The following is a 57671-nucleotide window of genomic DNA, read 5'->3' on the forward strand; positions in this document are numbered from 1 at the left end:
GCAGACTCATGCTGGAAATGGAAAGCCTTTGGCTTTGCCTGTCCGAGCCGGGCGTTGACCCTACCAACAACCGGGCGGAAAGGGCCTTGCGTTACGGGGTGATCTGGCGCAAACGGAGCCTGGGAACCCAAAGCGAAAAAGGCGACCGCTGGGTGGAACGCATCCTCAGCCTCAAACATACCTTAAGAATGCACGGCCTTCCTGTGTATCCCAGACTCGTCCAAATTATCTCCGACTTCCTGAAAAACCAACCCACAGACCTTGCATGGATCAGTAACCCGGGCTAACTACCCCCTGAAGGCTTACAATAAAAAGCCGCCGAAAAGGGAGGGGGAGGGAGATCTGCCCAGTGCGAAAAAGAAAGGGGCCGGCCAAAAAAAGGCCAGCCCCTTGGGATTGTCCGGCGCCGGAGGTCGGACTTGAACCGACACGGGCCGAAGCCCACTGGATTTTGAGGACAGTGTATCCCGGTCTCGACAGCTAATAAAATCAAGCATTTATCCCTGCCACCTTGGGCGTTTCTCCCATATTTCTCCCATTGTCGACATTTTCAGACAGTTCCGGCATGCGGTTTAAAATGCGTTTTTTATGCTCCGGGCTCCCGGCATCGGCATACCACATGGGCATGGAATAGTCCTTCCAGTTGCCCAAAACCCGGAGCGTTTCCACGTCACACCCATTTTGAAGCATCATGCTTGCCCTGATGCGGCTTCATCCTGAAAGCTATTAAAGAACAGGCGGAGGCTAACCACTTAAAGGCATTAAGCATCCTGCATCTTCATGATGCGAAAAAGAGCGAGATCGCCCAAATAGTCCACTCGAAGTATGCAATCAACGCCCTTGATTTTATCTTCAATCGCCCCTCATTCAAGGCGTCTGACTTTGGAAGCCGGACATTCCCAAACATTCGGCTATAAGAATCCTTGGCCTGCACGAAAATGGATTGCTGGAAGTTATTCGGGAAGCCTAAGGAAGAACCCCGGCCAAATACGCTTTTGCCGACAAGTCCATTCCCTATTCGCCTACTCATCTAAACAATTGAAGGTTACCCCATGGACTCCAACAAATATGCTTGAAAACTATGTTATTGTAAGTTATGGGTTTTGTTATTTCATATAATTTCCATGGCATAATTAGTTGATTGGACATGAAATATCCTTCACAAGGCATTTTTAGAAACCCAAAACGATGCGCACTTTGGATGAAATCAGGGCTGACATTATTTTCCTGCAATCCAAGGCTGAGGGGGCGCCCGATGAGATCATCGGAGTATCAGCATGACTGACAATCATAATTTGCCTGCTTTGCCGGATGATCCCGGCGAGTTTCTCCTTTACCAGACCGATGACCATGGCGCACGGGTGGATGTTCGCCTGCACCAAGAGACCGTATGGCTTTCCCTTAACCAGATGGCGAGCCTGTTCCAACGCGATAAATCTGTAATATCAAGGCATATCCGCAGCGTATTTGAGGAAGGCGAACTAAATCGGGAGGCAACTGTTGCAAAATTTGCAACAGTTCAAACCGAGGGGACGAGGAAGGTTGAACGCCAGATCGAGTTTTTTAACCTGGATGTAATCATCTCTGTGGGCTACCGGGTCAAGTCGCTCCGTGGCACCCAGTTCCGCATGTGGGCCACCCAAAAACTAAAAGAGTACATGGTCAAAGGGTTCGTCATGGACGACGAACGGCTCAAGAATCCACCTGTCAAGGATTCCGCCGTTCCTGACTACTTTGACGAAATGCTCGAACGCATCCGCGACATTCGGGCCAGTGAACGGCGGATGTACCTGCGGGTGCGGGAAATCTTCGCCATGGCAGGGGATTACGATCCCTCCTGGAGTGAAACCACCAAGTACTTCAGCATTATCCAGAACAAGCTCCACTATGCAGCCACTGGCATGACGGCTCCTGAACTCATCAAGTCCCGGGCCGACCACATGGCCTCCAACATGGGGCTGACCACCTGGAAAGGCGGCGAAGTCCGCAAAACCGATGTGACCATCGCGAAAAACTACCTGGATGAAAAAGAAATCGAGGAACTGAACCGCATTGTGGTCATGTGGCTGGATTTTGCCGAAGACCAGGCGAGGAGGCGTAGGCAGATTTTCATGAAGGACTGGGAAATGAAGCTGGATGATTTCCTGATCTTTAACGAAAGAAAAGTGCTGCCCAATGCAGGCAAAGTGACCAAAAAGGCGGCAGACAACCATGCCAGGGCCGAATATGACAAGTTTGAGGCAAGGCGCAGGGAGTACAAGGAATCCCTTGGTGAATCAAATTATGTAAGGCAACTGGAGGAGGCGGCCAAAATGCTGCCCGCAGGGAAAGGGAAGACAAAAAAATGAGGCTGAAGCCCTCTCTCGAAAAAAAACTTTGGTTCGCCCTGGTTAAGTAAGGGCCATAAGTGTTTGAATTTAAAACCGGTATTAGCATCATGCTATCCAATCTTGTTCGCAGCCTGGGCACGCAATGAATGCGTTATAAGGAAATATTTGTGTAGTCCTTAAAATCCTATGGACAACTCAAGTTTTGGGACTCATGTATTTTAGGCGCAAATTCGGGCGCAGTAAAGAGCCTCTGAAACAAAAAGGGGCCGGCCTAAAAAGGCCAGCCCCTTGGGGGTGTCTGGTACCGGAGGTCGGACTTGAACCGACACGGGCCGAAGCCCACTGGATTTTGAGTCCAGCGCGTCTACCAATTTCACCACTCCGGCAAAATGATAAGTCGGGACATTAAAAAATAATCATCAACTTTGTCAACCAAATTATGAAGGCGGGGTTAAAAAGACAGCAGGCTGGGGCTATTTCAGCGGTTTCAGGCGCGCCCAGGCCGCCCTTATCCCGCCTCCCTTGCTTTTTGCGCCGCCAAATATTCCGGCGGCCGCCCCGGTCCGGCAATTATGCTTGACACAGGCCCTGGCAAAGAATAACTTCCCCATTTAAGAGGAATTGTTAACCCCCTTTGCAACCCACCAAGGTCAGGCAGGAGCCCAAAAAGATGTTTGGCATAGGCATGCAGGAGTTGGTTGTCATTCTTTTGGTGGCCTTGATTTTCATCGGCCCCAAAAAGCTGCCGGAAATCGCCCAGGCCCTTGGCAAGGGCTTTGCCGAGTTCCGGAAAGCCACCCAGGACATCAAGGACTCCCTGGATATTGACAACGACGTCTCCCAGGTGAAAAGCGCTTTTAAGGACATGCAGGACGAGGTGAAAGGCGCGGTTTCCGACGCCAAACAGGCTCCGAAAATTTGGGAGGATCCTCCCTCTGCCAAGCAGGCCCCGGAGCCCGAGCCGGACAAGGTCCTGGCCGCCGAACCTGAGGAAGACCCATACAGCAAAGCCCAGGCCCAGGCCGAGGCGGAAGCCCATGATGGCGCCGACGACGACCAGGACAAGAAAACCCCAGCCGCTGAGGACGCCCCGGAGTCATGACCGAAGAAAATATGGCCGAAGAAAAACAGATGCCCCTGACCGAGCACCTGGAGGAGCTCCGGAGCCGCCTGATTGTCTGCGTGGTCACGGTTCTTGTCGGCTTTTTCGTCAGCTACGGATTCAAGGAACAGCTTTTCGCCTTGGTGGCCAGGCCCTTGAATATCGCCATGGGCGAAGGCGGCAAGCTCATCTTCACCAGCTTGACCGAGCCTTTTATCGCCTATCTGAAAATATCCTTTTTCGGCGGAATCATTATTGCTCTGCCCGTGATTCTTTACGAAATTTGGGCCTTTGTGGCGCCTGGCCTTTATTCCAAGGAAAAAAAGGTGATTTTTCCCCTGGTTTTTTTGGGATGCCTTTTTTTCGCCGGAGGGGCGAGCTTCGGCTACTTCATTGTTTTTCCCATGGGCTTTAAAGTTCTGCTGGCTTTCGGGGGGGACGTTGCGGACGCCCTGCCTTCCATGAAGGAGTACCTTGGACTGGCCACCAAACTGCTGATTGCCTTTGGCGTCGTGTTTGAGCTGCCCTTGTTTATCGTAACCTTTTCCCGCATGGGAATGGTCACGCCCCAAATGCTGAGAAAAGGGCGGAAATATGCTTTAGTCATTTTTGTCATATGCGGCGCCATCCTGACTCCGCCCGATCCCTTCAGCCAGTTGATGATGGCCGCGCCCTTAGTCATTCTATATGAAATAAGCATAATCGGCGCGGTCATTTTCGGAAAAAAACCCGAACCTGAAACGGATGTTGATGATATTGATGATATTGATTGACACCTTTCAGGCTGTTTGTTAATTTGATTTTTATCAAAGCAAGGCCCTGGCGGCGTTACGCCATCCGGGCTGGTAAAGTTCAAGGCTCTTACAACCGTACCGGAACGGAAAGGGGGTTTAACGACCAATGAAGACTGGAAAACTCTTTAAAATTTTGATGCTGGCCTCTGTCGCCACGCTGTTTCTGGCTGCAGGACTCATTGCAAGCACGTGCCCTGATATCATTCCCATGGAAAACGCTGCTTACGACAGCCACAAAAAGGGCATCGTGCAGTTTACCCATGGCAAGCATTACAAAGATCACGCTATTGCATGCGGTGAATGCCATCATGACGCCCAGGGCAAGCCTCTGGCGGACCTGAAGGAAGGCGACGCTGTTCAGGGCTGCATTGAGTGCCACAAGATCGCCGGCGAAATGCCCAGGGAAGTGAAGCAGGAAATCAAAGGCCTGTCCAGGGAAGAAAAGCAGAAAAAAGAACTGGAATACCATGCTGAGGCCCTCCACATGAATTGCCGGGACTGCCACAAGGCATACAACAAGGAAAAAGGCTTCCGGGGCAAAGACGGCGCTCCCACAAGCTGCACCGCCTGCCATCCTAAATAACCATTTTTTCAAAACACGGCTTATTCAAAGAGGCTGCGCTTATCCGGCGCGGCCTCTTTTTTTGCGATAGTGTAAGCCGCATTTGCCATGGTTTCTCATTCTCCCTACAAAATCAAGCCTCCGTTTTTCCGCACTTGACTTGACCCGCCAGGAAAGGCATTCTTGCGCATTGAGTTTTTCAGCGAGCGGATTATGGAATATTGGATTGATGTAGGCGGCACATTTACGGATTGCCTGGCATGGGACGGAAAGAATCTGTCCCGGTGCAAGGTGCTATCCAGCGGCGGAATCAAGGGGGAAGGGACGTCCCGCCCCGGTGATGGGACCGTATTCGACCGCGCTCGCAAAAAACAGCCCGACGATTTTTTTACCGGGTACGAGCTATCCATTCTTTCATCCGATGGAGAGGTTTGGTGCAAGGGGACGGTTCTGGGTTTTTCCCAGGGCGTTTTTACCGTGGATCCGCCTTTGCCGAAAGACCTTCCAAAGTCCTTTTCCTATGAATTGACAGCCCATGAACCCGCGCCCATTTTAGGCATTCGAATGCTGGCTGGATTGGGCCTGAAAGACGCCATAGGCCAATCTTCCATACGCCTGGGAACCACCCGAGGAACCAACGCCCTGCTGGAGCGTAAAGGCGGCCCTGCCGCGTTGGCGGTCACGGAGGGCTTCGGGGATTTGCTTTCCATCGGCGCCCAGGCCAGGCCGGAGCTTTTCTCCCTGAATATTGAAAAGTCGGAGCCTTTGTTCGTAGAGGTCGTGGAGATCCCGGAACGGATAAACGTCTGGGGCGAAATTCTCAAGCCTTTGGACGCTGAAAGCGTCAGACCCTTGTTAAAGGACCTCATGGATCAGGGCGTCGACAGCCTGGCTGTCTGCCTGATCAACTCCTACGCCAATCCTTGCCATGAGCGGGAGCTGGAGCGCCTGGCCCGGAGCCTGGGTTTTGATAACATATCGGTTTCCAGCGCCCTCACTCCCACCATCAAAGCCTTGGACCGGGGCGACACCGCCATGGTGGACGCCTATCTGGCGCCGGTGCTCAGTGAATACATTAGCCTGATTCGGAGCATAGCGCCCGACGCGGAGCTTAAGGTCATGACTTCCGCGGGCGGGCTTGTGGAGGTTGAGCATTTTCGGGCCAAGGACAGCGTATTGAGCGGCCCGGCCGGAGGCGTAGTGGGGTTCGCCGACGTGGCGCGCAGCTACGGCAGGAGCAAGGCCATCGGTTTTGACATGGGCGGCACCTCCACGGACGTCAGCCGTTTTGACGGAGAATACGAAACCCAGTATTCAGCGCAAAAAGCCGGGGTTCGCATTGTGGCGCCCATGATGGCCATTGAAACCGTTGCCGCCGGCGGCGGTTCCATTTGCCAATTTGACGGCGTCACCCTGTCCGTAGGCCCGGGAAGCGCAGGCTCCCACCCCGGGCCGGCTTGCTACGGCAGGGGCGGCCCCCTGACTGTAACGGACGTCAATTATTTTTGCGGCAAGGTCAGCTCGGATCATTTTCCGTTTCCCCTGCACTTGGCGCCGGTGGAAAAATTACTGAGGGAAATGGCCGCTCTGGCGCCTCAGCCCATGACTCCCCATGAGCTGGCCCTGGGCTTTTTGCAAGTGGCCAATCGAAAAATGGCGGACGCCGTCAAACGCATCAGCGCAGCCAAAGGCTACGATCCCAGGGACTACCTTTTGGTGGCTTTCGGCGGCGCAGGTCCTCAGCATGCGTGCTCCGTAGCCCGGGAACTGGGCGTGCGCGAGATTTGCGCGCCTGGCCTGGCGGGCGTGCTCAGCGCCTGGGGCATAGGCGCCGCGGACGTCCGGTCTTTTCGCGAAGAAAGTTTTCTGCGCCCTCTGGATTCCCACTCCTGGAACCCTGAGGGCCCATTAGTTCAGCGCTTTCAGGCCATGGAAAAGGCCCTTGTGGAGGAGACGGCGGCCCAGGGAATTTTTCCGGAAAACATAAAAACTCCCGTGCGGATCATGGACCTTCGTTATAAAGGGGAGGAAACCGCCATTTCCATCCGCCGCCCCGAAGACGGAGACTGGACAGGCGTTTTTGAAAGCCGCCATCAGCAGTTGTACGGGCATGTCCACCAAGGCCGGGAGATCGAAATCGCGGCCATCCGGGCCGAGTGCGTGGGCTCAACCCCCAGGCCCGAAAAAAAGAAGGCCGCCGAGATTCCGCGGCTCGCGGTTTCCAACTCCACCAAATGGGTCTGGTTTGACGGCCTGGAAATGCAAACCTCGGTCTACGACGAGTCCATGCTCAGGCCCGGAGACCGGGTTTTCGGCCCGGCCATGATAACCCAGGGCCTGTCCACGGTCATCATAGATCCCGGCTTTGAGGCGGTGCTCACCGGATTGGGCGACATAATCATTCGCGATCTGGAGGAGGACGCTAAGTCCGGCCTGACCGAGTCCCGCAGAGATCCTGTAACGCTTTCCCTGTTTAACCATCATTTTCAGCATATCGCCTCCCAGATGGGAGTCATACTCAGACGCACCGCCCTTTCCGTCAACGTCAAGGAGCGTCTGGATTTCAGTTGCGCCATTTTGGACTCATCAGGAAATCTCGTGGTCAACGCACCCCACATCCCGGTGCATCTGGGCGCCATGAGCCGAACCGTGCAGTCGCTTTTGGACGCCGTTGAGGATATTCGGCCGGGAGACGTCTATCTGACCAATCATCCGGCTTTGGGAGGCTCGCATCTTCCAGACTTGACGGTTATGACCCCGGTGTTTGACGACGAAGGGCGGGAGTTGCGCTTTTTCACCGCATCCCGGGCCCATCATGCGGAAATAGGCGGCGTGCAGCCGGGATCCTGCTATCCTTTCGCCGAAAACCTGGCCCAGGAAGGGGTGATCTTCTCCCACCTGAGAATTTGCAGGGAAGGCCGCTTTCTGGAAACCGAGCTCAGGCAAGCCCTGACCCAGGGGCCTTATCCCTCCCGCAATCCCCATGAAAATATCGCGGACATCCGGGCCGCGATAGCAGCCAACCAGACAGGCGCCCGGGAGCTTATCGCCATGACGGACAGGCACTCCTGGGAGGTGGTCAATGCGTATATGGGATACATCCGGGACGCAGCCGAGGAAAAAACCCGCGCCGCCTTAAAGGCTTTGCCCGACGGCATGCATGTTTTCAAGGACGCCTTGGACGACGGTGCGCTTACGGCCGTGGCAGTAAGCATAGAGGGGGACGCCGCCCTGATCGATTTTTCCGGGACGGACCCCGTCAACGCCAATAGCCTGAACGCCTCCGAAGCCGTCGTCACGGCCTGTGTTCTCTATTGCCTGCGCTGCCTGATTCAAGAGGACATCCCCCTGAATTCCGGGGTGTTGGCGCCTGTGAAGATCATCACCCCCGTTTCCATGCTGAATCCTCCTGGCCAGGACGATCCAACCAAATTTCCAGGCGTCGTAGGCGGCAACGTGGAACTTTCCCAAAAAATTGTGGACATCCTGCTCGGCGCACTGGGCGTTGCCGCTGCCAGCCAGGGCACCATGAACAATTTTATTTTCGGCAACGCAAACCTGAGCTACTACGAAACCATTTGCGGAGGCGCCGGCGCCGGCCCGGGCTTTGACGGCGCCCATGCCGTGCACACCCACATGACCAACACCCGCATTACCGACGTGGAGATTTTGGAGCGCCGTTATCCTGTCTTGGTCCGGCAATTTTGCATCCGGCGCGGCTCGGGCGGGGAAGGGGAATTCACCGGAGGCTGTGGAGCAATCCGGGCCATTGAATTTCTTGAACCCATGGAAATATCCCTGCTGACCCAGCGCAGAACCTCCGCTCCCTTTGGCCTGATGGGCGGACTTTCCGGCGCTCCGGGGCAAAACCTGATTCTGCGGAAAGGCGGGGCCGAGCTGGAAGTTCTTCCCTCCCTGGCTCAAACCAAGGCCAATCCGGGGGACGTCCTGATAATCAAGACCCCGGGCGGCGGCGGCTTTGGAAGACCCAAGAAATAGTCATAAAATTCCGGTTTCATTGCACCTTCTTTTTTTCCGCCGAACATGCTATCGTTTAAGTCCTGACAGGGAGTTGCGGAGGGCGCCCCTGTTGCCCTGCATTTTTTGAACTGATTCAAAAAGCCTGAAGACAGCCGTGAGACAATACAAACCCAAGCTGTTTGTCCTAAGCGCATTCATGCTCGGCTTACTGCTCCTGACTGGAGCAGCCGAGGCATTGGTGCGCGCCACCCATGCGGATCAGTGCCAATATTCCAGCTTTCCCGGGTCCGAGGCCTTTTTGCCCGATCCTGACCTGGGCTGGATCCTGAAGCCGGGATTTGACGCCTTTATTTCGTATGATCAGCATCGAGTTTCCATCAATTCCATGGGCCTGCGCAGTCAGGAGGTTTCGGCTAAGCAGCCCGGAGAGTTCCGCATTTTATGCCTGGGGGAAAGCACCACCTTTGGAGCAGGGCTTGCCAACGGCCAGGATTATCCTTCGATCCTGGAAAAACTCTTAAGCGATAAAGACGAGACCGGCCGCTATACGGTTATCAACGCCGGCGTTCCCGCCTGGTCGTCCTACCAAAGCCGGGAGTTCCTTCGCACGCGGGGGCCGGAGCTTAGCCCGGATTTGGTTGTGGTGTATCATGAGGTCAACGATTATCTGCCCACCCTGGTGCGAAAAACCTATTTCAACCAATTCTGCGAAATGGCTTCCGACGAACAGCTTTACGGAAGCCGGACCTTCCGTTCCTTGTCCTCCCTGGCCAAAAGGTCGGCCCTGGTTCGTTTCGCCCTAAAAAGCAAACTCCTATTGCATATGCGGACCGGGCAATACAGCCCGGCGGTCAATGGCTTGCATCAAATCGGCATGCCAGGCATGACGCCCGGGCTTTTGTTACGCGGAGAGTTTTCCCGGCCTGAAAACGCCAAGGGAAATGCGCCGTATCCGCGCAGGGTGACGGATGGGGAGCGGTTGAATAATTTATTTGAAATGAACAGGTTGTGCAAAAAAATGGGGGCGGGCCTGATTATAATCCATCCTTGCTACGCCTATACGCAAAGGCATGAATGCCTGGCGGTTCGGTTTTGCCGGGAGGAAGGCGTTCCCATGCTGGAGGCCTACGACGCGCTGGGGGGCAGGCTGGATCTTTTTCAGGATCCTATGCATCCCAATGCAGAGGGGCACAAGGCCCTGGCGTCAGCCTTGCTGGAGTTCATCAAACAAAACAAGTTGGCGGAATAGTTTACATCTCCCTGCCGTAATACAAGGCCCTTGAATTCACGGAAAAATTCATTTGCCTGTGTACAAACTCAGCGCCCTGGCGGGCGAATGGGACGTAAACCAGACTGCCCTTTTGCGGCGTGACCGTAATTTCCGGCAGCATCATCACCATGGTTTGCCTGGGTTTGACAAAAGAGGCGATGCAAATTTTCAGGCTTTGAGCCGCTTCGCTCAGGGGCAGGTTGACCGGGTGGGTTTCCCCTTGGGGCAATTTATCCTTCAACTCTCCGGGAAAGGGGGTGGAGGTGATGTGCCTGGCCAGACGAACGAACAACTGGGGATTGACCTTAAAAGCAGGAATCCAAAAGAAAAATTCCTGATCTTCCATCTCCTCGGTAATGGCTTTGGGAAGGTTGGCCGCCCGGACCATGTCCGCGACGGAAGCGAGGTTCAGTCCTTCCACTTTGGCTTTAATCCGCCAGAATGGAAGGTATTTTCCGCTTTTTTCCAACTCGCCGATGGTTTGGACCGTCACCCGTTTAAAGCCTTCGTCCTTGGGCCGCCAGGCCTTTTCGCAATTCTGGCACAAAAACACGCAGCTGTCGGTTTCGCCGGCCACGTCCCAGCCGCAATGAGGGCACATGGCGGAAAGAAAATTCGGCGACCATTTGTGATTGGATAACAGGTTGGGGTCCAGCATTTGAGCGTCCTCAGGCAGCCGTCCCACGGGCTTTTTCAGGACGGCGTCAAAAAGCTGGCCGCCTTTGATGAAAAAGGGCGCGTAAATGATGCTGGTGTTGTCGCCGATGTATGCCTTTTCAAAAGATTCTTCCTTGTAGGCGTCCACCTGGGCGAGGCGCAGGTTGATTTCAATGGCTTTTAGCGCGTCCTTGAACGGGATGTCAGGCGCCACGTACGAGCCCGGGACATCCCTGGTTGCAAAGCGCAGATGCAAGAGCTGGGGCCGAAGCCCCAGCGTCATGGGGGCGTAATCCAAGGAAGCCGCCTGGGTGGAAGAATCCAGGAGCTTGTTGTTGATTTTATCCACAGCCGCGGAAAACAGGGTCCCTTTAAAGCGCCAGTACGGAACGTAAACCACCTCATCCGCCTGCTCGCCCAGGTCCATGCAATATCTGAAGGGCCCCCGCGACGTAATGTGCAGACGCACTTTGCAAAACGGGCACGCCAGCACCCGGTCGGTTTCTTCTAAAGTTACAGGCCCGCCGCATTGGGGGCATGGGTGATCAATCCGCCAGTCCAAGTTTCTCTCCACAACTGTTGCAGAATTTGGAATTCGCCAGGTTTTCCGCGCCGCACGCCTGGCAGAAAACCGCCTGATCCTTGCCGTTTACGGGCGTTCCGCAGCGGCTGCAGAACTTGGCCGTAGGCGGCAGGTTTTTGTGGCATTTCATGCATTGGGTGAAAACAAGCTGCTGATGCCCGCACTGGGGGCAAAACCGGGCGTCTTTGGGAATCTGCTGGCCGCAGTCCGGGCACGCCTGGCTTTCGGCCGCAGGCGCAGGTCCGCCCTGTTGAGGCTGCTGACCGCCCTGCTGCAAAAGGTTGGCGAACATTCCGGGCATCATCACGCCCATGCCCATGCCAAGCCCCGAGGATGCCTCTCCGGTGGATTCCGACGCCTTTTCCATGGCCATGGCCGCTTTCATGGCCATGAGCTTGTTCATGTCGTCAAAGAGGCCCAGGCGGCTTTTGTCGTCAATGGCCTGCTGCACGTCCGGCGGCGGCGTGATGGCGCGAATATAAAGATGGGTCAGCGCCAGCCCAAAGTGGGAGAGATCGTCAACCAGTTTCTGCTGCAGACTGTCCGCCAGTTCTTCATAGCGGCCGGGCAGGTTGAACAAAGAGTCCAGGTTTTCGCCCAAGTGGTCGTTAAACCGCGAAACAATGACCCGGTTGAGATAATCCTCGATTTCCTCGGTCGTGTACATGCCCTGGGTGCCCACCAGCCTGTTGATAAACAGCACCGGCTGCACCACCTGCACGTTGAATATGCCGAATGCGCGCAAACGCACCAAACCAAGCTGGGAGTCCTTGAAGGCGACAGGATCGCGGGTGCCCCACTTGAGATCCGTGAAAGTCTTCATGTTGACCATGTAGACTTCCGCTCTCAAAGGGCTTTGCATGCCCCAAGGGGCGCTCAGGATCTTGGTCAGCACGGGAATGTTGTGGGTCTTCAGGGTGTGGCGGCCCGGGCCTATGGCGTCGTAAGCCTTGCCCTGGTAGAAAAACACCGCAGCCTGGCTGTCCCGAACCGTCAGTTGAGCGCCGAATTTGATTTCACCGGAGCCTTCACGCGGAATGCGCTGAACCATCTGCTTTCCGGTTTCATCGAACCATTCGATTACTTCCAGAAAGATCACATTGTTTTCTCCCATGGAACCGCCTCCTATAAAACATTGGTAGGACTGCGCGCCCATCAGGCCGCGCCTAAGAACCGACTATATATTATATTTGCTGTCAAGACGCCCGGGAAAGAACATCCCCTCATCCCGGCCGCCTATTGGGACGTCGTCATTTTTGTAATTTGCTGCATCTTAGGATGGCTCAACAACTTCATGAACTTGGGATTGGCCATCAAAGTATTTATATCCCCGGAGGAAACCGCATTCATGATTTCAGGATCCGCCAGGATCTCCATGATTTCCGGGTCGGATGATAATGACATGATTTCGTTCATGATGTTCGGGTTGCTCATCATTTGCCGCTGCAAGGCCTGGCTCTGCTTCACAACCTGGGCGTCGCCGCCGGAGCTGGATGCTCCATAAGTCGAACTGGTGGATCCCGTGTAAGACGAGGTTTGGCTGCTGCCCGCAACTCCGCCTGAAGACGGGTTCTGCGAGCTAATGGATGTGATCTTGGACTCATGGACCCGGATGACTCCCAGGGTTTTTGAGCGGATGCTGTAAACCCTTCCGGAATGAGCGATAATCTCGCCTCGCAACACGGTTCCATCCGTAAGTTGGAATTCCGAAACCATTCCCGCAAAGGCGGCCCCGGCGAAAAGCGCCAGGATGAAAAATACTCCGGCAACCACTCCTAATCGTTTCATGGCATTCCCCTATGTTTGCGGCATTTCGGGATCAGCCCCGCCGCCGCTTCAAAGCTCTTAATTTTATCAGCCGGGCGCCTCCATAAGCAAGGGAATATTTGAAAAAAGCCATGTAGTGTGAGGCGTTTCACATTGTTATGCCTTTATGATACACATTCCTCGATAGGCTCGCGGGAAAAAGGAGCGTTCCTGGCGCCTTTTTTCAAGACGGGAGCTTGGCAAGGATTAGGATTATTGACATTATGTCCCAAAACGCGTTAATTTGGAATAAATTCAACCCTTTTCCACAGGAGCCTCTGGTGGGCGAAAGGAGAGAGAATGAACAAGGAAGCTATTACCAAACACGAAATATATAATAAGCTGGTCGGCTTTTCCCAGCAGGATCTGGCCGACATAGCCGCTTTTATAGATTTCATGAGGCATAAAAAGAATCTTGAAGAAAAAAAGGTGGTTAAGCTGCAAGGTATATTGAAAGGGTATGACATAGACTTTTCTGTGCTTAAAGAAATGAAGGAAAAATCCTGGCTGCATCTAGAGCGGGAATTTGAAAATGGATAGCTATGTGACGGATACCCAGGCCCTGGTGAAATTCATGATGGGGCATAAGGTAATCAATGCGCGTTCGCACGAGGCTTATCTTTCCACGGATAAAGGAGAGTGCGCTATTATCGTTCCCGCCATTTTGCTGATGGAAATGCTTTATCTTTTCGAGAAAAATAGAATCGATGTCGGTCTGCTTCAAGCAGAAGAACTGTTTAAAAGTAAAAACTACCAGTTCGAACCATTAAGTTTTGATATTCTTAAAACAGCCGCAGAAATTGATGACATCCCTGAATTGCATGACCGCCTGATAGCTACCACCGCAAGATACTTGGGCCTGCCTTTGATAACCAACGATCCGGAAATAACGGCGTCACGTTTCGTAAATGTTTTGGACTAGTGATATTAACCATAGTTTGTTTCCTCAATTGCTTGACAATTTTCTCCTTAAAAGACAATGATTGCCCACGAGGGTAGTATAGCCGCGTCCATCCGGACCAAATTCGTTAAATCATTCCTGTTGTATAAGCCCGGAGGCCTTTATGCTTCCAGCCAATTCCTGGGTGCGTTCTTTCGGCTTTTGGATTCTTATAGGCCTGACGGCTTGGTTCGCCCATTTTTCCCTGTCCGGGAATTTTCTGTTTTATGAAGACGACTACGCCAAGGTTGTGGACGCCATGGCCAGAAACTTTGATGAGTCCGTGTACAATTTCTATTGCCACTGCCGGGACTGGCCCCAGGGCCGTCCTCTGGGCTTTGCGCTCATAGCCCCTTTCAGCTGCATCGGGGTAAAGATAGCAGGTCTGCAGGGCGTGTACATAACCGGGTTTTTGATGCTGCTGGCAAATGCCGCGCTTTTTTTTCCGTTGATGCGCAGGTTCGCCGGGGAAAACGCCGCCGTGTTCGGAACCCTGGCCTTTTGCCTGTTTCCGGCGGTTACGGTCAATGCCTGGGCCACTCATTTTATGGGGAACGAGCCTGCACTATTTTTTATGTTGGCGGCTTTTTTACTCTACCTGAGCCGGTTTCGCCGGTGGTCTTACCTTTTGATTTTTCTGGCGACGATCACCTACGAATCCACTTTGCTTCCCTTCGCCGCCGCCCCTTTGCTGGATCAAAAATCCGAAGAAAGGCTTGCCCGGCGCCTGCTCCGCCACTGGGCGGCCCTGGCCGTTTTATTGGCCGTATATTGCCTAATCCGCATGAATTTGGGCGAGCCCCGCATGACCCGGCAATTGGCCTCCATGGGCCTGGGGCAAATAAGTTATAAAGCCTTGACCGCCATGCTCATAGGACCCTGGACGATCCTCAAGTCCTTCGCCCTCCCGCCTTTGCCCAATTCCGGCGTTTTTTCCATGTCCGGAGTTGTCAGCATGGCCGTCATTTTTTTATGCAGCCTGGGCGCCTTAGTCTGGAGGACGGAGTGGAGAGATCAGCCTTTTGCAATCCCATGGAATAAAATCGTTCCGGCCTTTGTTTTACTCGCCTTATCCTATCCCATGGCCTTTTTCCCGCCTCACTGGCCGCCGGTCGCCCTGGCGACCACGGCGTCCAGGGTGCATTTCGCCGCGACCGCGGGCGGGTCCATGGCCGTAGGAATCATCCTGGCCTATTTGTTTGAGTTGGCGGCTCATAAGGGAAAAACCGCCGTCTTCGTTGTTTTCGCTTCCTGCTACTTCGCCCTGTTAGGCGGATATCACTTGTCCGTGCAAAAGGATTACGCCAAAAGCGCCCGGCTTCAGAAAGAATTTTGGACTCAGGTTCTTGCTTTGTGCCCGGACATGGGGGAAGATGCCGTGATCTTTGCGGAACAGCCGTTGTGGGACCACCCGGGGCTTATGAGCGTCCATTCCTGGGCGACCCGGCTTGTTTTGGAAAAACTGGTCCGCTTCCCCAAGGAATGGGAAAACCCTCCGCGGCTTTATTGCATGGATCAGTGGGTAAAGGACCATGTGTTCCAGGAGCCGGATAAAATCGTCTGGCGGGAGATCATATACGACGAGGTGTACAGACCCCACATCCTGGAGCCGGAAAATGTGATCGTTCTGGGCCGGCGAGAGGATGGGCGCATGATGCGGCGTTTCGGGGTTTACAGGCTCGGGCCGGATAACAAAGTCCTCCTTGATCTTAAGCCGATAGGGCCGCCCTCTTTGAACATGCATTCCAAGGGTCCGGCCTGGGAATATGTCATTGGCAAAAGACTGACTTCTAAATTAGTGGAGTAAAGCAATGATGAATAAAAAACTTTCCAATCGAGTTTTTTGTTTGTTTCACTGCGCAGTGCTTTTTCTGTTTTTAGCTGCGTCCTGTTGGGCTGATGACGCATGCCTGGATGTCGCACAGTGCAAGGAATTGCCGGGAATGTCCAATATGTACCAGGTAAGCGATTCCCTGTATCGCGGCGCCCAGCCCAAAGCCGAAGGCTTCAAGAGCCTGGAAGCCCATGGGATTAAAACCGTGGTCAACCTGCGCATCACACAAGGGGATGAAAGGTACGCCGGGGATACAAGTATGAATTTGGTGGGCATTCCCATGTTTCCCTGGGACCCAGGGGAGGAGGATGTCATCCAATTCCTTCGGCTGACGCAAGACCCGGAAACAGCCCCGGTGTTTCTACATTGCCGCCACGGATCGGACCGGACCGGCGCCCTGACAGCCTGCTATCGGGTTGTCGTCTGCGGCTGGCCCCTGGAGCAGGCGGTGGAAGAAATGACAAAAGGCGGCTTTGGATATCATCCCATTTGGTGGACCTTGCCCAGGGACCTGGAAGATTTGGATTTTGACCGCATCCGGCGAGAAGTTTTCAGCCAATAATGCGAATTTTGGAGGTGGTATGAGCACGGCGACGATTTTTCAGCGATTGATCAAGGGGCAGGCCCCGCCTGTGGGCGGCATTCCGGAGCCGCTGCAGGACGCCCTGGCCTCTGTTGCCAGCATTCGCGGCAAGTTTTCCCGCCTAAGCAGCCTGGAGCGCGTCCTGACGGCGGTCCGGCATAAAGAGCCGGACCGGATTCCCGTGGCGCCCCTGGTGAACGCTGCGGCCAGGAGAATTTTGGGCGTTTCCTTTCCCGATTACTCCCTGAAGGCGGAAAGCGCTGCGGATGTGTTTACGGCTTCCGTGGATTTTGTGGGCGCTGACTTTATTGTGCTGCTTCTGGATTTGTCCGTGGAAGCCGCCGACTTCGGCCAGGAGATGGTCTATCCCCTGGATTCCACAGCCCGGCCTAATTACGACAATCCCCTCATCAAAGACGTGGACGGCTACGCCAAAATCCGGCCCGTCCCTTTTGAAAAATCCGTCCGCATGAAGGAGCAGGTGCGGCTGTGCGAAATCATGGCCGAGCGCGTGGGGCTCGGGACCATGGCGGGCGGCTTTGTGTTCGGGCCTTTGGGCGTCCTTTCCATGATGCGCGGCGCAGAAGCCTTGTTCAAGGACTGCCTGAATCATCCCAAAAAGGTCATGGCCGCCTGCGAGGCCGTTACCGAAACCCTGGTGGAATTCGCCCAGGCCCAATGCGAGGCCGGCATGCCGGCCGTGGCCATAGACACCCTTTACGCCTCGTGGAACGCCCTGCCGAAAAAGGTGTGGGAGGAAATCGAAGGCCCCTTTGCAGGGCAAATCGCCCAGGCCATACGGGATAAGGGCGGCCTTGTGGGCGTCCATAATTGCGGGCACGCGCCGTACTTTGACGTTCAGATAAAGGCCATGGACGCGTCGATCATGAGCTTCGCCCACTTGCCCGACGATTGCGCCGCTCCCCGGGAGATGAAAAAAAAATACGGGGATCAATTGACCTTGATCGGCTATGTCCCGACGCCCTTGCTGGTCCACGGAACGCCGCAACAGATTATGGATGAATGCCGGCGGCAGATAGACGTTCTGGGCAGGGACGGCGGCTTTATTTTAGCGCCCGGCTGCGAGTACCCGCCCAACATTCCGCTGGACAGCGCGTTTGCCATGATCAAGGCCGTGGAAAAATAGACCAGAGGGGGGAGCATGAATACCAACCAGGAGAAGACATATAATGACTTGCAGCAAGCCGTATCTGAAGCGGACATGGATTTGCTTGCAGCGGCCTTTGAAAGCAGTCCTGACCCGCGCCAGGCGCTTGATGCCCTGACCAAAGGCCTGGACGCGGTCAGGAAAAAATTGGGGGACTACCGCTCCTCCGTGGCCGAGTTCCTCCTGTGCGTGGACGTAATGCGCGCCGGCCTCAGGAAGATCAAGGACGCCTGCCCCAAAGACGGAGACATGCCCGTGGTCGTCATCGGAGTGGTCCGGGGAGACGTCCACGATTTGGGCAAGAACATAGTCGGCGGAGTGTTGGAAGCCTATGGATATCGGGTGGTGGACCTGGGCAGGGACGTGGCGCCTTTGGAGTTTGTGGAGGCCGTGGAAAAGCAGGGCGCTTCCGTGCTGGCTCTTTCCGCCATGATGTCCACGCCTTTGGCGGACATGGCCCGCACCATTGAAATCTGTAGAAATCGCCTGCCTCATGTTAAGGTGTTGGTGGGCGGCGCAGCCCTGGACCAGGATGCGGCCCAAAGCATGGGCGCTGACGGCTACGCCGAGTCCGTCGTTGGCGTTCCCGGCAGCTTAAAAAGCGTCATGACTGCCGGAAAAATCCGGGCCTCCCGCGTTTTTGTGGATTACGACAAGAAGCTCAGGGTGGAAGAGGTGGAAGCCGCCTCGCCCCCGGAACAAAAATACAACTCATAAAAGAGATTAAGAATGCCCTTATTTCAACCGCCCTTGCCCAAGCCCGAAGCCGTCCTGGAGGAGTATTTCCATCAGTTGGGATACCCTAAAATCGAGGAAGTCCCGTCCCAGATAAAGGCCATCGCCGTCCCGACCTTGGAAAAAGTGATCAACCTGGCCCAGCCTTTGGCCATGTACGAGGTTACGGAGATTCAAGAAGTCGGCGAGGCTGCCATTACCTGCAAGGGCATGGAAATATCCAGCAGATTGTGGGCGGAGTTGATCGGAAAAACGCCGGAACCTCGGAAGATTGCCGTGTTTGCCGTGACCCTGGGCAAGAAGCTGGAGGAGGAAAGCGCCCGGCTTCAGGAAAAAGCCATGGCCATGGGATTTTTCATGCATGCGGCCGGAGCCGTGGTCGCCGAAAAAGCGGTGGATGCGGTGCAATACGTGATCGGAAGGGATTCGGCCTTTGAGGGCCTGGTTATGTCGCGAAGATTTTCGCCGGGATATTGCGACTGGCCCACGGAAGGGCAAAAGGATTTGTTTGCATTTTTAAAGCCGGAAAAAATCGGAATAACCGCCTCGGAGGGTTGGGCCATGACGCCGTCCAAGTCCGTCACCGGGGCCATTGCTTTCGCCCCTGAACTGCCGAGCCTCAGCCCGTGCAGGTCCTGCCCCAGCAAGGATTGCGACCACCGGAGGAAATGAATCCTCCGGCGGGACAAACTCCATCTATTCGTGTTTTTTCTCGGCCTGCTCCAACTCGTGGGTGCGGTCCTTGGAAAAATCCATGTCTTTCAGCCCGGATTCATCCTTGGGGTTGATCAGCACGAACCGGTTGCACAAGTCGATTTCCACGGCGCCTTGTTCAAAGGTCAGGGCCAGGATGTGGCCGCCTTGTGTTTTATCGTCAGACAAAAAGTGCAGGTGATATCCGGGCACGCCGATGCCCTTGGCGTAAGGGGGCGTGCGGAAACCCACCACCGTGCCCTTGACGTTTTTCATATGAAATTGGGACTGGTTTTTGGTGACCTCCACCAAAGGCGGATAGGGCTTGGTCTGCTCGGGCACGCTCCGGGTGAGCATCGTGGAAAAGGTTCCGGTGGCTTTGACGGCCAAAAAGATGTTCTGGTTGGGCACGGCCAGGTCCGTGACGTGCATGAGGCCTTTCAGGTCGGTTCCGGGGATGATGTTTACAGCCTTGTCTGGCAGAAATTCCGCAACGCAGGCGAACGGCGTGGTTTCCTCAGGACCGGGCGTCACAACGCTGCCGTCGTACTTCACCTGGTAGATTTGCCGGTCCAGGACAACCATTTCTCCGTCCAGGCCGTCAAAGGTGCCAATGCCCATGTCGCCGTGTTCAAGGATTTTGCTGCATTTCTCCTGGCCGTCGTAGGCGCCCGCCAATATTGCGTCGATAAACGAATATTGGGTGATCGTATCCTGCTGGGTTGTCGCGCACCCCGCAAGAAGAATGAAGATGCAAAAAATCGCGGGAACCCGGAAAACCTGCTTCATTACACTGCTCCTTCCGTCGCGGGCCCTTTGGAAACCAACGCATCAAGGGCCACGTTTTTGTTGGGATAAATATTAAAGACCCTGTCCAGCCGCGTAAGGCTGAAAACCTGGCCCACCTGCTCCTGAATCCCGCAAAAGGCCAGGGCGCCGGAGCCGGAGAGCTTTTTCACCATGGCCACCATGACTCCCAGGCCGCTGGAATCCAGAAACTTGACGTGCGAAAGATCCAGGACGATCTTTTTATGCCCCTCGTCAATGGCTTCCACCAAGGCGGCTTTAAACTCATCCTGAATGGAAGCGTCGATGTTCTTCTCCATGGGGGTCAGAATCATGACGTCTTGTTCTTGCTTGGAATGTATTCTCATATCCGCTCCTCTTTCACCAAGCCCTTGCCGTGGCGATGGATGAAGGATCGCTGGGAGTGTATTTTAACTTGCCGGATTTCTCCGCCTCGGTTGGGGGAATGGCAACCAGATCCCAGATTTCTTCAGCGTATTGCCGGATGGTCCTGTCCGAGGAAAAATGGCCTACGCGAGCCACGTTCAGGATCGCTTTTTTCGCCCAGAGGGTTTTGTCCACATATTCCTGGGTGGACAGTTCCCTGGTTTTCACATAGGATTCCAGGTCCGCCAGGTGGAAAAACATTTCATTATCCGCCAGCAGATAATCCTTCAGCCAGGCAAACAGCCCGGACTCCCGGGGGCAGAAACGGTCGCTGGCCAAGGAGTCCACCACCCGCTTGATCATAGGATGCTTGTCGTACATGGCCTTGGGTTTGTAGCTGCCCGCGCGCTTCATTTTCTCGATTTCATACGCTGTCAGCCCACAAATGTAAATGTTTTCCCGGCCGACTTTTTGGGAGATTTCGATATTGGCGCCGTCCATGGTGCCGATGGTCAAGGCGCCGTTCAGGGCGAACTTCATGTTACCCGTGCCCGAGGCTTCGAACCCCGCCGTGGAAATCTGCTGGCTGATGTCCGCCGCCGGGATGATTTGCTCCGCAAGAGTCACCCGAAAATTGGGCGCAAAGGCCACTTTTAAAAAGTCCCGGGCCTTGGGATCGTCCTCTATGGTGTTGCCCACGTTGTGGATCAGCTTGATCAATTGCTTGGCGGCCCAGTATCCGGGGGCGGCCTTGCCTGCGAAGATGAATGTCTTGGGGCTGACCGGCTCCACGCCGTCCTCAGTCAGGGCCAGGTACTCCCAGATAATCCCCAGCACGTTCATAAGTTGCCGTTTATATTCGTGAATGCGCTTGACCTGAACGTCGAACAAAGAGGCGGGATCCACCTCCACCACCGTGGTGTTGAAGATGACGTCCTTCAGGCGCTCCTTGTTGCCGTGCTTGACTTGCATAAACTTCTCGCAAAAGGCCGGATCCTCGGCGAACGGCTCCAGTTCCCGGAGCCTTTCCAGGTCCGTGACAAAGCCCGGGCCGATGGCGTCCTCAATCAAGTCATGCAGATTGGGGTTGGCCACGCACAGCCAGCGGCGAGGCGTAATCCCGTTGGTTTTGTTGTTAAAGCGTTCAGGCCACATTTCAAAGAAATTGGGCGCCAGGGATTTTTTAATCAGATCCGTGTGCAGCGCGGAAACCCCGTTGACGGAATGAGCGCCGACAATAGCCAGGTTAGCCATGCGCACCTGCCTGGGAGGGCCTTCCTCCATAATGGACATGTTACGCATGCGGTCCACGTCGCCGGGCCACAGGGTGACCACCCTGTCCAGGAACTGCTGATTGATGTCGTATATGAACTGGAGATGGCGCGGCAACAGCCTGGCCAGGAGCGATTCCGGCCATTTTTCCAGGGCTTCGGGCAGAAGCGTGTGGTTGGTGTAGGCGATGGTCCGGTTGGTGATGTCCCAGGCGCGCTCCCAGGGGACCCATTTTTGGTCCACCAGAATCCGCATTAACTCGGCCACGGCCAGGGCGGGGTGGGTGTCGTTCAATTGGATCGCCACTTTTTCCGGGAACTTGTTAAAATCGCTGTAATCCTTTTCGTAGGTGCGGACGATGTCGTTCAAGGAGCAGGCCACCAGAAAGTATTCCTGGATCAGCCGCAATTCACGCCCCGCCTCGTAGGAATCCTTGGGATAGAGAATCTTGGAGATTTTTTCCGACTCGATTTTCTGCTCCACGGCCCGCAAGTAGTCGCCTTCGTTAAAGATCTTGATATCGAACTCCGTGGAAGGCCGGGCCGCAAACAACCTAAGGCGGTTCACCGTCAACCCGCCGTATCCGGCGATGGGGATGTCGTAGGGCACGCCCGTAACCAGGTTCCAGCCCAGCCAAAGGGGATTGTGGCGGCCCCATTTGTCCTTGGTCTCCTCGATCCTGCCGTACATGGGCACGATGCACGCGGCGTCCGCACGCTCCACCTGCAAGGCCGGCGCTTCCGAAATCCAGGAGTCGGGCTTTTCCCGCTGATATCCGTTGCTGATATCCTGTTCGAACAGGCCGTAGTCGTAATGGAGCCCATACCCGAATCCCGGCATGTCCAGGCTGGCCATGGAATCCAGAAAGCAGGCGGCCAGACGGCCCAAGCCGCCGTTGCCCAGGGCCGCGTCCCGCTCCTGGTCGCAGATGGTTTCCACGTCCGTGCCCAAAAGTTGCAAGGCCTCGGCCACCTGATCGTAAATCTTCATGGCCCGCAGGTTGTTGGCCAGGGATCTTCCTATGAGAAACTCCATGGAAAGATAATACAGCCGTTTCGCGCCGGAGTCTTCGTACCTTTGGTTTGTCTTGAGCATTTTTTCAAGCAGGCGGTCCCTGACCGAATAGGATAGGGCCAAATAGATGTCCCGCTTTGAGGCCTGGGTCGGCACAACCCCCAGGGAGTAAGCCAAATGCCTTGTGATGCTCCGGTATAGAGCATCCATGGTATATCCAAGCCTGACGTACAGTTCGCCTTCCATAATTCACCTCATCGGCCGCAGCCGGCCTAATGGAACAGGTTAAGCAAAAACAGTTCCAACATATTATATTATAATAGATGGCAGGCTCATTGTAAGCATTATATTTTGGTTAGGCTTTGAAGAGGAGAGATATTTTTTCGAAAAGGAGGGCTGCCGGCGAATCCTCCGGCCTTAGTTGCGAGGTTTCCTTAGTATATATAGCTATTGGTTTATTCAGAATGCCCCCCAATATTTTTGGATGAAAACACCAAATACGGGAGCACTATCTTCCCCACTCCACAGTAACCTGGGCTTTTCCGGATTGGGGTGGCCCAGGAAACTCGTTTTCCTGGGCGCGTAAGCGCAAAAGGCGCGACCCGTAAGGATAATCAAGGTTTGGCCCGGTCGGCGGGCGGATGGATTTCTAGGAAGCCTGCATTTTTCGGCGACACAGGTTCAGGAAGAACATTGGTCTCCACAAACGCTTCCTCAAGCCTTCTGTGCTATGGAAGCCCCAATCCGACGACATAGAGGATGTTTGGGAGGCCTTTTTTTCCAGTGCATTTGAGCAACCCCGGCAAGCAATCTGTGCTGCCGCTCGTGGCATTTTGACTTAATATCGCCCTTGTTTGATCTGAAATTCTGCTAAAATAATACATAATTTCAAAGGGTTGTTAAGTTATTGAGTTTTTGAGAGACGTCCCCTGAAGTTGAGACGTCCCCTGAAGTTCTTTGGCGCGAATCCTCTGTAGCCGCGTGTTATCGTCCTTGGTTGATATGTGTTACCAAAATTTCCACCATGGTTTTTTACTTGCCGTTGCGCTGTTTTCAGAATCAATGACGGAATATTTTGCCGCAAGGAGGGGATAGAGATTATCCACATTTTCCTCGTCCCACTCCTCTCCGGAAGGTTCATCTGGAAAAGGTATGTCCCTGTCTGGAATATCTCCCAGTTTTTCCTCCGCAACATCGTATTTCACATATTGAAAGCCCTCATAACAAAGGTCCTCATCGTATTCAAAATCGAGATTGGCAAGAGATTCCGGATCAGCCAATGCTGCTTCATAAATTTTCCGACCCAGAGAGATCAATGTTGCACGGAAGTCGGAGAAAGAGTCATCTGAGCATCCACCGTGCATGACATAGGCGGCGCCCCATAATGGCCAAGTATAAGCAAAAGCGTCCGCTGAATCAAAATGCCTGATGAAGTCACGCAAATCCTGGTCTTTTAACTTTAATAGCCTATTTTTAAGTAACTCGCATTTCCGATCCATATTGCCGTCTGATTCATCATGAACCGCTTCAATTATTTGCCAAAATTCGTCTTTATTCATTATTTCGATCTCCATCACAGAGAATTCTTGGGAATGTCCCTTACTAAGCGACTGACTTTATATAATCCTGAAATCATGTATGAATGTTGAGTCATAATTTTAGATTAACTTGGTTTAATTTTGCTTGAGAACCTTGAAGAGCATGCTGGATGAACGACAAAACCAGTTCTGCCGGGGCAAAGCGCCAAACCCCAGCCGCATTTATCCTTGAAGGCTTCGCCCCCTAAAATCCTTTATATTTTTCCGGGAGTTCGTCAAACCTGGGAATTTCAGATAACGCATTGTCCCAGTTCGCTTTATTTCTGCAATAGATATGCCCTTGCGGTTTGATGTCCACGTCACTGTCGAGGCTCCCCGCCGGAACGACCAGCAATGCTCCGTTCATCTGGATGTTTGGAAGAGCCGACCCGCACATTGGACAGAAACTTTTTATGTGGCCTTCTGATTTGAAGTCAAAGGTTTGCACATCATCCTTCCCTGACAACCAGGTCAGCCTGGCTGTGGAGGAAAAAAGGTTTGCCGCATGAGCGGAACCGGTGTCTTTGCGGCAACGTTCGCAATGGCAAAGAAAAAAGTTTTCAAACTCTCCGTCCACTTCAAACCGTATTTTCCCGCAAAGGCAAGATCCCTTGTATATCATAATATTTCCTTAGCTTTTTTTGGGTTTCCATGGCGGCGCACCGCCGCGCCAGGCCCTCCGTTAAAAAATACCCTGCGCCGCTCCGCAGCCCGGAACGGCGCAGGGTCATAATGTTCTCTTGATCAAACCGGAAATGGGCGATTAAACCGATTCCGGCGCCTATAAGGCCTTAATCCCACTTGTCTTCCTTTTTCAACACCTCAACCACCTTCACCGCTTCTTCGGTCATGGCCATGACGTCAACCTTTCCAACCCGGTTGACATGAAAGGGCTGGTCATTGGGCCAGAATTCCACATGAAGAGGCCTTTTGTATCCTGCCATATCCTTGCAAAATCCCTTTATGGCGTCGGAGGCCAGGTCTTTACCCGCTTTCGGCTTCACCCAGGCAAAGACGCCGTCCACATGCGTCTTATGCGGAACCCCCACAACAAGGGCCTGGTCCACATCCGGGTGCTGATTGATGAAGTCGCTGACTTCATCCGGGAAAACCAGGTAGCCCTTGGGCTTGATGACGAACTTTCTTCTTCCGGCGAATTTCAGGCCCCGGTATACGCCGAAGTCGTGAAAATACCCCATATCTCCGGTATACAGGACTCCGTCCCTGGTAATGGCCTTGGATGTGGCTTCTTCGTCATTATAATACCCCAGGAAGACGATCGGGCCGTGGACGCAGATTTCTCCGACTTCTCCCAAAGGCACTTCCTCTCCGGCCGTCCCGTCTTCTTTCATGGGCTCCCTGATCGTCACCGGCGCCAACTCCGGGTAGACTTGCCCCACCTGTCCGGCCATTTCTTGAATGGGAATGGCCTTGGGCGTTGCGGTGAAATATCCGGCGCATTCCGTCATGCCAAGAGCGGTCCCGAACGAGGGCGCCATTTTTTGCATTTGCTCCAGAAAGGTGATGTCCACCGCGCTGCCGCCGTAAAGCACGTACAGCAAGGAGGACAGGTCGGCGTCCTGATAGTTGGGCATTTGCCAGATCATGTGGAACATGGTCGGCACTCCGCCCCACCACGTGGCCTTGTATTTTTCAATGAATTGCAAAACAAGGTCCGGCTGGAAGATATTCACCGTTACGACGGTTCCCCCGACAAACCAGGCGGTCATGGGTCCCTGGCAGGTTCCGGCCACATGGCTGGTGGGCATGGAGTTCAAAAAGCGGCTTGCGCTGCCCCATAGGCCGACTTCTCTGGAAAAAATGGCGTTATTGACAAGGGTGTTTTCGTTGCAGATCAGGGCAGCCTTGGGAAACCCGGTCGTCCCGGTGGTGAAAATAATGATGTGGGGATCGCGCTTGTCCAGGCTTGCATACGTTTCTTTCAACTCATTGACAAGGGCGCCGTCTTCCGCCAGCGGCGTTAACGCATCCATGGAAAATAGAGCGCTAAAATCCTTGATATACTCGGCGTCATTGTCAAAGGCGCCGCCCAGGGGGTACTCGACAATGTGTTTCAGCGACTTCACGTTTTCAAAAACGGCTTGGGAAATTTGCGTAAAATCCCTCAAGGGGGTGTTCCCCAGGCAGAAAAAAGCGACAGGCTCAATTTTGTTCATGTTCCTGATGATTTCATGATCCTGCAGCCGAACGTCCAAAGGCGATATGACGGCGCCTACGGTTGCGCACCCGTAGGTGAGAAAAAAGAATTCCGGCGTCGAAAGCCATTGAACGGCGACGATATCCCCTTTTTTAACGCCCATTTCCTTCAATCTCAATGCATAGAGCGTTATAATCTCGTCAAATTCCTTGTACGTGTATACTTCTTCCTTGTTGGCGCCGACCAACGCAATATTATCCGGCGTCTTTTCCGCCCAACGTTTGATGTAATCCGTAATGAGGGGCAACTGCCAACTGTCTTGTAAGGACTCGTCCAATTTAATTGTAACCATTGATCCTCCTGCAAATGAATCGCACTTCATACAGAGGCCCTTTTTAATAGGGTTTCTGCACACTTGGTTCCTTCATTTGTCCAGACCGGGAGTCAAACCGTAACCACCAAATAATATATATCGTCTCCCCAGCCTTCAAACCCGCCTGAACGCCAAACTATACAGCATCTATCCTTCTCCCTTTTACAAACCTTGTCAATAGGGTCAGCCGGGCGAAATTCATCAAGGCGAAATATGATAAGGAAACCACGTTTCCAGAAAATTTCAATTCGGAAGGACGCAGTATGATATTGGTTGAAGAAGGCCGAGATCGACATCAATCCTCTGGTCACGGAAGGGACGAACCTGTTCGCCCTAGTGGTCCTGAAGGGCGAGGATTGATCCGCATAAATTAAAACTCCGCAAAAACGGTCAAGAAAGCTCCCGTGCCGGGTGCTAAGCATTGAGGCCATGGAGGTTGGCTATGTCCGACGCACGAGCATATTACGAAGAGCGCATAATCCGGGTGCAGATGTTCATCCAGGATCATCTGGACGATCCGATGACGCTGGAAGAACTGGCCAAGGTTGCCTGCTTCTCCCCGTTCCATTTTCACCGGATTTTTACGGCCATGACGGGGGAGCCGCTTAAGGAGTACATCCGCCGCCTGCTTCTGGAGCGGGCCGCCCATGAACTGCGGTACTCCTCTCAGCCGGTTGTGCAGGTCGCCCTGAACGCGGGATACCAGACCCACGAAGCCTTTACGCGCGCTTTCAGAAACATGTTCGGCGTTCCCCCCAGGCAATACAGGACGGAGCTTCCCTCCAGGGCTCGCAATAGGGCGGGCTCTCCCCAGGTTTTTAACCTGAGAATCCTCAAACCTAAAGGAGACGCCATGGACATCCGAATCGAAGAATTTCCACCCCTTGACGTTGTTTTCATCCGCCACACCGGCCCGTACGAAGAGTGCGGTATCGCCTGGGAAAAGCTGTGCTCCCACCCGGACGTCGCCAAAGAACTGGGGCCCGAAACCCAGGCCATAGGCATTTGTTACGACGACCCGGACATCACCGAAGCCGATAAAATCCGCATGGATGTTTGCGTTACCGCGCCGCCCTCTCTTTCTCCGCCGGAAGGCATGGAAAAGCAGACCATCAAGGGGGGAGAGTACGCCGTCCTGACCCATCATGGCCCTTATGAGGGATTGCACGACTGCTACCGCTGGCTGTTCGGAGAGTGGCTGCCTTCCAGCGGTAGAGAGGCTAACTACGCCCCCTCCCTGGAAGTGTATGTCAACAGCCCGGAGGAGGTCGCGCCCCAGGACCTCATCACGGAAATTCGGGTTCCGCTTAAATAGACATCCGGTTTTACAAGCCCGATTGCTGAACCATTCCACGTCATCCCCGCAAGGGTGATCCGATTCTTTCAGAATCGTCCGCAAGCGGGGACCCAGCATCGTGTCGGTGTGTTGACAACTATTTGATTATACTACTTTTTTGAACTCGTTCCCATGCTGTCAGCCCGTATCGCGGTAGTTTGCGACATGGGCTGCCGCGTGGGAATGCAAACGGGAGTCGCCAATTTCCTCAAACGTTGACCCCATGCCCTCATGGATTGATACCGACTCCTGCCCATGGAATGCTCCAGTATGCATTACTACGGCGGGCCGCGGGAACGACCTCACCGCGAATTGGACGGTTATTCCGTAAAACCCTTCTTAGCCATGGCCTCGGCGTTTAAGAACCTGGCCATGCCGGTTTTCATTTTCCGGAACCCCTGAGTTTCGTAATAACCCTCCTTCCCGACCGCAGCATACAAGATCACATGGCAATTGGGGACGTCAGCCAGAATCGTGGACAGGATGATCCTTCCGAGCCCCTTGCCCTGGTAATCCGGGGACACCGCAAAATCATACAACGCCGCCTGATACGCCCCGTCGGATATGGCCCGGCCCATGCCGATCAGCTTGCCGGAGTCCAAAATAAACACCACGGAGTAGCTGGCCTCAAAAGCCTTTTGATGAATATCAGGCGGGTAGTGGGCCATGCCCACGGTTTTCAGCAGGTCCGAAACAGCCTGCCAGTCCACGTTATCGCAGTTTCTTTTGATTTCATAATCCATGGGGGCGCCTTTCCACTTGTTTTTCACAACCGTGCTAGCCTGCTTGACAGAACGGAAAATCCTTTTCAAATATACTAATTATACCATTTTAGAACAGATCAAAACAGAAATTCTAATGGTTTTTTACGGCGATATTTCGCCTTTCCCGGAAAATCCAAGGGCCAAAATTGCTTGTTCGCCGCCCTGTATGGTTAAATTTTATTTGCGAGATCAACCATGAACCACCCCGAGGGAAAGCAACCATGCACCTTTTGTAAGGAGGCCTGCTTTGGAAAACCCGCAACAATCCCAAGACGTCCGCATTGTCCGGGCCACGTCCGCCTTTGACTGCGGCGGGCGCTGCCCTTTGCTGCTTCATGTGAAGGATAACAAGATCATTCGCATCGAAGGAGACGATCACCCGGACTCCGACCGGCAATTGCGCACCTGCCTCAGGTGCCGTGCATACCGAAAATACGTGCACCACCCGGAACGCCTTATGCATCCCCAAAAACGCGTGGGCGCCAAAGGGGAGGGCAGGTTCGAACGCATCTCCTGGGACGAGGCTTTGTCTATCCTATCGGGCAAGCTCAAGGAGACCAAGGATAAATTCGGCCCGGAATCCATTTTGCTCATGACCGGCGGAGGCTATCTGGCCAGCCTGCACAGCGGGTCCATGGCTGCGCCCAGGCTGTTGAACCAGTTCGGCGGATACACCACCCATTACGGCAACATCTCCTCCGAAGGCGCGGTTTGGGCCTCTTTGGTTCAATACGGAAGCGTGATGGTGGGCCACAGCCGGGAGGACATGCTGAATTCCAAGCTCATTATTCTTTGGGGCTGGGATCCGGCGCGCATGATTTCCGGCTCAAACACCATGCATCATCTGCTTAAGGCCAAAGAGAACGGCGCCAAGGTGATCTCCGTGGAGCCCCGGTATACGGACACCGCCGCCGCCGTGGCGGACAAGTGGATTCCCATTTATCCGGGTACGGATACGGCCATGATGGCGGCCATGGCATACGTGATGATCACGGAAAATCTGCAAGATCAGGCTTTTCTGAACAAGTACACCATAGGCTTCGACAAGTTCAAGGAATACATCCTGGGCGACGAGGACGGCCAGGCCAAGACCCCGCAGTGGGCCGAGGCTGTTTGCGGCGTTCCCGCCGAAACCATCGCGGATCTGGCGCGGGAGTACGCCGCAGCCAAGCCGGCCGCGCTCATGGATTGCCAGGGGCCGGCCCGCAGCGCCATGGGCGAGCAATACTGCCGGTTCGCAGCCACTCTGTCCGCCATGACCGGCAATGTGGGCAAGCCCGGCGGTTCGGCCTGCGGCGGACTTATGGGCATCCCCATCGGCCACATGTTCCGCATGTCGGCCATTCCCCCGGGCAAAAACCCCGTAGAAATGACCGGCCCAAAAATCAAAGGCACCCTGGACATCCGGGACCGGGTGATCAAGCGCATCCACATCAACAAGCTGTGGGAGGCCATCCTGGAAGGCAAGGCCGGGGGATTTCCGGCGGATGTCAAAATGGCCTGGTCCATGTGCAACAACTACCTGAACCAGATCGGCAACGCCAACAAGGGGGACAAGGCGCTCAAAAAGCTGCCCTTCTTTGCGGTAAACGAAATATTCATGACCGCCCAGGCGCGTTACGCCGACCTGCTTCTACCCGTCACCACGGCGGCGGAGCGGAGCGACCTCACCTACGCCTGGCCTTCAGGCCCCTATTACACCTTTGTGAACCGGGCCATCGAGCCTTTGGGCGAGTGCAAGTCCGATCTGGAAATTTGCGAAATGCTGTCCGATTATCTGGGCGTGAAAGACTATCGCCTGGGCGCCAAGGAAGAGGACATCCTCAAGCACATGGTGGACCAAAATCCCGTGACCAGCAAATACGTCACGGACTTTGACAAGTTTAAGAACGACGGCATCCACCGTATCGAGTTGAAAGAGCCGTACATCGCCTTTCGCAAGCAGATTGAAGACCCGGAGAACAATCCCTTTGACACGCCTTCGGGTAAAATCGAAATTTATTCCCAGCGTGTGGCTGATATAAACAGTCCCAAATGCCCGCCTGTGCCTAAATACATTCCCACCTTCGAGGACCGGAACGATCCCTTGTTTGAGAAATACCCTCTTCAGCTTCTCACCCCTCATCCGCGAAACCGGGTGCACTCCGAAATGTACAAGGTGGAATGGCTGCGGGAGGCCGAGCCCCACGTGCTTTGGATTCATCCCTCGGACGCGGAGGCTCGGGGCGTTTCAAACGGGGATGACATCCAGGCTTTTAACGATCGGGGCCGGGTGGCTGTCCAGGCGTTCGTCACCCAGCGCATTAAGCCGGGCGTGGTCTGCATGTTTGAAGGGGCCTGGTATCAGCCTGACGAAAACGGAGTCGACCGGGGCGCCTGCGCCAACACCCTGACCAAGGACGACTATTCCGGCGGCGGGGCTGCTGTCATGAACACTTCACTGGTCCAGGTTGCCAAGGCCTAAAGGAGGGGATGCTATGCAAATGGGATTTTATTTCGACCAAACCCGCTGCACAGGCTGCAACGCCTGCCGCGTGGCCTGCAAAGACTGGAACGACGTGCCTGAAGGCCCGGAAGCCTGGATGCAGGTGAAATACTTGGAGCAGGGCGAAACGCCGGACGTGTTTGTGGCCTATATGCTTCAAACCTGCTTCCATTGCGAGTCGCCCATATGCGCCGAGGCCTGCCCGGCGGACGCCATCACCAAGAGGCCGGAGGACGGGATCGTCCTGGTGGACCGCAACGCCTGTTTGGGCAAGGAGGAATGCGGCGCCAAGTGCCTGAAGGCCTGCCCGTACCAAGCCCCCCAGTTCGGACCCGAGCCCGGCGCAAAAATGGGCAAGTGCGTTTTTTGCACGGATCGCCTGGCCCAGGGCAAAATGCCTTCCTGCGTGGAGGCCTGTTACACCAGGGCGCTCGACTTTGGGCCTTTGGATGAATTGCAAAAAAAATACGGCCAGGCTGTGGAAGCGCCAAGTTTCAAGTATTCGAAGCGCACAAAACCCTCCGTGGTTATGAATCCGAAAAATCCGAAATAAACAGCTTATTCTGCAAATAGCCGGGTTCTTGTTCGTCTTTGAATAAGAGCCCGGTTTTTTCCTTGTTCGAGGATGTTTTCAAACACTGCCGTCCAGGGCTTCCCGAACCCTTGTCGCCAGGAGCTTTTTTGTAAAAGGCTTTTGGAGAAACCTGATTTCTTTGTCCAAAACGCCGTGCTGGGCTATCACATTGGCAGTGTATCCGGACATGAACAGGGTTTTGATATTTGGATGCATCATCCGCAACCGCTCTTCCAACTCTCTTCCGTTCATGTTTGGCATGATCACATCGGTTATTACCAGATGAATCTCTCCAGGCGGGTCCTTGGAAAGTTGGATGGCCTGACTGGGGGAGCTGGCCGCTAAAATCTTGTATCCCAATTGTTCCAGCATGAGCCTTGCCATATTCAGGATGGCCGGCTCGTCCTCAACCACCAGGATCATTTCGTGTCCCTTGGCGGCCGGAGATTCCGCGGATTTTTTCGGCGCAAGCGCTGCAGGCGCCGTATGCTTCGGCAAATGAATTTTAAAGGTGGCGCCCTGGCCCACTTCGCTTTGAACCGTAATAAACCCTTTGTTTTGCTTTACAATCCCGTAAACCATGGCCAATCCCAGCCCGGTTCCCTTATCCACATCTTTTGTTGAAAAAAAAGGCTCGAACAGGTTTTCCTGGGTTTGAAAATCCATGCCTTTGCCGTCGTCGCTGACGGCCAGGACCACATAGTCCCCAGGGCGGGCTTCCGAGTTTTGGTCCGGAGAGTCCGTGATGGAGATTTTACGGGTTTCAATGACAATTTTTCCAACGCCGTCGATGGCGTCACGGGCGTTGACGCATAAGTTGGCGAGGATCTGATCGATCTGGGTGGGGTCCATATTAACGGCCCACAAATTATCGTGCGGCGCCCATACAAGGTCAATATCTTCGCCGATCAGCCGGCGCAGCATTTTCAACATGCCTTCCACGGTGTGGTTCAGGTCCAGAACTTTGGGGGCGATGGTCTGCTTGCGGGCGAAAGCCAGCAATTGCCTGGTAATGTCGGCCGAGCGCTGAGCGGCGCTGAATATCTCGCTCAAGTCGGCGAAAATAGGGTTATTGGGGTTCATTCCGTCCATGGCCATTTCCGTGTGCCCGATAATAACGCTCAACATATTGTTGAAATCATGGGCCACCCCGCCGGCAAGGCGGCCTACTGACTCCATTTTTTGCGCTTGCAGTAGCTGGGATTGCAGCTTTTCCCGCTCCGCCTCCGCCTGTTTGGATTCCGTGATGTCCCTGAACTCCACCACCCTGACCTGCTTGCCCTTGTAGGGAATGTTTCGCGCCTCCAGGCGAAGGGGAAACTCCTCGCCGTTTTTCCGGACCCCCATGGCTTCGTAGGGCTTTTCATAGCCCGCCAATATATTTCCCATCACCATGTCCCGGCTTTGCTCGGCAATCAGCAGCAGCCCATCCATGCCGATCAACTCTTCAACCGTATGCCCGGAGATCTGGGACAGCCCGTGATTGCAGTCCAGAATCACTCCTTTATCGTGGATGGCGATTCCGCCGAAGGAGGCGTTGTGCAGGGCCTTAAAGCGGGCTTCGCTCTCCCGCAGCGATTTTTCAGCCTCCTTTCTTTCGGTTATGTCGTGGTAATTTCCTAAGATTCCATTGATATCAGGGTCATGAAAAAGGCTCACGCCCGTAAACTCTATCCATCGGAAAGCGCCGTCCTTGCGGCGATACCGGCATTCAAGAACGCCGGTTTTGCCCGGCTCCCTGGCCAGGTCCAGGAAAAACATTTTGGACCTCTCTATATCTTCCGGATGAACATTGTCCCAGGTGCTTTTCCCCAGCACGTCTTCCGGCTTCCAGCCGAAATGTTTTTCTATGTTGGCGCTTTTGTATCGGTTTACGCCTTCCTGATCGATGATGACAATGACGTCCCCGATGTTGGCCACCAGCTTGCTGTGGAGGCTCTGGTGCCGCTTGATGGCTTCCTCGGCTTGCTTGCGTTCCGCAATAAAACGGGCTTGCTGCAGGTTTTGGAAGGCCATATCCGAGAGGGTGTTTGCAAAAGTATACAGCAAGTCGGCAATCCGTTGGAATTCCTCGACGTTCATGGAGGGCGTTTCCCAAAACGCTTTGGCGCATTCCTCTTCATCCGCGCCGATGGTTCGGGCGTAGGCTCGGATGCTTTCTTCCGTTTGCGTTTTATCGCGCACCTGGCCTATGAGCCAATTGGCCAGATGCTTCCCTCCAACGGTGATGCTTGCCCCCGCGTCCCATAATCCGCCGCTCAGGCAAGGCCTGACGACCGGCCCGTTTTGATGATGCGCTCCCAGGATGGAATCCGACTTGTGGCAGTTGGCGCGACCGATTTCCGTAGACCGGATTAGTTCCGAACACAGCCTTGTGAAGTTGCTGGGGGTGGTGATAGGCTCTCCGGCGGGGGTGGTTATGAGCGAGGCCACTTGCATGGCCGCTGAAAACTGGTCCTGAAAGGTTTGCAGGTCTTTGATACTAAAGAGGTCTTGGAGGTGAACATCCTCCGGATCCTCCATGGGCCTAGTCAAGGCCAAAAGGCGTTTTTCAAGCGCATCCTGGGTGCGTTTTTGTTCGGTTATGTCTTGTAGAATGCAATGGGTCTGTTTAAAATCCCCCTTGGCGTCCTTTCCGATTTTGCCGTTAAAGGAAACCAGGATAAACGCCCCGTCCTTTTTCCGCATATAAAATTCCACGCCCAGGATTTCGCCAATGGCCTTGAAGCGGGGAAAGTTTTCCTTGAAATGCTCCTTCCAGTCCGGATGCAAAAAGTCGCTGAAAGGTCTGCCTATAACCTCTTCCCTGGCGTAACCCAGGATTTGCAGCCAAGTTTGGTTGACTTGAATAAAGCAGCCGTTTTCATCCAAAGACTGATACCCTAACGGCGCGTTTTCAAAAAGCATTTGAAAGCGCGTTTCGCTGTCCGTCAGGGCCTTTTCCGTTTGTATCTTGTCCGAAATATTGTGGTAGGTTATTACAACCCCGTAACCCTTTAAATGAAGCGGGGCTGCCGCCACGTTAAACCAGGCGACGGCGCCGTCCTTCCCGACAACCCCCATCACCTTGGAGACCACGCGGTTTTCCCTAAGCGCGACCATGGCGGCCCATTCCTCCAACGGCATGGGCGATCCGTCAGGGCGAATTATGTTCCAGTCTTCGGGGTTTATGGACTTGCTTTCATGCTCCTCCTTTAAGATCCCCAAAAGCTCCTCTGCGACGACGTTGGTTTCCAAAATTCGGCCGTTTTCGTCGGTAATTGTAATGCCGTAGGGAAATTGATGGAACAGGGCCTTATACTTTTGGGCGTCGGCTTTGTACTCTTGCAGTTTTTTTTCTAACTCGGAGCCTCTGCAAACAAAATTTTCATTCAATTGTCCTTGGGGCAAAATGCAACCTCCGAAGCCCTGCGGCGTCTGTCAAGTCTCTATGCACTAGATAGCTATTGATTATTGGGATCCATTTGTACTTTCAAATTGTAGCGGCTTATCCTGATATACCTATTTTCGATGCAACAGGTCAAAATATTTGCCTCTTTCAATAGTATCGTTTTAGGAAGCGGCGCCCTTTAGCGATAAAATGCTTGCATAGGCCAGGGGTAGTGCGGGCAGAAGGTATTTTTCCCACGCCAGGTAGGAAAAGGGCATGGTCGCATAGAACAAAACCAAAGATAGGTTTATTAGAAAAATGACGTCAAATTTTCTTTCCAGGATGCCGCGGCCCGCCTCCCTGAAAAAGCCGAGCGCAAGCGGGGCGCCAACCAGAAAGAACAGGAACATCACCGCGTGATAAAACCAACCCGCCGAAGAAACCAGGCAGATCAGGCGATGAAAAAAGCCCGTGAAAACAAGGCCGAACTGCAAGCCGGAAGGAGACGCTCCGGGTGGGAAAATCCAATACAACACCGACGCCGCCAGGGAAAAGCCCACAATCCAGGGCTGGTAAATTTCCCTTGCCCGTACAACCAGGAGCGGCAAGACATATACAGCGGTCAGCGATGTGTAGAGGATTGCGAATCTCGGATGAAACCCGGTCATGCCGTCAACCCAAGCTGCTTTGGCGGCGTTTTCAGGACACAAACCGCCCCAGACCACGATCATAAGCAGCAGCAGCGGAAAGGTGGAGATTATGGAAGCCAGGGCCATTTTATAGGCCGCCCATTGGCGGTTGACGACAAGGCGCAGCAGGGCGGCGACCCCCACAGCCAATGGAAAGAAAATAAAAAACTGTCTGCTGATTAACGCCAGCGCCATGCAGAAGCCGTAAAGCCATGGCTTTTCCTCCTTGGCTGCAATCATGGCGGCGAATAAAAAGGCCAGGGCGGCCATGTCCGTGTATATCAGAACGGTTAAGGCCATGGTGTAAGGGTTGGCTGCAAACAAAAAAGCCGCCGCCAGGGCCTGCTTTTTGTTTTCAATGACGTTGTACAAAAAATAATGAACCAGGCCTAAGGCCGTAAAGCCCAGAAGGAGCGATAAAAAGCGCAGGGCAGGCGCCCCAAAGCCGAACAGCCGCCCCCAAAGGCCGTAAAGAACAAAGGGCAGGGGGCCGGAAGTTTCATTATAAGAGGCCAGGCTGTGCAGGGAGATTTCAGCTCCAAACAGCTTAATGGCCTCCAAAAAATGCACTTCGTCATGAACCGGTATATGGTAGAAACCGGTCAGTTGCTGCATCAGGGCTATGCCGGACCCGTACGCCAAGGTGGTGATCAGCAAGAATATGGATAATGATCTTAAATACATACAAGGCCTCATGGCGGCCGGTTTTCAACCCCTGTTTAAACTTTTAGATGGTTTGACTTGCGGTTAATTAAGTTGGGGCAAGGCATTTTTTATTCGCTTTTATTCACTACCACAATCAAGAAACAAAATTCAAACTCCAGCAGCGCGCCCGTCCAAAATGAAATTGGCGCTTGTTAACCATTATAAATTCCATTAGAATTCCATCCCATGGAGACTAACGCCGCCGCTATGCCGCGTCCGGCCGCCTTGGGGTTGTCCATCCTTTCCGCGGTATTGGTCCTGATAGCGCTTACAGACGCCTTTGCAGAACCGGATTTATGGGGATATCTTAATTTCGGACGCATGTTTTTCAACGAGTCCGGATTTCCCTGCAGGGACCTCCTCGCTTATACGCCGACCCATCCGGATTGGGTGTTTCATGAATGGCTTGCCGGCGTGGTTTTATACCGCCTTTTGGAGGCAACCGGGCCGGCTGGGATTCAGGTTTTGAAATATACTTTGGGCTGCCTGACGGCGCTCCTGCTGTTTTTGGCGTCCAGGCGGCGGGGCGCAACCGTTTTGCATTCCCTGTCCTTTTTTTTAATGGGCGGCGCTTTTTTTTCCTGGGCTTTTCCGGCCTTCAGGGCCTTATGTTTTACGTATTTTTTTTTCGCCCTCTTAATTTTTGTTTTGGAGACCGCCCGCCTCAATGAAAACTTCCGCCGGTTGTGGATTTTGCCGCTAATCATGGCGTTTTGGGCCAACCTGCATGGAGGGTTTCCTGCGGGGCTTGGGCTGATAGTTCTGTACGCCGCCGGCCGTTTTTGGGAGGGCCGGCGTTATTCGCCTTATCTGAAGGTTTTGGCTGTCTGCGCTTTAGCCACGCTAATCAATCCGTACGGCCTGGGCTTGTGGACGGCGATTGCAGGACATTTGGCCGAGCCCCAGGCCGGCGTCAGGGAATGGGTTTCCGTACCCGGTGCATGGGTTCATTTCGGGCGGTCTTACGACCTGCTGATTTTTTTGGCCTGTGTCGGCTTTACCGTCGGAATGCTTGTTCTCTCCCGTTTTAAGGACAAGGTGTTTACACTGATTTGTCTGACAACGGCCTTTCTGGGAATGGTCCATCACAGGCACATGCCGTTCTTGGTTTTGGCTGCAGGCGCCTACGGTCCGTTTCTGCTTCAGGAGGTCTGCTGCGGCGAAAAGCGAAAAACAAAGGCCAGGGCTTGCGCGATGCTTTTTGTCCTTCTATTCGCCTTGGCCATGGCGGCCTGCAACATAAAGTACTTCGTCCTGAAAACTCCCATTGTTATAAAAGGCGGAAATCCCCTGGCGCTCAACACTCCGTGGGAACCCTACGCTCCTGGAACGGACGCCTTGTTTTACCCGGTCCATGCCGTGGATTATTTGGAGACGGCCGGGTTTTCGGGGAATATTCTGCCCTACGCCACCTGGGGCGGTTATATCAGTTGGCGGCTTTACCCAAGATGCAAGGTGGCCATGGACCTGCGGTTCGAAACCGTTTACCCCAAAAAGGTGCGCGACGAATACTTCCGGTTTTTGCAGGCCGGCGCGGGCTGGCGCGATTTCCTGGTTCGCTATCCCCATGACATTGTGTTGATATACAGGGGCGGCGCCCTCCACAAAGCCATGTCCAAGGAACCGGGCTGGCGGGAAATTTATAAGGACGCAAACACCGTGATTTTTTCCAGGAAGGGTGGACGATAGTGCTCAGGTTAATTGAATCAAAAGCAACTGTTTGGGCCGTTTTCATTCTGGTCGCGTTCTCCTATGCCATGGGTTTGATCGTCTCTCTGGCAGATCCGGATTTATGGGGTTACATGGCCTTTGGCTACACCTTCTGGACGGAACCCGGCTTTCCGTATACGGACCCTTTTTCCTATATGCCCGTCAATCCTGTATGGATTTACCATGAGTGGCTTACCGGCGTAATTTTTTTCCCTTTGTACGCAGGCATCGGGGAAGAAGCCCTGCAGGCATTAAGATACATATTCGCCTTTTTAACGCTTTTTCTGGCCTACGCCGCGGCGAAAAAGCGAGGCGCACAAACATCTTTGGCTTTGATGGGTCTGTTTTTTCCCGCATTCGCTATTTGCACGGGATACGGACCGGTGCGAGCCCAGGGGTTCACCTATTTCTTTTTCGCGCTTACTCTCTATTTGCTGGAGACTTGCCGGCTGAGCCAGCGGTTCAAGCCTCTTTGGCTTTTCCCTCCTGTAATCCTGCTTTGGTGCAATCTCCACGGAGGCTTTGTCGCAGGACTGGCCGTAATCGGCCTTTATGCAGCGGGAGAGTTTTTGTCCCGAAAACCCTGGAAGCCCTATTTGTTCATTCTGGCGCCGTGCCTGGCCGCCACTTTGATCAATCCTTACGGTTGGGCCTACTGGCCTTATTTGATCAAGGCCATTCTAATGCCAAGGCCCGAGATTTATGAGTGGATGTCTATATGGAAAGCTATGTCCATGGGCTTCAAACACCTGTCCATCCCCTTGTTCATGGGGCTTTTTCCTTTAGCTTTGCTTTTCTGCCTGAAACCTTTGCAAAAAAACTGGTCCGCCGTGCTGGTTCTGGCCGCGGTCAGTTGGATGGCTTTTTCCCACATGAGGCATATCCCGTTCATGGGGATTGCCATGGCGGCGCTTTTACCTTCCGGGGCCGACTATTTCATAAAGACCAAATCCCGGGAAGCCTCCATTCTGTTAGGGGCAGCCTTGCTTTCCATGGCCTGCCTGGCCGTGTTGAACGCCAAGGTGGTCCGGGCGCATTTTCAGTATCCGCACGTGTTACGAAACCCGTTGTCCATACAAGCGCTGCCCGAAAGCCAGGTATTGCCCGGGCAGATGGCCTACCCGGTGGACGGCGTTGCTTTCCTCAGGGAAAAGGGCTTGCACGGCAATATTCTAACGGAATTCGACTGGGGGCAGTTTGTCATGTGGTCCTTGCCGGATTCCAAGGTGTCCATGGACGGGCGGTACGAAACCGTTTATCCGGACAAGGTCTGCCGGGAGTATTTCGCCTTTGCTTACGGAAGGCCGGGCGCCGGGGAATATTTGACCAAATATCCCCACGAAATGGCGCTGCTAAAAGACCGGTCCATCACCAGCGCGCAGCTTGCCGCCTCTCCTGACTGGCTTCTCGCGTACAAAGGCGACGGCTGCGTGATTTTTGTGCACAAAGGATTTTTGAAAAGAGGCTAACCATTTCAGGTGTTTAATGGAAAATCCCTAAGAAAATAAGTCTCTTCACAACACAAATCATTTTCAGAGAGTTACTTACAACTTGAGGATGTCCCCATAAATCCCAAGACTTTACAGAATAGTATCATACATAAACAATGGAATTAAGCTACCAATTCTTTGGCTTGACTACAATCTTTCCGTCAGAACATTGGTATGGGTCGGGAAACTGATGTTTTTGATAGGCAGAACTTTTTACCTTAAAAGAGTCTGGAGATAAGCTCTTTAAACTTTCGTTTTTTCTACCGTAGGGGAAAGCAAAAATAGTTTTCTTGTCAGGGTACAATACGTTTGAAGTTTTTACTGCTGGTGCAATATCCGTATCGCCACTTAATATCACTATCATGCCACATGAATTGTTTGCATACAATTCCATTAGCTTTACAGCTATGGCAACGTCCGTTTCTTTTTCTTCATGTGTATGCCACGCATGCTTGCAAGATGGACACCTTGCGTTTTTTCTTTTGAATTCGTGCATTTGGATAATAACACCAGTATCCTCAAAACACTTGATTAACGCCTTGTGTCGCTTCACTACGTCAGGGTCAAAAGGAATTCTGTGGCGTGCAAAAGCAGAAAAATAGTAGACATCACCGAGTGTCACCTTTTGGCCTGCCACTTTAGTATAGTGGGGGTGATAGCTAAAAAGCATTTCTTTTAAGTTCAACCACTTGGTTGAATTGCCAATCTTTTGCTGTGCTTCGCGTGTTGAGTGGTATAGATTGAAACCGTCAACTAGGAAGTTCACTTTTGTCATGCAGTACTCGGCTTGGTTAAATTTTTGCCATTGATGTCCCTAAATGTTCCCCTCCCCCCAAAAAAAAACCCGCCAGGTCGTAACCCAGCGGGGGGCCAGAAGGCTCCGGGGAGTCCCTCTGGGGATGATAATCTTATATGAATATTATACCCATTTTTTGTCGCATGTCAAGGAAAAATTCCATTTGAATTTCATTCGTAAGCATGGCGTGTCGTTCCGTCTTAGTAGACAGGTGTTCTGCGGGACGTCCCTGACCGTGTTCTGCGGGACATCCCTGACTAATTGACTAACTATGTATCTCATTGAAATCATGTTTTTTTATAGCTTTTGCCAGATTGACTTTCCAATTGAAGCCGTTTTTTTCAATGGGCGGGTCCGGATTAGGGCCTAGCATTCCATACTGGAAAGCCCTCCAGGGGAAACGCCGGACTCCTTTTGTAGAGAGCTGTCTAAAGCGTTAGAGGCGACCATTTGAAAAAAGACTAACTGCTTCATCTTTCAGGAATAGCCGCCAGCATCTTGGATGCAATCCCGAAAGGTGACTAACTGCTCTTTCGGATGTCCTTGCTGCCTTTGGGGGGCTCCCACCGGAGGCCGCCTTTGAAGCCGTAGGCCTTATAAAGATACACCGTGCGGACGAGCTCAGGCTCCGCCTTAAAGGGTTTTTTCCGGTAAAGTTCCAACGGCACGGGAGCGCTTACGGACTCAAACACCTTGCGCAGCTTTTTCACTTCATTATCGTGGCGGGAAACCCCAATGGCGTCCATGCCCATCAGGTCTTCATCCTTCCACCAATAATCGTAGACATTGGGCCGCTTCCATTTGTTGATGGAAACCGTTTCGGGCCGGCCGGGGACGTAAAAAGCCAGTTCGCTGGCTTCCTGGTAGCGGAAGCCAAAGAGAAAGGTGTTGTCCGGGTCGGGCATTTCAGCCTGCATGGCCGCCGCCTTTTCTCCGATTTCGTCCCAGCCGCCCAGTTCCGTCGCAGGGCGGTCCAAGTCCGGAGAAAGGGGAAGAATGGGAAAGACAACCTGCACCAAAACCAGGATGGTGAAAGCGTAGGAAATGCCCAGAGTCCATTTCCACAGCCTGGGCTTGGCGTTGGAGAAAAAGGCCGCAGCCAGCACGCAGGCGCCCAGGTAGGCGGCCCCGGGCCAATTGCCGTAAATCCGGGTATGGAAGGAAAGCAGGGTGAATCCGGCGAACATGGGGAAGGAGGTCCAGAATAGCAGGGGAATGATCCACTTGCGCCGGTTGTAATCCCTTTTGATAACGCGGATCCAGGCCCACAAAGCCAGGATGAAAACCAGGGGCGACAAGAGCGCGGCCTGGCTGCCCATGAGGTCCCCGAAATACTTAAAATGGAGGGTGAAAGACTCGCCGGCGCCTCCGATATACGCCACGTGCCTGGCGGAGTTCCAGCCATGGGCTGCGTTCCAATACAGGACCGGAGCAAACATCAGTAAACCGAAGACAACGCCTGCATAAGGCTTGATGGATGCCAGCCGGCCCCTGTGCTCTTTGGAAAAGATCATGTAGATCAGCAGGCCGGGCCCGAAAATAACCATGGTGAATTTGGACAGCAGCCCGAATCCGAACCAAAAGCCCGTGCTCAGCCACTGCTTCCATTCATGATCTTCGCAGGCCCTGGCGCCGTGCCATGTGGCCCCGGCCCATGCCATGGCCTGTAGCCCGTCGCAGGTGGCTAAAAGGCCGCCTACGTTGAATTCCAATACTCCTTGCGTCAACAAGGCCGCGGCCACGGCCACGCGGCCGGAAAAATACCGTCCCGCCAGGAGAACCAGATACGCGCTGGCGACGCCCATGGAAAGCACGGAAGGCAGGCGTACGGCGAACTCATTAACGCCGAAGATTTCCGTGCTCAGCCTGATGGCCCAGCCAAGCAGGGGGGCCTGATCGTGGTATCCCCACGCCAGATGCCGCCCCCACTGCCAGTAATTCGTTTCGTCCGGGGATAATAGAAAGGCCGCGGAATACACGAGGCGAAAGATCGTCCACCCCAGTATCCAGGCCAAGGCCAGCCTTGTATACTTTGAATTGTCTTCCAAAAATCAGAACTCCACCAGGTCCGGGTTTCGGGTTTCTATGTGCGGGAGGACCTTGTCCAGGAAGTCGTCGATGGTCACCCCGTATTTTACCTTGCCGTCCAAAGTGCGGACCGCAAGGGTTTGGGCTGCTTCCTCTTTGCCGCCTACGGTCAGCATCAGCGGAATTTTAGACAACTGGGCGTCGCGCACCTTTTTGTTGATGCTTTCGGCCCGCAGGTCGATCTCCATGCGCAATCCCGCCTCCTCCAGCCTGGCTTTCACCTCTTTGGCGTATCCGGCCACGTCGTCGTTCATGGCCAAAACCACCGCCTGGCACGGAGACAGCCACAAGGGGAACTTGCCCGCGTAATGCTCGATCAGGATGCCCAGGAACCGTTCGATGGAGCCATAGATGACCCTATGGATCATAACCGGCCTGTGGCGCTGGTTGTCCGCGCCCACGTAGGTGAGGTCAAAACGTTCGGGCAGGTTCATGTCCAACTGGATGGTTCCGCACTGCCAGGTCCGGCCCAGGGCGTCCTTGATGTGGATGTCGATCTTTGGTCCGTAGAAGGCGCCGTCGCCCTCGTTGATTTTATAATCCCTGCCGGATTTGTCCAGGGCGGCCCGAAGCCCCTCCGTGGCTTTTTCCCATTGCTCGTCCGTACCGATGGATTTCTCCGGCCGGGTGGAAAGCTCCAGATGAAAGCCCAGGCCGAAGGTGCTGTACATCCTTTCCACAAGCTGCAAAACGCCCAGGATTTCGTCTTCGATCATTTCTTCGGTCATGAAGATGTGGGCGTCGTCCTGGTGAAAGGCCCTGACCCGGAACAGGCCGGATAGCACGCCCGACAGCTCGTGGCGGTGCACCAGGCCGATTTCCCCGGCCCTTATGGGCAGGTCATTGTAGGAATGGTGTTTGGTCTTGTACAAGAGCATGCCGCCGGGGCAATTCATGGGCTTGATGGCGTAGTCGAAATCTTCGATCAGGGAGGTGTACATGTTCTCCCGGTAATTTTCCCAATGACCGCTGCGCTCCCAGAGGCTTTTGTTGAGCATGATGGGGGTTTTGGTCTCTACGTACCCGGCCTTTTTATGCTCTTCGCGCCAATAGGCCAAAAGCGCGTTCCAAAGCTCCATCCCGCGGGCGTGGAAAAAGGGCATGCCCGCCGCTTCTTCATGAAAGCTGAACAGGTCCAGGGCGGTTCCCAGTTTTCTATGATCCCGCTTTTTGGCCTCTTCCAGCAGATGGAGGTAGCTTTTCAGCTCTTTTTTGTCGAAAAAGGCGGTTCCGTACAGCCGCTGCAGCATGGGCCGCTCTGAATCCCCTCTCCAATAGGCGCCGGACACCTTCATGAGTTTGAGGGTCTTGACCAGCCCGGTGTTGGGAACGTGAGGGCCGCGGCACAGGTCGGTAAAGCCTCCCTGCTCATAAATGGATATGGTTCCGTCTTCCAGTTCGCTGATCAGCTCTGTTTTAAAGGCGTTGTCCTTGTATAAGTCCAGGGCCTCGGCTTTGCTCAGGGTTTTCCGTACAAAGGGTTTTTTCGCTTTTATGATCTTGTTGATTTCCTGCTCTATCTTGGGAAAGTCGTCTTCCGAGATAGGCGGCATATCAATGTCATAATAAAAACCGTCCTCAATCACCGGCCCAATGGTCAGCTTGGCGTCGGGATACAGGTTAAGGATCGCTTCCGCCATCACGTGAGCGGCGCTGTGACGCATGATGTCCAGACCCTGCTCGTCTTTGGTAGTGATGAAAACAACCGAGGCGTCAGTTTCTATAGGCGTGGACAGGTCCGTCAACTTGCCGTCCACCTCCACGGCGACGCAGTTTCTGGCAAAACCTTCCGAGATGCCCTTGGCCACGTCTTCTCCGGAGACGGGGCCGTCAGACTCCACAATTTTTCCATCAGGCAGGGTAATGTTGATCATTTTACGCTCCACATATATTGAAATTTTTTCACGATAACCGCATTTTCTGAAACTAAGCAATATACGCGCCGTGGTCAAGGCTATTGTTAAAGGGCGGGCATAATTCCCGCAAAAAGAACTTTGGCGCTTAATAACAAGGACTTAATGGCCGATATAGTACATTAAGGCCCCGTTCCGGGAAGGGGCGCCGCCGGTTATTGCAAGTTGACCTCAATCCCATTCCACTCTATAGTGCCTGAAAAAGAGCCGTGGAAAAGGGTTTGGCTCGGAGTCCGTTAGAATTTGAAGTTTGGAGGCGTAAGGATGGATTTGGCTCAACTGGAAGCTATTTACTCTACGCAACTGTCTATCCCCATGTACCAGATCGGCCTGCTGCTGCTGATCAGCACCCTGGCTTTGCTGTTTGGGCGGATCAAAGTTGCACTCATCAACAACTATCTGTTCGCCCTGTACTGGGGCTACATCCTCAACCGGGCGGTCCTGGTGGGCGACAACCTTGAAAACGTCAGCTATTTCACCGCCCTTTATTTCGGCTTTGGCATTATCATCGCCATTTTCGCCGTCGTAGGTTTCATGACCCACAGCGACTAAACCAATCCGGCCAAAAAGAAAACCCCCAACGCAATACATGCTTGCTTTGGGGGCTTGGAAATCAAAAAAACCCGTCATTGCCGGCGGCCGGCGCGATTTTCTTCGCCGCTACCGCTTCGCCTTGGAATCCTTGGGGGGGAAGAAGTACGGCTCTTCCCAGCCGAATTCGTTTATTCTAAACCACTGGTCCTGGTCCACATAGTGAACATAGGTGTTGGATATGGCGTTATCCCCTGCAATGGCGTCAGCTCCGGAGGCGTCTTCATAGGCTTCGGACTCACCCGCCTTTTTGGAAATCGGCGCCCTCTCATGCCAGAAAGGCATGAGAACATGATCTATATTGCCGGCGTTAAGATAGGAATAGATGGTCTGCGCAAACGACACGTTGGCGGTGACTTCCCGAACCCCCTGAAACAGATCCACCTTATCAATATCGTATAGTTCTCCATCCACAAACCAAGCTACTTGAACGTAGGCGTCGTAAATGGAATCATCGCCCTTGTTGGTATAGTCCAGCTCTATGGCGTACATGGGAAAATAGTCGGGAACCCGGTCGAGTATTACCAGATAATCATAATATTCCTGCCCATAAAATTCCAGGGCGGTCAGTTCGAAAGTATTTTCAGTATTGAACTTGATTTCATTTTCAGGATTTTTTACTTCCTCGCCAATCTCGCTGACCAGGCATCTGGGTGCAATCTCATAGCGGTCCAGATCCTCCAAGGCTCCGCCGAAACCTATCATAAAATACCCCGTCTCGCCGGTGGCGAGGCAATATTGGCTATACCCGCTGCTCGCGAGCACCAAAGGCCTCTGGGAATAGATTCTGGCCCCATTTACAAAAATCATGGCGCCGTTTGCGTCATAAAAACGCCCCTTAACGGCGCAGTCATAGGCCACATCTTTGCCTGTGTATTGAACCTCTCCCATAACGATATTGGTTCCCGCGCTGTTTGTTGTTATCCGGGATGATTTGAGGATTAGATTGTTGGCCTCTCCGTCGCTCGCGGTATTGTCGTTAACGCTCCCGCCCGAAGAGGAGCCGCCGGAGGAGCCGCCGGAGGAGCCGGTTCCGGCCGAGCCGTCATAACTGGGAATAACTCCGTCGTCGTTGCCCTTACCTTCTGTTCCGCAACCTGCTGAAAAGATTAAACAAAAAAAAGCAGCCATGATTAAGCACAGGCCGCTTGCCTTTCTTCGGGAACCAAATAATATGGGCAGCATTTGACGAAAATCCTTTCTGGCATGGAAGCAAGCAGCAGCATAGGCTCGACATTGTCGAACTCAAGAAGCCTTGGCGCGCTTCAGGCGTAAACCCCTCGGGCGAACTTTTACGTCCGCCTCTTTACTGCCTAAACCGCTGCTCAGTATTATTCAGGATATGAACGGGAAGTAGTATTTTGTCAAGTATTTTCAGCATAAAGGAGGTAAAATGACAGGCGTGGGTATGTAAGGCGTGTTAGTCGCCGATGGTTTTTGAAAAATCCGGGATGGTTTCCGGTTTTCCAGCCTCCATATACTTGTTCTCTCCGGGTCTGGCTGTAACATTTTCGTAAACGCCGTTATCTCTTCTCACCAGCTTGGTAAAGCCCAGATCCTTCAGTTCGCTGTCCGTCTTGGGGGTGTTGATATTGCTTCTGGATATTATTTTTCTGACCGGCCCGCCGCAGTCCGGGCATCTGGTCAGCGGGTTTTCCCGCATGGACTGAACCACTTCAAACACAGCGCCGCGGCCGCAAGGTTCGCCAAGGTGTTCATATTCGTAAATCGCCATGATTATCCCCCTGAAAAAACACTGATAAAATTCATTTCGCCATATTAGGGCATATTAAATTTGACAGCGAGCCCATTTCTTGACACTAGTTCATTTTATCCCATATACTGGTCAGTATATACAATGATTTGTATTTTTTGTCCATGGGCCGCACAATTTGCCGCCAGACAAATATTAGGCTTACCTTCAAAAAACAACCCAAATTTTAAAGGACGGGACCATGGCGTCAACCATTAACTTCAAGCGTTTGGTGCAAACGGACGCTGTGCATGTCTTGGAAGATTTGGCCGAAGCCCTTCGGCTGCCTGTTTTAGTGGGGGATTCCGCCAAACGGACCTTGTGGGGCGATGAGAAGGCCAAGGCATCGGGGGGCGAATTTCCGGTATGGCTGGCCGGCCGCATCATAGGCTATGTTTTAGGCTCCCCGCAGGCGTACTGCATGGCATCGTTGCTCTCCCATCTTTCCCAGCAGGAGTTGGAAAAACGGGAAGCCATGGAGCAAGTGCTGGACAAGGAGTCCGAAATCAGCCTGATTCATGAGATCCATTCCAGGCTGGGCGCCAGCCTTGATGTGGCGGAAATCGCCATGGCCCTGGTGGACGAGGCTACCAGCACGGTGGAGTCCACGGGCGCTTCGGTAATGCTGCTGAATGAAGAAACCGGCAGGCTGGAAATTGCGGCGGCTTTTGGCAGAAAAATGAATGATCGCCCCGTGCTGAAGCCTGGCGTCGGCATAGTGGGGGACGTTTTGCTGACCGGGATTCCCGAGGTGGTGCCGGACGTGTCCAAAGACGCCCGGTACGTGCCCGGCTCTTATCCCATATGCTCGTTGATCTGCGTGCCCATTGCCGCGGCTGACAGGATTATCGGCGCCATTAACATCAGCAATCAGAGGCCGGCCAATTACGGCGAGCCGGAGGTAAAGCACGTGTTCGCCCTGGCGACCCACGCCGCGGCGGCCATAGACAAGGCCCGGCTGCATCAGACGGCTCTTAAGGAAACCTGTGCACCGCCGGCGCCCGAAGCGGCGCCTCCGGCCAAAGGCGCGGCGCGGCTTCTGTGCCGGATAGGGGGGAACGGCGATTCCGCCAAAGAGTGCTGTAAGGAGACGGCGTCGGTCTTGTTTTCCGGCATTCGGGCGTACTCCGGTCATTATGACTCCATGGGCGTTGAGGAAAATTTTTCTTTCATCAACGATTATGTAGACGCCATCGGCCTGCCCGTCCTGAGAAACAACGGCGTCATAGGCGATTTTCAGGGCGACGGCATAATGGCCTTGTTTCCGGACATGGAGGGCAAAGGACCGGAACAGGCGGTTAGAGCCGCCATTGAAATGCACCGCGATTTGCGGGATTTTTCGGAGCAGCGCAGAAAGGCCGCCAAGCTGCCGGTGGACATGGGAATCGGGATTCACACCGGGAGCGTTTCCGTCGGCCATATTGAACTCGGCGGAGAGCGGGAAAGCGTGGTTTTGGGGGAGGCCGCCGGCGTCGCCGCCAAGTTGGAGAGGCTTTCCAAAGTTTACGGCCTGCGCGTGGCGGTTTCCGGGGCCACGTGGAAGGCTCTTCCCAAAGGGAAGACCTACGGCTTGCGTGAGGCCGACATGGTCGCCATGCCGGGCAAGGACGCCGCCGTCACCTTGTATGAGGTGTTTGGGGCCGACCCCCGGGGCGTGCGGGAGAGCAAAGCAAAGCATTTGAGCGCCTATGAAGATGCTTTAGGCCTGTTCAGGACCCGGGAGTGGGAGAAGGCCGGAAGGATTTTCGCCAAGCTTCACGAATTTATGCCATTTGACAAGCTGAGTCTGATATACTGGAGGCGCTGTCAGGCGTTTATCAAATCTCCTCCAGGTAACGGCTGGGTCGGCGTATCCCGGCTCTCCGAGATGTAGGAAGAATAAATGTGGATCATACTTGCCCTGGCCTGCGGGTTCTGTCTGGCGACATCAGACATGCTTTGCAAAAAAGCGTTGGTCAAGGAAGACTCGCTGACCGTGGCCTGGGCTCGCCTGGCCTTTGCCAGTCCTTTTTTGGCGGTTTTTATCTTTTCCGGTGAGACCCCCAGCAACCCGCCCTTGTTTTTGGCGTGGCTGGCTGCTTTGGTCCCTCTGGAAATACTGTCTCTATTCTTGTACATGGGCGCTTTAAAAAGATCGCCTTTATCCCTGACCGTGCCTTTTTTGGCGCTGACGCCCGGATTCATCATTATTACCGGCTGGCTCATCCTGGGCGAAAAAGTGGATTCCGCCGGATTGGCGGGCGTGGGGTTGGTGACGGCGGGCGCCTATGTTTTGACGGCCACGGACAAGCAATCCGGAATTCTGGGGCCGGTAAAGAACTTTTTCAGCGAACCCGGGTGCCTGATGATGGCGGGAGTGGCGGCAATCTATTCCGTCACGGCGTCGGGAGGAAAAAAGCTCATCCTTTTGTCCTCCCCCCTTTATGTGGGGTGCGTGTATTTTTTCGCCGTGCTTTTGGCTTTGTCCGGTATCGTCGCCGTAAGGCCGGGAGGGTTGAAGCGGGTGCGCGGCGTGCTGGGAAGCAAGCTAATGTGGGCCCTGGGCGCCAGCCAGGCCGGCATGATCGCCACCCACGTCCTGGCCATATCCATGGCGCCGGCCGCCCACATGGTGTCGGTAAAAAGAAGCTCTTTGTTCTTTGGCGTGTTGTATGGAATTCTGGTATTCAAGGAAAAAGACGCCCGATACCGGGCGCCTGGCAGCTTGATCATGTTGGCCGGAGTGATGGTTTTGGGGTTTGCTGCGCCGTGAATCACTAAATTTAGTGTTTTTTTAGGCCTAGAGTTTGCAAGAACTCTTTTTTGTTGCTAATAGTCTCTCTTGGTGACACACTAAATCTCTTGGCTGGCGTGGACCGTTCGAAGTGCGGACCTGTTGATACTTTTATACAATGTGTTGTAATTATGGAAAAAGTTGACCCTACGATCAGGAATACCGAAAAACGGATCTGGCATCTGATCCTGATGTCGGTAGCGGTCATTCTCTACCTGACTCTCGGAATCCTGAGCCTAAAATTTTCAGGATATTGGCCAAGCTCTACTGAGGGCGACATTGCTCCGACTTTTATCAACTATGTCATCGCACTGTCCATCCTTATACTGTTGTTCTGCGCCTACGTCATTTATCAGCAACGAAACCTGCTCAGTTTTTCCCGAACCTTTTCCATTGAACGGAAAACCAGGGAGACGCTTTCCAGAAACGTGGAGGTGCTGCGGGCTCTGCTGGAAGTAAGCTCCGGCATTAACTCGCAAAAGGATCTGCCGGACATCCTGGACACCATCACCCAGGAAATGCTTACCTGCTTCCGGGCCGACCATTCCTCCATCATGCTTTTGGATCACCGCTCCAAAATCCTGGCCACCAAAGCCTCGTTCGGAACCGGGGCGGAATACGCCCAGGACGCTCTCATTCCGCTGGGAAAAAGCATTGCAGGATGGGTGGCGGCCAACTCCCAACCCTTGCTGCTGAACGGCCAGGTGGATATTTCCGCCTTTCCCGGCGCCACGCAAAAGGAACGGACCATCAGCTCCTCCCTGTGCGTGCCCCTGAAAATGGCGGAAAAAAACGTGGGCGTGCTCAATGTCAACCTGGTGGACAGGGATTGGACTTTTTCGGAAGACGACCTCAAGCTCTTGACTATCTTTGCCAATAACGCAGCGGTTGCAATTCATAACTCATTGCTGTTGCAGGAAAAAGAACGCAGGATCAGGCTCCAGACCATGCTCGGCCAGTTGCATTCCCCCCAAATTGTGGCCCAATTGGTCGATAAGATAGAAGATGGGCAGCGCCCTAACGTGATTCGCGAAAAGGTCAAGCTGACCATTTTATTTTCGGATATTCGGGGCTTCTCCGACATGCTTAACGTGGCCCAGGCCGAAGATATCATGGCGTTTTTGGATGAGTTCTATAACGTGATGAACAAGGCCGTGTTTGATAATGAAGGCAGTATCGACAAGTTCATCGGGGACGAGGTCATGGCCTTTTTCGGAGCGCCCATCGCCCTGGAAAACCCCACGGATAACGGCTTAAGAACGGCCCGCGAAATGGTTACGTATTTTCAGGAGCTGCGCTATAAGTTCGCCAAACGTTCTCCCGCCTTCGCTCGGCTGGGATTGGGCGTCGGCATGAACACCGGCGAGGTCTTTGTGGGAAACGTGGGTTCCAAAACCCGTTACGAGTATACGGTGATCGGCACGGCGGTGAATCTGGCCAGGCGGTTGTGCGCTTCGGCCAAGGGGGATCAAATCCTTACAACCCAGGAAACCCTCAAGCACATCAGCTACAGCGTCGGCGCAGCACATGTTGGGGATATGGCATTTAAGGGCATCAGGGACAAGGTCCACGTCCACGTTATCGACATGCGGCGAAGGAAAAAAGGCGCCGCATAGAAAATGCTGTATTTTAATAGCTGAATCTGGTAAATCAAATTACCCGGATCGCTCTGATATTGAATTTTATGAAGGACTAGGCTTGGCGGCTCTCCTGTGAGTTAGGACGACCAGGCCGTAGAGGCGCAGATGGATCTGAGAACTCGCATACAAAACCTTTTCAAGGAAGCAGAGATCTACCGCCAGCAAGGGCTTTACGGGGAAGCTAAGAAAAAATACCTGATTGTAGCGAACTTCCTAAAAAAGAACGACAATATTACCAACCGCGAACAGCTGCTGGACGCCATCACCAAAAAAATCTCCGCGATCGACAAAGACATCATGGAGTTGGACGATGTGGCGAGCCCTGAGGAAATGGCGTCTTCCAATGTTCAGGATCTGGTTAAAGGCTTTTTTTCCACTTCCACTTCCCAAAACAAGAACAAGGGGGCCGTCGCCTTTAAAGGCGCCGTGGCCCTGGCCCAGTTGAGGCAGTTCGAAAGAGCCCTGGTGGAGTTTGAACGCTTGGTGCCCAACGAATCCGTTCGCGTGCCGGCGGCGAAAAACGTTCTCAAGTGCTACATGGCCCTGGGAACTCCGGATAAGGGCATCTCCCAATACGATTCCTGGCTCCGGGACGACATGTTTACGGATGATCAAATAGAATCCGTCAGGGTCTTTTTTGAAGACCTCCTGAAAAACAAAGGCCTCTCCGTGAGCATGGAACGGAGGCGGCAAGATGCGGCCGCAACGCCTCCGGCCGCGCCTCGAAGCGCTTCGGCTCCGCCCGCCATGGACCAACCGGCCGCTGCGGCGCCCAGCGCAGAGGACACCTCCGCTCTCATGGAAGCCGCCGAAGCCGCCGCCGAAGAAGCCATGGACGACGATCCTATCGAAATCTGCTCCCTGGAGATCACCTACGACGCCGGGCCGGAAAAAGGCCAGACCGTGGAGATTGAAGTGGATCAGCAGATAGGAAACAAGCTCACCATGGTGATTCCGGGAAAAAACAAGGAATATGTGGACAACCTCGGCATCGGGCAAAGACTGGACGACCTTCAGTTCTTCTCCCACTTCATTATGTTTCGCGGGGCGGGGGTGGTCCTTTCCAAAAGCCAGATCAACTCCGGGGTCAACAAGGGCGACTACAGCTTGGTCCTGCGCATGGAAACCCAGACCAACTAATGCCTTTTATTCCATGGCTGAATAATGCGGAAAGCATCTACGACATCCCGGGCCTGAAATGGACTCGAGGAAAAATTCCGGCCCAGTTCGCACTGGGCCTCCTTTGCGGCGCCTGCCTCCTGTCCATGATCCTTTTCCTCTTCTCCAAGGAGCTTGACCCCCACGAATTCGTCCTGTTCTTTCTTCGTCCAAACGTCCCCATTATTATCTCCATGATCCTGGCCCTGGCCTCCGTCCTGGTTCTTTCCGGCCTCTTTTGCCTGGCCCTCAGCTTTTTCGCCTTTGGATTCTACTCCTGGACAGGGGCCGCCCTCCACATGCGAATCCCCTGGGCCGCCCACCGGTTTCGCGCCCTGTCGCTGGCCGTTTTTTACACATGGAGCTTTACCGCCGTTCTCAACACCGCCTTGTTCGTTTTGAACCGAACGGAATTGGGGAGCCATCTTTTTGTGGTTTTTTATACCGGCAAGGGCTTTGAATTCTTATACCAATTCCTCGCTGTTCCCGGCTTTTATCATGTGGTTTTGGGAATCGCCTATCCTACCGCCGAAGTCCTCGCACACCTGACTCAATCCCACTACCGGGCCGCCAAAATCGTTCGCCGCAGAAACCAATTGAAAACTTGACTATTGTAGAAAAATGTGGTTCTATCGATAAAATTCAACGGACGTCCAAAATTTGCTCGCTTCTCCCTGGCCCCTGCACGGTTTGATCCGGGTTTCAAGCTATCAAGCGCGCCAGGCTGACGGTCAATGGAAATCCGTTGTATAGGCAGGTGCTTGCAGTCGCCATCTTGTTCAACCTTTTAAAAAAGGGCCTTGGATGGAAGGGCCGCCGGCCAAGCGGCGGCTTCCATGGCCGCCCATTGGGGGATGGGCGCTATGGGCAGCATTATTTCGTGCTCGAAAGGCAGAATGTTTTTCGAGGTAATGCGGCCCTCGAAGTCTTAAGATGTTTTCAAAAGGACAAAGAGGGCTGCACGAAATAATGGCTGCTTTCGGCAGGAACAATTCGAAAATACACTATTTTCGCCTCACGGAAAGGCTTTCTGGAAATTGGCTCAACCGTTTTTTTGGGATCCAGGCCCCCTATGTTCTAGTCTCATCCTGTTCACCTGTTTTTTTCTGCGTGGGCCGTCCTGGAAAACCATCCTGCGGGTAAAGTGAAATTGGGCTTGAACTTATGGTCTACAAAATGGTAGATATAATCACATATATTCTAATAACTGCTGGAGTCTCGCCGACCCCTGTCTAATCTTGGCTGCAACGCCCAATCTCCGGAATATGGAAATTCCGGACCTAATCAAGAGGATGCTCAAATGCGCCGATCTTACTCCTTTTGCCTGGCCCTGGCCCTTGCGCTTGCAATATGCTTCCAATTCACCCCTTGCACCCATGCCGAAACCGACGACGCCGAACAGATTATCTGGAAAACCGGAACCCTGGCGCCTAAAAACGTCGGCTGGGCCATTTACGTGGATCAAATCCTGGTGCCCGAGATCAGAAAAGCCTCCGGCGACAAGGTCGTCTTAAAGACCTACTGGGGCGGCATCATGGGCGACGACGTGCACGTTTTGGAAAAGGTGGACAAGGGCATGCTCCAGGGCGCCGGTCTCAGCGGAGGCGGCACCTTCCTGGCATGCAGGGAGTTCTCCGTCCTTTCCCTGCCTTTTTTGTTCCAAAGCTATGATGAAGTGGACTACATCCGCGAGAAAATGATGGACGTCTTTGACGGCTATATGGAAAAAAGCAACTTCGCCCTGATTACATGGGCCGACCAGGATTTCGACCAGGTGTATTCCATTACCAAGCCCCTGGCCAAAGCCGAAGACTTCCGGGGCGTTCGGTGCATCAATTGGGCGGGATTCATGGAAAACCAGACCATGCTGGCCCTTTCGGCTATTCCCGTTCCCACCAATGTGCCGGACGTGGCGGTTGAGATCAAACGGGATCAGGCGGACGGAAATATAGGCCCCGCCATTTGGGTGGTGGGCGCCCAGCTTTACTCCAAATTCCGGTATGTCAACCCCATGAAGATCCGCTACTCTCCCGTCACCATCGTCATTTCCATGGACGCCTGGAACCAGGTGGACGGGGAGGCTCAGGCCAGCATCCGCGGCATTCGGGAGGACATTACAAAACGGTTTGTGGAAAAATCCAGGGCCGCCAACGAAAAGTGCATGGACGCCATGGTGCAATACGGCGTGGAACTGGTGCAATCAACTCCCGAAGAATTGAGTGAGTTGAAAAACCTGACCAGATCGGTCTGGAACGACCTGGCCGGCAAGGAATATCCCCAGCCTTTGCTTCAGGAGGTGCGCGGGCATTTGGAAGAGTTCCGCAAGGGAAAATAAGTCAGCAGGAGCGTTGCATGCAGGTTTTGGTTCTTTATTTTTCCAAAGGGGGAAATACCAGAGTTTTGGCCGAAGCGGTGGCCTCGGGTGTGAACGCGGTCCCCGGCGTGAGCGCTGTCTTGAAAAACACCGAACAAGTCGCCAAGGAGGATTTTACAACCTCCGCCGGAGTCATTGCAGGATCTCCCGTCTATTTTGGGGGGATGGCGGCGGAGCTTAAAAAGATTTTCGACGACTTTGTCAGTACGCGCAAGCAAATGGAAAACAAAGTCGGGGCGGCCTTCACCACCTCGGGAGACGCCTCCGGCGGCAAGGAAACCACCATGCTGTCCATCATCCAATGCATGTTCATCTACGGCATGATTGTCGTGGGCGATCCCATGAGCGCCACCGGGCATTACGGCGTGGCCTGCGTGGGCAAGCCGGACGAGGCCGTCCTGGAAAACGGAAAAAAACTGGGCCGCAGAGTGGCGGAATTATGCCTGAAGGTCGGATAACCTTTTTGTTTGGCGAATTAAGATGATCCCTGTTCTTTGCATTACCGCATTCATGATCGCCGGAGAGTCCACCGGGTTTATGGGCCTGCCCGTCAGAATCGCCTCCCTTGTCAGCCTAATGGTTATTTTTCTATATTTTTTGTCGATGGCCAAAAAAGACGACGCCTCCCCCGTCCTGAAGACCATGGTGATTTTCCTGGCCCTGGAAGCCGCCGGGGTCTGGCTGCTCCCTCAGGCGCCCAGGGTGGTCTTCGGAAAGCTGGCCATAGTCCAGTTGTACACTTTGCTTTTCGCCATGGCAGTCATCCCTTTGATTGGCGGAAAAGCGCCCTTTACCACGTTTTTCGCCCAAAAAGACGCTCCTGAAGAGGTCTGGGAGACCGATGTTTTCAAGCAAATCAACAAGGACATGACCAAGTTCTGGGCCTTTTTGTTCGTTGTTTGCGGACTCTTCGCCCTGACGCCCCTGATCTATCCTTTTTTGGACGTCCTGCCCTGGTCCCTGGTTTTCCGTTTAGGCCTTCCCGCGCTGCTCCTGGCCGGCCTGGGCCGCGCCTTCAACAAAAAATACCCTGATTATTACATGAAAAAGATCGGCCTGACCCCCCGGGAAACGCCTGCTTCTGAATAGCTTGCGCATCACTGCTTTTTGCAGCCAGCCTTATTCATGCACAAAAAAACGGCCCTGGCGAAATCCTCAAAAGATTCCCCAGGGCCGTTTGTACATTCCGAATCTGTTTTCGGCGGCGTTGCGCCGCTTCCTTCTATTTGGTCAACTTTCTATGGCGCACCCGGTGCGGCGTGTCTGCGGCGGAGCCGAGTCTCTTGCGGCGGTCCGCTTCGTAGTCTGAAAAGTTTCCGGGATAAAAAATAACCTGGCTGTCGTCTTCAAAGGCGATAACGTGGGTGGCCACCCTGTCCAGGAACCAGCGATCATGGCTTACCACAATGGCGCTGCCCGCAAAATTGTCGATGGCTTCTTCCAGCGCCCGCAAGGTATTGACGTCCAGATCGTTGGTCGGTTCGTCAAGGAGAATGACATTGGCGCATTGGGCCAGCATTTTGGCCATATGAAGGCGGTTGCGCTCGCCGCCGGACAACGTCTTGACCTTTTTTTGCTGGTCCGACCCGGCGAAGTTAAAGCTGGAGGCATACGCCCGGGAGTTGACCTGCCTGTCCCCCAGCACCAGGATGTCGTTTCCGCTGGAAATCTCCTCCCACACGGATTTTTCGCCGTCCAATACATCCCTGGATTGATCCACATAGGCCATTTTTACGGTCTGGCCGATGACGATCTCTCCGGAGTCGGGCGCCATGGCGCCGGTAATCATTTTAAGCATGGTGGTTTTGCCGGCGCCGTTGGGGCCTATCACGCCTACGATGCTTCCTGGTGGGATAAGCATGGACAGGTTGTCAATAACCAGTTTGTCTTCAAAGGCTTTGGACACGTTTTTAAATTCAATGACATTGTCCCCCAGCCTGGGCCCGGGGGGAATGTAAATTTCCAGATCTTCCCGCCGTTTTTCGTATTCAGCGCCCAAGAGTTTTTCGTAGGCGTTGACCCTGGCCTTGCCTTTGGCTTGCCGCGCCTTGGGGCTCATGCGGATCCACTCCAACTCCCTTGCCAGGGTGCGCTGGCGCTTGGATTCGGATTTTTCCTCCTTTTCCAGGCGGTCCTTTTTCTGTTCAAGCCACGAGGAGTAGTTTCCTTTCCAGGGAATGCCGTGCCCCCGGTCCAGCTCCAGAATCCACCCGGCCACGTTGTCCAGAAAATATCGGTCATGGGTCACGGCGATGACCGTGCCCTTGTAATCCCGCAAATGCCCTTCCAGCCAGGCCACGGTTTCTGCGTCCAGGTGGTTGGTGGGCTCGTCCAGCAGCAAAATGTCGGGCTCCGTAAGCAACAGGCGGCATAATGCCACACGCCGTCTTTCACCGCCTGAAATCACGGAAACCGGCGTGTCCGGAGGCGGGCACCGCAGCGCTTCCATAGCCAGCTCCAGCCTGCTGTCCAGCGTCCAGGCGTCGGCGGCGTCCAGGGCGTCCTGAACCTTGGCCTGCTCCTCAACCAGGGCGTCAATGTCTGCGTCCGGATCTCCAAAGGAGTTGTTGATCTCCTCAAACCGGGCCAGCAGGTCCACGACGGGCTGCACCGCTTCCTCCACAACCTGCTTGACGGTTTTTTCATTATCCAGTTCAGGCTCCTGCTCCAAAAGCCCCCGGGAATATCCTTTGGAGAGCATGGTCTCTCCCAGATAATCGTTGTCCAGCCCGGCCATGATTCGCAGCAAGGTGCTCTTTCCCGACCCGTTGAGGCCGAGCACCCCGATTTTGGCGCCGTAGTAAAAACCCAGGGAGATGTCCCGTAAAACCTGTTTGTTGGGAGGATGCACCCGCCC

Annotated in this window: 46 protein-coding genes, 1 tRNA gene and 1 pseudogene (1 of these 48 running past the window's edge); 28 read left to right on the plus strand and 20 right to left on the minus strand. The window is 53.8% G+C overall.

Annotated elements, in window-relative coordinates; all coding sequences use genetic code 11:
• Positions 1 to 168: pseudogene (locus G491_RS36385) on the plus strand (IS66 family transposase); the annotation flags it as partial.
• A gap of 321 nt (positions 169 to 489) precedes the next feature.
• Here the strand turns inward: G491_RS36385 and G491_RS0120435 are convergent.
• Positions 490 to 693 carry a hypothetical protein gene (locus tag G491_RS0120435; protein WP_028315890.1) on the minus strand — a complete coding sequence of 68 codons (204 nt, stop codon included), beginning with the start codon at positions 691 to 693 and terminating at the stop codon, positions 490 to 492.
• Between the two features lie 584 nt (positions 694 to 1277).
• Here G491_RS0120435 and G491_RS0120445 point away from each other — a divergent pair.
• Positions 1278 to 2348, plus strand: a complete 1071-nt coding sequence (locus G491_RS0120445; RefSeq protein WP_028315892.1) for a virulence RhuM family protein — start codon at positions 1278 to 1280, stop codon at positions 2346 to 2348.
• A 281-nt stretch (positions 2349 to 2629) separates the two neighbouring features.
• Here G491_RS0120445 and G491_RS0120450 read toward each other — a convergent pair.
• Positions 2630 to 2716, minus strand: a tRNA-Leu gene (locus tag G491_RS0120450).
• 248 nt (positions 2717 to 2964) lie between these two features.
• Here G491_RS0120450 and G491_RS34305 point away from each other — a divergent pair.
• From G491_RS34305 to G491_RS0120480, 5 genes are all read left to right on the plus strand, one after another.
• Positions 2965 to 3432 (plus strand): twin-arginine translocase TatA/TatE family subunit, encoded by a 468-nt coding sequence (locus tag G491_RS34305; protein WP_051327410.1) that lies wholly within the window; start codon positions 2965 to 2967, stop codon positions 3430 to 3432.
• An 11-nt stretch (positions 3433 to 3443) separates the two neighbouring features.
• A complete protein-coding gene (gene tatC / locus G491_RS0120465; RefSeq protein ID WP_136360806.1) occupies positions 3444 to 4205 on the plus strand; it encodes a twin-arginine translocase subunit TatC in 762 nt (253 codons plus the stop codon).
• Positions 4206 to 4332: 127 nt separating this feature from the next.
• On the plus strand, positions 4333 to 4809 hold the full coding sequence (locus G491_RS34310; protein WP_051327411.1) for a cytochrome c3 family protein: 477 nt from the start codon (positions 4333 to 4335) through the stop codon (positions 4807 to 4809).
• A gap of 162 nt (positions 4810 to 4971) precedes the next feature.
• Positions 4972 to 8787, plus strand: coding sequence for a hydantoinase B/oxoprolinase family protein (locus G491_RS0120475; RefSeq protein ID WP_028315893.1), 3816 nt, complete (start codon positions 4972 to 4974; stop codon positions 8785 to 8787).
• A gap of 136 nt (positions 8788 to 8923) precedes the next feature.
• A complete protein-coding gene (locus tag G491_RS0120480) occupies positions 8924 to 10018 on the plus strand; it encodes an SGNH/GDSL hydrolase family protein (protein ID WP_157468437.1) in 1095 nt (364 codons plus the stop codon).
• Between the two features lies 1 nt (position 10019).
• Here the strand turns inward: G491_RS0120480 and G491_RS0120485 are convergent, their stop codons facing one another.
• The 3 genes from G491_RS0120485 to G491_RS0120495 all read right to left on the minus strand — a co-directional run bounded on the left by G491_RS0120485 (position 10020) and on the right by G491_RS0120495 (position 13067).
• On the minus strand, positions 10020 to 11258 hold the full coding sequence (locus G491_RS0120485) for a TFIIB-type zinc ribbon-containing protein (protein WP_028315895.1): 1239 nt from the start codon (positions 11256 to 11258) through the stop codon (positions 10020 to 10022).
• Positions 11242 to 12393 (minus strand): SPFH domain-containing protein, encoded by a 1152-nt coding sequence (locus tag G491_RS0120490; RefSeq protein WP_028315896.1) that lies wholly within the window; start codon positions 12391 to 12393, stop codon positions 11242 to 11244. The genes G491_RS0120485 and G491_RS0120490 overlap by 17 nt, the downstream gene beginning before the upstream one ends.
• 122 nt (positions 12394 to 12515) lie before the next feature.
• Positions 12516 to 13067, minus strand: coding sequence for a hypothetical protein (locus G491_RS0120495; RefSeq protein WP_028315897.1), 552 nt, complete (start codon positions 13065 to 13067; stop codon positions 12516 to 12518).
• A gap of 318 nt (positions 13068 to 13385) precedes the next feature.
• On the opposite strand from G491_RS0120495, the gene G491_RS0120500 reads away from it, so the two are divergent.
• From G491_RS0120500 to G491_RS34315, 7 genes are all read left to right on the plus strand, one after another.
• Positions 13386 to 13625, plus strand: coding sequence for a hypothetical protein (locus G491_RS0120500; protein WP_028315898.1), 240 nt, complete (start codon positions 13386 to 13388; stop codon positions 13623 to 13625).
• Positions 13618 to 14007 (plus strand): type II toxin-antitoxin system VapC family toxin, encoded by a 390-nt coding sequence (locus G491_RS31740; RefSeq protein ID WP_051327412.1) that lies wholly within the window; start codon positions 13618 to 13620, stop codon positions 14005 to 14007. The genes G491_RS0120500 and G491_RS31740 overlap by 8 nt, the downstream gene beginning before the upstream one ends.
• A 142-nt stretch (positions 14008 to 14149) precedes the next feature.
• A complete protein-coding gene (locus tag G491_RS0120510) occupies positions 14150 to 15832 on the plus strand; it encodes a hypothetical protein (RefSeq protein ID WP_028315899.1) in 1683 nt (560 codons plus the stop codon).
• A 4-nt stretch (positions 15833 to 15836) separates the two neighbouring features.
• A complete protein-coding gene (locus tag G491_RS31745; protein WP_051327413.1) occupies positions 15837 to 16421 on the plus strand; it encodes a fused DSP-PTPase phosphatase/NAD kinase-like protein in 585 nt (194 codons plus the stop codon).
• Positions 16422 to 16440: 19 nt separating this feature from the next.
• On the plus strand, positions 16441 to 17589 hold the full coding sequence (locus G491_RS0120520) for a uroporphyrinogen decarboxylase family protein (RefSeq protein ID WP_028315900.1): 1149 nt from the start codon (positions 16441 to 16443) through the stop codon (positions 17587 to 17589).
• A 15-nt stretch (positions 17590 to 17604) separates the two neighbouring features.
• On the plus strand, positions 17605 to 18327 hold the full coding sequence (locus tag G491_RS31750) for a cobalamin B12-binding domain-containing protein (protein WP_051327414.1): 723 nt from the start codon (positions 17605 to 17607) through the stop codon (positions 18325 to 18327).
• A gap of 12 nt (positions 18328 to 18339) precedes the next feature.
• Positions 18340 to 19017 carry a vitamin B12 dependent-methionine synthase activation domain-containing protein gene (locus G491_RS34315; protein ID WP_028315901.1) on the plus strand — a complete coding sequence of 226 codons (678 nt, stop codon included), beginning with the start codon at positions 18340 to 18342 and terminating at the stop codon, positions 19015 to 19017.
• Positions 19018 to 19041: 24 nt separating this feature from the next.
• On the opposite strand, the gene budA is transcribed toward G491_RS34315, so the two are convergent.
• From budA to G491_RS0120560, 6 genes are all read right to left on the minus strand, one after another.
• On the minus strand, positions 19042 to 19827 hold the full coding sequence (gene budA, locus G491_RS0120535; protein ID WP_028315902.1) for an acetolactate decarboxylase: 786 nt from the start codon (positions 19825 to 19827) through the stop codon (positions 19042 to 19044).
• Positions 19827 to 20192 carry an STAS domain-containing protein gene (locus G491_RS0120540; protein WP_028315903.1) on the minus strand — a complete coding sequence of 122 codons (366 nt, stop codon included), beginning with the start codon at positions 20190 to 20192 and terminating at the stop codon, positions 19827 to 19829. The genes budA and G491_RS0120540 overlap by 1 nt, the downstream gene beginning before the upstream one ends.
• 13 nt (positions 20193 to 20205) lie before the next feature.
• Positions 20206 to 22743 carry a glycogen/starch/alpha-glucan phosphorylase gene (locus tag G491_RS0120545; RefSeq protein WP_028315904.1) on the minus strand — a complete coding sequence of 846 codons (2538 nt, stop codon included), beginning with the start codon at positions 22741 to 22743 and terminating at the stop codon, positions 20206 to 20208.
• Between the two features lie 761 nt (positions 22744 to 23504).
• Entirely contained in the window at positions 23505 to 24056 is a 552-nt protein-coding gene (locus G491_RS31760; protein WP_051327415.1) for a DUF4240 domain-containing protein, read from the minus strand.
• 223 nt (positions 24057 to 24279) lie between these two features.
• Positions 24280 to 24696, minus strand: coding sequence for a GFA family protein (locus tag G491_RS0120555; RefSeq protein ID WP_035219654.1), 417 nt, complete (start codon positions 24694 to 24696; stop codon positions 24280 to 24282).
• 169 nt (positions 24697 to 24865) lie between these two features.
• Positions 24866 to 26584: a class I adenylate-forming enzyme family protein gene (locus tag G491_RS0120560; protein ID WP_028315906.1), complete on the minus strand. Its 1719-nt coding sequence runs from the start codon at positions 26582 to 26584 to the stop codon at positions 24866 to 24868.
• Between the two features lie 463 nt (positions 26585 to 27047).
• Between G491_RS0120560 and G491_RS0120570 the strand changes: the two genes are divergently transcribed.
• Positions 27048 to 27920 carry an AraC family transcriptional regulator gene (locus G491_RS0120570; protein WP_028315907.1) on the plus strand — a complete coding sequence of 291 codons (873 nt, stop codon included), beginning with the start codon at positions 27048 to 27050 and terminating at the stop codon, positions 27918 to 27920.
• 341 nt (positions 27921 to 28261) lie between these two features.
• Here G491_RS0120570 and G491_RS0120575 read toward each other — a convergent pair whose 3' ends face one another.
• Positions 28262 to 28711, minus strand: coding sequence for a GNAT family N-acetyltransferase (locus tag G491_RS0120575; RefSeq protein WP_248635464.1), 450 nt, complete (start codon positions 28709 to 28711; stop codon positions 28262 to 28264).
• Positions 28712 to 28952: 241 nt separating this feature from the next.
• Here G491_RS0120575 and G491_RS0120580 point away from each other — a divergent pair, with 241 nt between their 5' ends.
• Positions 28953 to 31169, plus strand: coding sequence for a molybdopterin-dependent oxidoreductase (locus G491_RS0120580; RefSeq protein WP_028315909.1), 2217 nt, complete (start codon positions 28953 to 28955; stop codon positions 31167 to 31169).
• A 13-nt stretch (positions 31170 to 31182) separates the two neighbouring features.
• Positions 31183 to 31743 (plus strand): 4Fe-4S dicluster domain-containing protein, encoded by a 561-nt coding sequence (locus G491_RS0120585; RefSeq protein WP_028315910.1) that lies wholly within the window; start codon positions 31183 to 31185, stop codon positions 31741 to 31743.
• Between the two features lie 78 nt (positions 31744 to 31821).
• On the opposite strand, the gene G491_RS34320 is transcribed toward G491_RS0120585, so the two are convergent.
• Together G491_RS34320 and G491_RS0120595 are read right to left on the minus strand one after the other, a co-directional pair.
• Positions 31822 to 35154, minus strand: a complete 3333-nt coding sequence (locus G491_RS34320) for a PAS domain S-box protein (RefSeq protein WP_051327416.1) — start codon at positions 35152 to 35154, stop codon at positions 31822 to 31824.
• Positions 35155 to 35316: 162 nt separating this feature from the next.
• On the minus strand, positions 35317 to 36507 hold the full coding sequence (locus tag G491_RS0120595; RefSeq protein ID WP_028315912.1) for a hypothetical protein: 1191 nt from the start codon (positions 36505 to 36507) through the stop codon (positions 35317 to 35319).
• A gap of 207 nt (positions 36508 to 36714) precedes the next feature.
• Between G491_RS0120595 and G491_RS0120600 the strand changes: the two genes are divergently transcribed.
• Both G491_RS0120600 and G491_RS0120605 read left to right on the plus strand, forming a co-directional pair.
• Positions 36715 to 38217 (plus strand): hypothetical protein, encoded by a 1503-nt coding sequence (locus G491_RS0120600; protein WP_157468441.1) that lies wholly within the window; start codon positions 36715 to 36717, stop codon positions 38215 to 38217.
• Positions 38217 to 39707, plus strand: coding sequence for a hypothetical protein (locus G491_RS0120605; protein ID WP_028315914.1), 1491 nt, complete (start codon positions 38217 to 38219; stop codon positions 39705 to 39707). The genes G491_RS0120600 and G491_RS0120605 overlap by 1 nt, the downstream gene beginning before the upstream one ends.
• 148 nt (positions 39708 to 39855) lie before the next feature.
• On the opposite strand, the gene G491_RS0120610 is transcribed toward G491_RS0120605, so the two are convergent.
• From G491_RS0120610 to thrS, 3 genes are all read right to left on the minus strand, one after another.
• A complete protein-coding gene (locus tag G491_RS0120610; RefSeq protein ID WP_028315915.1) occupies positions 39856 to 40503 on the minus strand; it encodes an NYN domain-containing protein in 648 nt (215 codons plus the stop codon).
• 542 nt (positions 40504 to 41045) lie between these two features.
• A complete protein-coding gene (locus G491_RS0120615; RefSeq protein ID WP_028315916.1) occupies positions 41046 to 42572 on the minus strand; it encodes a glycosyltransferase family 39 protein in 1527 nt (508 codons plus the stop codon).
• A gap of 3 nt (positions 42573 to 42575) precedes the next feature.
• Positions 42576 to 44486 carry a threonine--tRNA ligase gene (thrS, locus tag G491_RS0120620; protein ID WP_028315917.1) on the minus strand — a complete coding sequence of 637 codons (1911 nt, stop codon included), beginning with the start codon at positions 44484 to 44486 and terminating at the stop codon, positions 42576 to 42578.
• Between the two features lie 303 nt (positions 44487 to 44789).
• Between thrS and G491_RS0120625 the strand changes: the two genes are divergently transcribed.
• Positions 44790 to 45077 carry a hypothetical protein gene (locus G491_RS0120625; RefSeq protein ID WP_015948944.1) on the plus strand — a complete coding sequence of 96 codons (288 nt, stop codon included), beginning with the start codon at positions 44790 to 44792 and terminating at the stop codon, positions 45075 to 45077.
• Positions 45078 to 45185: 108 nt separating this feature from the next.
• Here G491_RS0120625 and G491_RS0120630 read toward each other — a convergent pair whose 3' ends face one another.
• Positions 45186 to 46247 carry a hypothetical protein gene (locus tag G491_RS0120630; RefSeq protein ID WP_136360684.1) on the minus strand — a complete coding sequence of 354 codons (1062 nt, stop codon included), beginning with the start codon at positions 46245 to 46247 and terminating at the stop codon, positions 45186 to 45188.
• Between the two features lie 289 nt (positions 46248 to 46536).
• Entirely contained in the window at positions 46537 to 46851 is a 315-nt protein-coding gene (locus tag G491_RS0120635; protein ID WP_028315918.1) for an FmdB family zinc ribbon protein, read from the minus strand.
• Positions 46852 to 47071: 220 nt separating this feature from the next.
• Between G491_RS0120635 and G491_RS0120640 the strand changes: the two genes are divergently transcribed.
• The 8 genes from G491_RS0120640 (at position 47072) to G491_RS0120680 (ending at position 55903) form a co-directional block, all read left to right on the plus strand.
• Positions 47072 to 48742: a GAF domain-containing protein gene (locus G491_RS0120640; RefSeq protein WP_028315919.1), complete on the plus strand. Its 1671-nt coding sequence runs from the start codon at positions 47072 to 47074 to the stop codon at positions 48740 to 48742.
• A gap of 9 nt (positions 48743 to 48751) precedes the next feature.
• Positions 48752 to 49621: a DMT family transporter gene (locus tag G491_RS0120645; RefSeq protein ID WP_028315920.1), complete on the plus strand. Its 870-nt coding sequence runs from the start codon at positions 48752 to 48754 to the stop codon at positions 49619 to 49621.
• Between the two features lie 152 nt (positions 49622 to 49773).
• Positions 49774 to 51258: an adenylate/guanylate cyclase domain-containing protein gene (locus G491_RS0120650; protein ID WP_015948949.1), complete on the plus strand. Its 1485-nt coding sequence runs from the start codon at positions 49774 to 49776 to the stop codon at positions 51256 to 51258.
• Positions 51259 to 51387: 129 nt separating this feature from the next.
• Positions 51388 to 52422, plus strand: a complete 1035-nt coding sequence (locus G491_RS0120655) for a hypothetical protein (protein WP_028315921.1) — start codon at positions 51388 to 51390, stop codon at positions 52420 to 52422.
• Positions 52422 to 53048: a hypothetical protein gene (locus tag G491_RS0120660; protein ID WP_028315922.1), complete on the plus strand. Its 627-nt coding sequence runs from the start codon at positions 52422 to 52424 to the stop codon at positions 53046 to 53048. Before G491_RS0120655 ends, G491_RS0120660 begins: the two co-directional genes overlap by 1 nt.
• Before the next feature lie 692 nt (positions 53049 to 53740).
• The gene (locus tag G491_RS0120670) at positions 53741 to 54775 is read left to right on the plus strand and encodes a TRAP transporter substrate-binding protein (RefSeq protein WP_028315923.1); all 1035 of its coding nucleotides are present in this window, start codon (positions 53741 to 53743) and stop codon (positions 54773 to 54775) included.
• A 17-nt stretch (positions 54776 to 54792) separates the two neighbouring features.
• Positions 54793 to 55272, plus strand: coding sequence for a flavodoxin family protein (locus tag G491_RS0120675; protein ID WP_028315924.1), 480 nt, complete (start codon positions 54793 to 54795; stop codon positions 55270 to 55272).
• Between the two features lie 22 nt (positions 55273 to 55294).
• Positions 55295 to 55903, plus strand: coding sequence for a hypothetical protein (locus G491_RS0120680; protein WP_015948954.1), 609 nt, complete (start codon positions 55295 to 55297; stop codon positions 55901 to 55903).
• A gap of 133 nt (positions 55904 to 56036) precedes the next feature.
• Here G491_RS0120680 and ettA read toward each other — a convergent pair whose 3' ends face one another.
• On the minus strand, positions 56037 to 57671 hold the 3' portion of the coding sequence (gene ettA / locus G491_RS0120685) for an energy-dependent translational throttle protein EttA (RefSeq protein WP_015948955.1). Its footprint extends 39 nt past the window's final position; 1635 of the gene's 1674 nt are visible here — the last part of the coding sequence; its start codon lies off the right edge, out of view; the stop codon is at positions 56037 to 56039.

It is taken from the genome of Desulfatibacillum aliphaticivorans DSM 15576 (assembly GCF_000429905.1).
In the GTDB taxonomy this organism is placed as follows: domain Bacteria; phylum Desulfobacterota; class Desulfobacteria; order Desulfobacterales; family Desulfatibacillaceae; genus Desulfatibacillum; species Desulfatibacillum aliphaticivorans.

Bases quoted from the DNA above. Each gene is read 5' to 3' on its own strand.
- G491_RS0120680 (WP_015948954.1), top strand. From the start codon at position 55,295: ATGATCCCTGTTCTTTGCATTACCGCATTCATGATCGCCGGAGAGTCC.
- G491_RS0120490 (WP_028315896.1), bottom strand. From the start codon at position 12,393: ATGGGAGAAAACAATGTGATCTTTCTGGAAGTAATCGAATGGTTCGAT.
- G491_RS34315 (WP_028315901.1), top strand. From the start codon at position 18,340: ATGCCCTTATTTCAACCGCCCTTGCCCAAGCCCGAAGCCGTCCTGGAG.
- thrS (WP_028315917.1), bottom strand. From the start codon at position 44,486: ATGATCAACATTACCCTGCCTGATGGAAAAATTGTGGAGTCTGACGGC.
- G491_RS0120650 (WP_015948949.1), top strand. From the start codon at position 49,774: ATGGAAAAAGTTGACCCTACGATCAGGAATACCGAAAAACGGATCTGG.
- G491_RS0120495 (WP_028315897.1), bottom strand. From the start codon at position 13,067: ATGAAACGATTAGGAGTGGTTGCCGGAGTATTTTTCATCCTGGCGCTT.
- G491_RS0120675 (WP_028315924.1), top strand. From the start codon at position 54,793: ATGCAGGTTTTGGTTCTTTATTTTTCCAAAGGGGGAAATACCAGAGTT.
- G491_RS0120555 (WP_035219654.1), bottom strand. From the start codon at position 24,696: ATGATATACAAGGGATCTTGCCTTTGCGGGAAAATACGGTTTGAAGTG.
- G491_RS0120640 (WP_028315919.1), top strand. From the start codon at position 47,072: ATGGCGTCAACCATTAACTTCAAGCGTTTGGTGCAAACGGACGCTGTG.
- G491_RS0120585 (WP_028315910.1), top strand. From the start codon at position 31,183: ATGCAAATGGGATTTTATTTCGACCAAACCCGCTGCACAGGCTGCAAC.
- G491_RS31750 (WP_051327414.1), top strand. From the start codon at position 17,605: ATGAATACCAACCAGGAGAAGACATATAATGACTTGCAGCAAGCCGTA.
- G491_RS0120645 (WP_028315920.1), top strand. From the start codon at position 48,752: ATGTGGATCATACTTGCCCTGGCCTGCGGGTTCTGTCTGGCGACATCA.
- G491_RS0120435 (WP_028315890.1), bottom strand. From the start codon at position 693: ATGATGCTTCAAAATGGGTGTGACGTGGAAACGCTCCGGGTTTTGGGC.
- G491_RS31760 (WP_051327415.1), bottom strand. From the start codon at position 24,056: ATGAATAAAGACGAATTTTGGCAAATAATTGAAGCGGTTCATGATGAA.
- G491_RS0120570 (WP_028315907.1), top strand. From the start codon at position 27,048: ATGTCCGACGCACGAGCATATTACGAAGAGCGCATAATCCGGGTGCAG.
- G491_RS31745 (WP_051327413.1), top strand. From the start codon at position 15,837: ATGATGAATAAAAAACTTTCCAATCGAGTTTTTTGTTTGTTTCACTGC.
- G491_RS0120545 (WP_028315904.1), bottom strand. From the start codon at position 22,743: ATGGAAGGCGAACTGTACGTCAGGCTTGGATATACCATGGATGCTCTA.
- G491_RS0120445 (WP_028315892.1), top strand. From the start codon at position 1,278: ATGACTGACAATCATAATTTGCCTGCTTTGCCGGATGATCCCGGCGAG.
- G491_RS0120655 (WP_028315921.1), top strand. From the start codon at position 51,388: ATGGATCTGAGAACTCGCATACAAAACCTTTTCAAGGAAGCAGAGATC.
- G491_RS0120600 (WP_157468441.1), top strand. From the start codon at position 36,715: ATGGAGACTAACGCCGCCGCTATGCCGCGTCCGGCCGCCTTGGGGTTG.
- G491_RS0120610 (WP_028315915.1), bottom strand. From the start codon at position 40,503: ATGACAAAAGTGAACTTCCTAGTTGACGGTTTCAATCTATACCACTCA.
- G491_RS31740 (WP_051327412.1), top strand. From the start codon at position 13,618: ATGGATAGCTATGTGACGGATACCCAGGCCCTGGTGAAATTCATGATG.
- G491_RS0120560 (WP_028315906.1), bottom strand. From the start codon at position 26,584: ATGGTTACAATTAAATTGGACGAGTCCTTACAAGACAGTTGGCAGTTG.
- G491_RS0120635 (WP_028315918.1), bottom strand. From the start codon at position 46,851: ATGGCGATTTACGAATATGAACACCTTGGCGAACCTTGCGGCCGCGGC.
- budA (WP_028315902.1), bottom strand. From the start codon at position 19,827: ATGAAGCAGGTTTTCCGGGTTCCCGCGATTTTTTGCATCTTCATTCTT.
- G491_RS0120520 (WP_028315900.1), top strand. From the start codon at position 16,441: ATGAGCACGGCGACGATTTTTCAGCGATTGATCAAGGGGCAGGCCCCG.
- G491_RS34310 (WP_051327411.1), top strand. From the start codon at position 4,333: ATGAAGACTGGAAAACTCTTTAAAATTTTGATGCTGGCCTCTGTCGCC.
- G491_RS0120630 (WP_136360684.1), bottom strand. From the start codon at position 46,247: ATGGCTGCTTTTTTTTGTTTAATCTTTTCAGCAGGTTGCGGAACAGAA.
- G491_RS0120660 (WP_028315922.1), top strand. From the start codon at position 52,422: ATGCCTTTTATTCCATGGCTGAATAATGCGGAAAGCATCTACGACATC.
- G491_RS0120500 (WP_028315898.1), top strand. From the start codon at position 13,386: ATGAACAAGGAAGCTATTACCAAACACGAAATATATAATAAGCTGGTC.
- G491_RS0120595 (WP_028315912.1), bottom strand. From the start codon at position 36,507: ATGTATTTAAGATCATTATCCATATTCTTGCTGATCACCACCTTGGCG.
- G491_RS0120670 (WP_028315923.1), top strand. From the start codon at position 53,741: ATGCGCCGATCTTACTCCTTTTGCCTGGCCCTGGCCCTTGCGCTTGCA.
- G491_RS0120625 (WP_015948944.1), top strand. From the start codon at position 44,790: ATGGATTTGGCTCAACTGGAAGCTATTTACTCTACGCAACTGTCTATC.
- G491_RS0120510 (WP_028315899.1), top strand. From the start codon at position 14,150: ATGCTTCCAGCCAATTCCTGGGTGCGTTCTTTCGGCTTTTGGATTCTT.
- tatC (WP_136360806.1), top strand. From the start codon at position 3,444: ATGGCCGAAGAAAAACAGATGCCCCTGACCGAGCACCTGGAGGAGCTC.
- G491_RS0120540 (WP_028315903.1), bottom strand. From the start codon at position 20,192: ATGAGAATACATTCCAAGCAAGAACAAGACGTCATGATTCTGACCCCC.